Consider the following 57,671-nt stretch of genomic DNA (forward strand, 5'->3'; position numbering starts at 1 on the left):
CCGGGGTTCGATTCCACCATCGTTCTATAAAAACCAAGACGCCGGCCCTTTGGGGTCGGCGTCTTGGCTTTGGAGCGGGAGAGGGGAATCGGGTGGCCGTACATTCGCCCGCGTTCCGCGAGTCCCTGCTTTTTTCCCGGTGCGCAGGCCACCCCTCTTTTTCTCCGCACTTGCGCCGGGGTTCGATTCCACCATCGTTCTATAAAAACCAAGACGCCGGCCCTTTGGGGTCGGCGTCTTGGCTTTGGAGCGGGAGAGGGGAATCGAACCCCCGTCATCAGCTTGGGAAGCTGATGTTCTACCATTGAACCACTTCCGCATGTGCATTATTTTATCATAAAAATTTTAAAGAATCAAGTGGAAAATTCATTTCACAATTTCGGCGAATAATTTTTCATTCGTGGAAGCTTTATTGCCGACGGTGACAAGAACATATCTTCCCTGCTGCACAATTACAAAATTTTTCAGCAAATTGTACTGTTCTGGGTTCAGGCTTTTAAAACCCGCGGCCTTGGAATTGATATGGTTGGCGGCGGCGGCTTTCAATTCGGAAAACTTTGATTTATCCGTCAGCAAAAAACAGGCGATTTCCGAAGCGCTGTCGGAAGATTTGCTCATGTACAGCGAACTGTCGGCAATAATCCCGTCGGGAATACTGTAATGCTTGGACAGCTGATTCCGGCTGACCTCAATCATATCGGAATAATGCATTTCACTGATAATTTCCGCGGTAATACTGGCGGGAGAAGGCCCCACCGAATTTTCTTTCACATTTTTAGCCCAAAAAAAGGAGCCTCCAAAAATAGCGAAAGCAACCAGCAGCGCGGCTACGGAGAATATTTTCCATCCCTTCCGGCTCAAAACTATCCTGCTCAATTTCTCGCCCCCGCCCCACTGCTTTTATTGTGTATTTTAACGCATGACCGAAACGACTTGATTTCATATGGGAATATTTTCAAAATATAACAGCATTTTATGGAAATCCCAAAATTTCTTTGCATAAGCGGAAGAAAATGTTCCGCGATCGTCTGACTTTACATAAATCGCGGCATAATATTTCTAAAATATCATAATAAGTGATTTCTTCCACACTTTCAACCGAGTTTTCAACATATTCACCTCACAAAAACCGGATTTTTCCCCATTTTTCAACTTATCCAATGAACGGTGGAAAGAACACGGTGGAATCATAGAAAGTTTCACAGGTTGACATAAAAACCGATTATGTTGGCCGGCCCGCAAAAGGAAAAGGCCGGATGATGATCCATCCGGCCCCGAACAAAAAGGAAATCAGTCTTTTGATTTTTCAGCAACCTGAGCGACCGCTTTTGCAACAAATGCATCAACAGCCATAGAACCAATATCGCCATCCTTGCGGCTGCGCACGGAAACGGTACCCTCCTGCGCCTCTTTATCCCCGATAATGAGCATATAGGGAATTTTCTGAAGCTGCGCTTCGCGGATCTTATATCCGATCTTCTCATTGCGGTTATCAATTTCACAGCGCAAACCAGCGGCGTTCAACTGATCGTAAATCTTCTGCGCGTAAGCGCGGGTATTCTCGGAAATCGGGAGAACCTGCACCTGTACCGGAGCGAGCCACAGCGGGAACGCCCCTGCGTATTGTTCCGTCAAAATGCCGATAAACCGTTCGATGCTTCCGAACACAACGCGATGAATCATAATCGGGCGGTGTTTTGCGCCGTCCGCGCCGGTATATTCCAGTTCAAACCGTTCCGGCATCTGGAAGTCCAGCTGAATGGTGCCGCACTGCCAGGTCCTTCCGATGCAGTCGGTAAGATGGAAGTCAAGCTTCGGACCGTAGAAGGCACCGTCCCCTTCGTTTACCGCAAAGCTGTACCCCAGTTCGGTGATGGCGTCACGCAAAGCGTTTGTCGCAATATCCCAGTCTTCTTTTGAGCCCATGGAGTCCTCGGGCTGAGTGGAAAGCTCAATGTGATACTCAAACCCAAACGTTTTATATACCTTGTCGATCAAGCGCACAACGCCCTTGATCTCATCCTTCATCTGCTCTTTGGTCATGAAGATATGGGCGTCGTCCTGCGTAAAGCAGCGAACGCGCATCAACCCGTGCAGCGCGCCGGAAAGCTCGTGCCGGTGAACAAGCCCCAGTTCCCCCATACGCAGCGGCAAGTCCTTATAAGAACGCATTTTCGTCTTATAAACCAGCATGCCGCCCGGACAGTTCATCGGCTTGATGGCATAGTCCTCGTCGTCAATGACCGTTGTGTACATATTTTGCTTATAGTGGCCCCAGTGGCCGCTTCTTTCCCACAGCCTGCGGTTCAGGATCATCGGCGTGGAAATTTCCTGATAACCGGCTTCCCGGTGAATCTGCCGCCAGTAATCGATCAGCAAATTCTTCAACACCATGCCCTTCGGAAGGAAAAACGGAAATCCCGGACCCTCCTCCATAATGGTAAAAAGCTCCATATCCTTCCCAATTTTGCGATGGTCGCGCTTTTTCGCTTCCTCCATCATGGTCACATAGGCGTCCAGCTCGGACGCTTTCGGGAAGGAGATGCCGTAAACGCGCTGCAGCATCTTATTTTTGGCGTCGCCGCGCCAATAGGCGCCCGTGCAGTTCGTGAGCTTGACGGCTTTTACGCAGCCCGTGCTCATCAGATGGGGGCCGGCGCAAAGGTCGGTGTAGTCCCCCTGGCGGTAAAAGCTGATCTTTTCCCCCTTGCCCGAATGCTCCTCGATCAGCTCCACCTTGTATTTCTGGTTTTCCTTCCTCATCAGCTCGATCGCCTCGGCGGGATCTAGCTCAAAGCGCTCGATCGGGATATTTTCCTTGATGATCTTCTTCATTTCCGCTTCGATTTTCGGAAGATCGTCCGGGGTCAGGGTATGTTCCAGATCGATATCATAATAGAAGCCGTTGTCCACTGCCGGGCCGATGGCGAAGCCGGCGCCGGGGAACAGCCTTTTCACCGCCTGCGCCATAATGTGCGAGGTGGTATGCCAGTAAGCCTTCTTGCCCTCTTCACTGTCAAAGGTGAGGATTTCCAGCTCACAGTCGCCGGTTACGGGCGTTCGCAGGTCCACTGCCTTTCCATCTATTTTACCGACACAGGCGGCCTTGTACAGGCCCATGCCGATCGACTTTGCAATTTCAGCCACCGTGATGCCGTTTTCAAACTCCCTGACATCCTCTTTCAGTTTTACTTTTACCATATCTTTCACTCCTTCAAATAAAAAAAGCCTTACCCCAAAAAGGGGCAAGGCTATCGCTCGCGGTTCCACCCAATTTCAGCGGACGAATCATCCGCTCTCATTGCAGCAGGTAACGGTGCTGCCCGGCATGCCTTTGGCAATCTGCGTTCGGCACGCACTCGGAGGCGGTGTCCTTTCTGCCAAACTGCGCGCACGCTTTCAGCTGCTGCATGCGCTCTCTGCCGCAATTGCACGGTGGAAAGGCTTCCTCGTCAACATTTTTTACATATTCTTATATATTGTCTATATTAGCACCGTCCGCGGAGCTTGTCAACGGATAGCCGGCGGATTTGTTGACATTATACAGATTTTTTTCGGATCATGTGACTGAAACAACGATCGTCCTTAAATAATATGAACAGTTTGTATCGATTGCAAGCGATATTTCTTGACATTAGGGTACCAGAAGTAATACAATTATGAATAAGATGCACCTATATGCATTCATGGGCTTAACGCACCCATCTTAATTAATTTTAAACTAAAATATTGAAAAAGTAAGAAAGACAAGGAGGTGCCAACAATTGACCACAGCCACTGTTAGTTTGCTAACATGTATCATCATCGCGCTGGTCTGCGCGGTGATTGCAGGTGTGATTGCTTTCTTAGGCGGAATCGCCCACCGGAAAAAGCAGGCCGAGTTTACCATCGGTTCCGCCGAGCTGGAAGCCAAAAGAATCATCAGCGACGCGATTAAATCGTCCGAAGCCAAAAAGAAGGAAGCTGTTTTAGAGGGCAAGGACGAAATCCACCGTTTGAGAAACGAGTCGGAACGCGAGCTGAACGAACGCAGAAAAGAAGTACAGCGTCAGGAACGCCGCATCCAGCAGAAGGAAGAAACTCTGGATAAAAAAATGGAAAGTCTGGAAGCGAAAGACGAAATCCTGACCAATAAAAACAAACAGGCGGATGAAAGGCTTGCCGAAGCGGAAGCCGTAAAGAAAAGCCAGTTTGATATGCTGGAGCGGATTTCCGGATTCACCGTGGATCAGGCGAAGGATTATCTGCTGAAGAATCTGGAAGACGAGCTCACCCATGAAAAGGCCGTCAAGCTGATGGAATTTGAACAGCAGACCAAGGAAGACGCCGACAAATCCGCGCGGGAAATCATTTCGATGGCAATTCAGCGCTGTGCGGCGGATCATGTGGCGGAGGCCACCATTTCCGTTGTTCCGCTGCCAAACGATGAAATGAAGGGCCGTATTATTGGACGTGAGGGAAGAAATATCCGGGCGATTGAAACTCTGACCGGTGTCGATCTGATTATTGACGATACTCCGGAAGCGATCACCCTTTCCAGTTTTGAGCCGGTTCGCCGCGAGGTAGCCCGCATTGCGCTGGAGCGTCTGATTGCGGACGGCAGAATTCATCCCGCAAGAATAGAGGAAATGATAGAGAAGGCGCGCCGCGAGGTGGATGCCACCATCAAACAGGAAGGCGAGCGTGCCGTGATCGAGGCCGGAGTGAACGGAATCCACCCCGAGCTGATCAAGCTGCTGGGACGGTTGCGTTACCGCACCAGCTACGGGCAAAATGTTTTGAATCATTCGCTGGAAGTTGCTTTTTTATCCGGTGTGATGGCTTCCGAACTTGGTTTGGATCCTACAATCGCACGCAGAGCCGGTTTGCTGCATGATATCGGCAAATCGCTCGACCATGAAATTGAAGGTTCCCATGTCGACATCGGCGTCGACGTGGCTCGCAAATACAAGGAAAGCGAAACCGTTATCCACGCAATTCACGCGCATCATAACGATGTGGAGCCTAAAACAGTCATCGCCTGCATTGTACAGGCGGCGGACGCGATTTCAGCCGCCAGGCCGGGCGCAAGGCGTGAAAACCTTGAAAATTATATCAAACGGCTTGAAAAGCTGGAGGAAGTCGCCTCTTCCTTTGACGGTGTGGAACGCTGCTTTGCGATTCAGGCCGGCAGAGAGATCCGGGTCATCGTAAAGCCCGAAATGATCAGCGACGACAAAATGGTGCTTCTGGCCCGCGACATCTGCAACAAGATTGAGAACGAGCTGGAATATCCGGGACAGATCAAGGTAAACATAATCCGTGAAAGCCGCGCGATCGAGTACGCGAAGTAACTGGACGGGACGTACGCGATGGCGCATCAGCGGCGGAGCGTAATATAGGGCGCTTCGGCGCATTGGGGAGAAGTTTTTGGGGAACAGCTTTCGCTGTTCCCCATATTCATTTCTTCCGCGCCCTTCTGTTATTGGGAATTCTCACCGCTTTGGCCTGTTTTTGACGGCAGCCGGACCGGCGTCAATGCGTATTTAGGGATTTACTTGATAAAAATAAACTGTTACAATAAATTTATTACAGAAGAGCCCCGCAGGAACACTGGGGGCATCCACATAAGAAGGTAGGCTTTCAAATGAATATTCTTGCAATCGGCGACGTTGTCGGCAGCATCGGCTGCCGCTTTCTTCGCCAGCATCTTCCGGTATTCAAAAAAATGAAGGGGATCGATCTGGTCGTTGCAAACGGTGAAAATTCCGCCGACGGAAACGGCCTGACGCCCGTTTCCGTCCAGTTCCTGTATGACAGCGGCGTGGACGTGATCACCGCCGGCAACCACAGCTTCCGCCGCAAAGAAAGCTACGAGCTGTTTGATTCCAGCGAATATCTGATCCGTCCCGCGAATTTTCCGTCCTCGGTCCCCGGCAGGGGCGCCTGCATTGTGGACATGGGGCGGGTCCAGGTAGGCGTCGTCAATCTGATGGGGACGGTTTACATGGAGAGCCTGGACTCCCCGTTCGACACGGCGGACCGCCTGCTTGCGGACATGCCTAAAATCACGCTGGTAGACTTTCACGCGGAGGCGACCGGGGAAAAACGTTCCTTCGGCTATTATCTGGACGGGCGCGTTTCGGCGGTCTTCGGCACGCACACCCACGTTCAGACCGCGGATGAATGTGTGCTTCCGCAGGGGACCGGGTATATCACGGATCTGGGCATGACGGGACCCGTCCAGTCCGTGCTCGGCGTAAAGCCCGAGCTGGTCATAGAGAAAATGAGGACCAAAATGCCGGTCCGTTTTGCGCTGGCCGAGGGCGACTGTAAAATGGAGTGCGCCCTGTTTCAGATCGATGAAAAAAGCGGAAAAACCGTCTCTGTGGAGCGGATTCAGATCCAATAACAGCAATTCGTTGGTTTTTACAGTTTTTTTTTCATAATTTATATGTTTTTGGTAAATACTACTTGCAAAACTTTGTGTTTCGTTTTATGATGATACTATGATTTTGCATAGTCTGGAGGATGGCCTATGGAAATATTGAAAGTATCGTCAAAGTCAGCGCCAAATTCCGTTGCGGGCGCAGTCGCAGGAGTGATTCGCGAAACAGGGTCTGTCGAGCTGCAGGCTGTCGGGGCCGGCGCCGCCAATCAGGCAATTAAGGCCATTGCGATCGCACGCGGATACCTTGCCCCATCCGGAATCGACGTCGTCTGCATCCCGGCCTTTGCCAGCGTAATAATTGACAATGAAGAACGCACGGCGATCAAATTGATTGTTGAACCCAGATAGTACCGGCCCGTATTGATATCCTCACATGATGTGAGGATATTTTTTATGGCGCCCTATGCCCTTTCTCCGCCGCGCCGGAAGGCCGGGAGAAATTAAGATTGAATCTGCCTGTGCACTATGATATAATATTAAGATGAAAAATAAGGTAATGCAATAAGTGAAATTTAGGGAGTGCTGAATGGTGATAAATGGAATTGACCTGAGAGACGCTATAATATCAGGCGCTAACAATATCGTAAAGCATAAAACATCGGTCGATGAGTTGAACATCTTCCCTGTTCCCGACGGAGATACGGGAACCAACATGTCCATGACGATGAGCTCCGCTTCCCGCGAGCTCTCGAAAAATACCAACGGCAAAGCGGGCGAAGTCGCGCGCACCGCGGCTTCCGCCATGCTTCACGGCGCAAGGGGCAACTCGGGGGTCATCCTTTCCATTCTGTTCCGCGGGTTCTCCAAGGGCATTGAGGGAATGGAGGAGGTCGGCGGCGCCGATCTGGCGAACGCTTTGGGCATTGGCGTAGAGGCCGCCTATAAGGCCGTGATGAAGCCGACGGAAGGAACCATTCTGACCGTTTCCCGCGTTGCCAGCGAAAAGGGCAAGGCGGCGGCGGCCATCGACGACGACGTCGTTTACGTGTGGAGCGCGATTTGCAAGGGCGCTGCCGAAGCGCTGGAAAAAACACCGGAGCTGCTGCCAGTATTGAAAAAGGCGGGGGTAATCGATGCCGGAGGAAGAGGACTCTGTTATATTTTGGACGGAATGCTGAGCGTATTTAAGGACGGTACCATCATTATGAATGAGGCGGACTCCCCCGAGGAGCAGGCGGCTGAAACCGACTTTTTCAGAAACGCCGCTGCGGAGTTCGATCAGGTCATCAACTTTACCTATTGCACCGAATTCATCGTGGGACGCGACCCCGAATGCAAAAAAGACCCGCAGGATCTTCGCGGCTACCTGGAAGGCATCGGCGACAGCGTGGTTCTGGTGGACGACGACGACATTATCAAAGTGCATGTGCATACGGAAGAACCGGGCAACGCGCTGCAGTCGGCTCTGGTGTTCGGCCAGCTGCTGACCGTAAAAATAGAAAACATGAAGGAACAGCACCGGAAGGCCGCGGAGGCAAACGAAGAGGCCAAGGCAAAGGCCGTGGCTTCCCTGGAACCCGTGGAGCCCGCCGACGAGGTCGGGTTTATTTCAGTTGCCGCCGGAGAAGGTCTGAAAACCCTTTTCACCGATCTGGGCTGCACGCACGTCGTCAGCGGCGGACAAACCATGAATCCCAGCACAAACGACCTTCTCGCCGCGATTCTGGCGACTCCCGCAAAAACCGTTCTGGTTCTGCCGAACAACAAGAATATCATTATGGCGGCCGAACAGACTATCCCGCTTGTGAACGACCGCAAGGTGATCGTCCTGCCCACCCGCACGATCCCGCAGGGCCTTTCCGCCATGCTCGCCTACGATCCGGACGCAAGCACGGAAGGAAACACCGTCGCAATGATGGAGGCCGCTTCCAACGTCTCGACCGCTTCCGTCACCTTCGCCGCGCGCGACTCCGAATTCGGCGGACACAAAATCAAGGCGGGCGACATTCTGGGCCTGAGCAACGGCAAGCTGGAGCTGATCGAAAAAGATATCGTCCACACCTGCAGCAAGCTGACGCGCTCCATGATCACCCGCGGCACTTCGTTCATTACCATCATTTACGGGGCGGACGTTACGGAGGAACAGGCAAACGAGGCTTACAACCGGATTAAGGCCAGGGTCGGCAACGAAACCGAGGTTACGCTCGTCAACGGCGGCCAGCCGGTGTATTATTTTATTGTTTCCATTGAATGATGCGTTCTTTATTTGAAAGAAATATCCGCGACCTGAAGGGCGTCGGCGAAAAGCGTGCCAAGCTGTTTGAAAAGCTCGGCGCGCCGACCGTCGGCGCTCTGCTGCGTCTGTACCCCCGTACCTACGAGGACCTGAGCCGCCCTTATCCGATCCGCCTGGCTCCGCTGAACGAGCCCTGCGCCGTGCGGGCGACCGTTCTGGAACGGCCGAAGGAAACGAGAATCCGCGCCGGAATGATGATCTGCAAGGTAAAGGTCACCGACGGCGAAAGCGATATGGAGCTGACCTATTTCAACAATCCCTATATTCCTTCCATGCTGAAGGCGGACGAGGAATATGTATTTTACGGAAAGGTAACCGCCAATTTCCTGAAACGGGAAATGACCACGCCGGAATTTGTGCGCGCGGCGGTCTGCCCTCCCGTCCGGCCCGTTTATCATCAGACGCTGGGATTGACCAGCCGGATGATCGAAAACGCGGTCAGAAGCGCCCTCGGTCTGCTGCCGGACAGGATACGAGACCCAATTCCGGAAGCGATCCGGGAAAAGTACGGGCTCTGCCCGCTGCGGTTCGCGCTGGAAAGCATCCATCTGCCGCAGAATATGGAGGCGGTAGAAACCGCCCGGAAGCGCCTGATTTTTGAAGAGCTGCTCATCCTTCAGCTGGGCCTTCTCCGGCTGAAGGGCCGCAGCCGCTCTGTAAGCCCCCTGAAGCTTGAGTACGACTGCTCCGAACGTTTTTACGGCCTTCTCCCCTTTGAGCCCACACGGGCCCAGCGAAGGGCCGTAAAAGAAGCCGTAGCGGATATGATGAGCGGATTCCCGATGAACCGGCTGATCCAGGGAGACGTCGGCTCCGGAAAAACCGCGGTCGCGGCGGCGCTTTGCTGCTGTGCCGCCGGAAACGGGATGCAGGCGGCGCTGATGGCGCCCACGGAAATCCTGGCTCAGCAGCACTACGCTTCCCTGTCCGCCCTGCTGCGGGACACGCGCGTCGCGCTGCTGACCGGCTCGATGCCGGCCGCGAAAAAGCGGGAGATTCGGCAGGAACTGCTGAACGGAGAAATTCAGCTTGTCATCGGTACGCACGCCCTTCTTTCCGAAGACGTCGCGTTCCGGCGCCTCGGGCTGGTGATCACGGACGAACAGCACCGTTTCGGCGTGGCGCAGCGCGCGGCTCTCGCCTCCAAGGGCGACCACCCGCATATGCTTGTCATGAGCGCCACCCCCATTCCGCGCACGCTCGCGCTGATGATCTACGGCGACCTCGATATTTCGGTTCTGGACGAGCTTCCGCCCGGCCGGCAGAAAATAGACACCTACGCCATTACGGGCGATAAACGCCTGAGGGCGTTCCGTTTTATCCGGAAGCATATCGACGAAGGCAGACAGTGCTACGTCATCTGCCCGATGATCGACGAAGGCCAGAACGATATGGCGAGCGTGAACGAATACGCCGAAAAAGTAAGGACCCGGTGGCTTCCCGATTATCCGGTCGGCGTGCTTCACGGAAAAATGAAGCCCGGGGAAAAAGAAACCGTTATGACGGATTTTGCGCGGGGAAACATCGCGGTGCTGATTTCCACGACCGTTGTGGAGGTCGGGGTGGACGTGCCGAACGCGGTTGTGATGCTGATCGAAAACGCGGAGCGGTACGGCCTTTCCCAGCTGCACCAGCTGCGCGGGCGCGTAGGGCGCGGAAAATATAAATCCACCTGCATTTTAATATCGGACGCTCAGAACGAAGAAGCCGTCGCGCGGCTGAAAACCATGTGCGCGACCAACGACGGCTTTCAGATCGCGGAGCAGGACCTGAAGCTGCGCGGCCCCGGCGATTTCTTCGGCCACAGGCAGCACGGACTGCCGGAGCTGAAGATCGCCGACATGGTCCATGATATGGACCTGCTGAAAGAAGCCCAGTCCGTCGCGCGGGAAATCCTGAGCGTGGACGCCGAGCTGGAGTCCACGCAGCACCGGGGTCTGCGCGCGGAAGTGAAACAGCTGTTTGAAAACAGGGCGGATTAAGCATCCGCCGGCTGCGGCTGTTGAAAAATGGCTCCAGCAAAAATATTGCATAAAAATGCGCCTTGATCGGTGAATCCGTTTCAAGGCGCACTTTGCTGAGATCGTCTCTTTGTATATCATTTTCCGCCGCAAATCTGTCCTGCCAGCCGCTATGATCGGAATCTCTTGTATTGCGGGGGCTCCGCCGGGATCATGTCGTTGAACACCGCGTAATTTTTGGCGGTGATTTTCCGGTCGATATGGATGGAGCCGAAAAACCACTTCTCGAATTTGACCTGCTTGACCAGCTGCTCGAAATATGCCTCCAGCTGATTGGTGCTTTCCCTGGGATTCACCGTATGGGACATCACCCTTGGGGCTGGTTCGTGAGTCAGGATATAGTCCACCGACATATCAACCGCGGAAAGGTTCCTGACGCCCTCGCGCATTTCCTCCATGCTCGGCATTTCGCGCTCCCACCATTTCCCCGCGGCGACGCGCATCTGCTTTTCCGTGCTTTCCCCGCCGCCGAACACGAACAGCTTCTTCCCTTCCAGGGTATAGACCTGTCCGCGCATGAGGTGATACAGGTTGCCGCTGATGTTCTGCACGCGGCCGCCGTTCCACTCCGTCACGGGATACTGCTCCAGCAAATCGAAATTTTCATGGGTTCCGTCAAGGAAAAGAAGGTTGTATTTTTTCTTGCCCAGCCTCTTCAGATTCTTCTCCTCTTTCGGGCCGCCGTCCCAGAGAAAGCCGAAATCGCCGCATACAATCAGCGTGTCCCCTTTCTTCAGCTTTTTGGCCTTGCCCGAGTCAAAACGACATATTTCGCCGTGAGTATCCCCTGTTATGTAAATCACTGTGATTCCCCCATCAAATCTTACAATTTCATTACATTTCCAAACTGCCCTTTATCTTTTGCAGAAATGCTGTTATACTAATCTACAGGTCTGTACACCCCTGATAATATCAAACTTTACACATATAATATCACATCGGAGGAAAAAGTTCCATGAAAAAAACGCGCCAATTCCTGTCTGTTTCCATCCTTCTGATTCTGGTTCTGTTTTCGCCCGTCAGGGCGGCCGCAGCCACCTTCAATATTGATTTTGAACCGAACTGCGCCGCCGTTGAGCTGGTCAATCTGGACACGGACACCGTCGTTTATCAGAAAAACGCGAACGAGCGCCGCGAGCCCGCTTCCACCACCAAAATCATGACCTTTATCGTTGCCAGCGAACATATTAAGGACCTGGAAGGGACGAAAATAACGATCACCAAAGAAGTCATGGACACGCTTCTCGGAACGGGCAGCTCCATGTCCAACATCAAGGTCGGCGACGAGCTGACCGCCCTTCAGCTGATGAACTGCATGCTGGTGCCGAGCGGAAACGACGCAGCGCTGTTTCTGGCCGACTATGTGGGAAAGGGAGATATCGACGCCTTTGTCGATATGATGAACGCGAAAGCAAAGGAGCTGGGCTGTACCGGCACGCACTTCACCAACCCGCACGGCCTTCACGATGAAAACCACTACACGACGGCGCACGACCTTTACCTGATGACGAAATACGCGATGACCCTGCCGCATTTTACCGAGATCACCTCACAGGCGCGCGCTTCCTACAAACCGGTGGGCGGTCCGGAGGCGGGGACCCTGCGCACCCTTTCCACCACCAACCTGCTGATCGATAAAAACACGGGAAGCCAGTATTATTACCAGTACGCGCGCGGCATTAAAACGGGCCACACCGACGAGTCCGGCTACTGTCTGGTTTCTTCCGCCACCGCGGAGGGCTACAGCTACCTGTGCGTCGCGCTCGGCGCGCCGTCCGTAGACGCGAACGGCAAGCAGATCAAAACGCGCGGCGAACTGGTCGATTCCAAAAAGCTTTACCAGTGGGCGTTTAAAAATCTGGAGCTGAAAAATATACTGAACAGCGAGGAGTCCATCGGCGAGGTCAAGCTGAAGGACGCCTGGAACCAGGATAAGCTGCTGCTTGTGGCTGAGAAGGATTATTCCGCGATGCTGCCGGCGAACGTGTCGGCAAGCAGCGTCATCATCACCAAGAACATCCCCGACGCCGTCACTGCGCCCGTCAAGAAGGGGCAGGTCATCGGGACGGCAACCCTCAGCTACGCCAACCAGAAGCTGACGACCGTCAACCTGGTGGCCTCGGAAAGCGTCGAGCGCAGCGAGCTGCTGCATTCCGCCAATACCGTCAAGGCCATTTTCACTTCCGGCTGGTTCATCGTCATCGCGGCGGTGATCGTTCTGCTGGTCATCATCTACATTATCCTTGCGCTGATCTACAACCGTAAAAAGAAGAACCTGCGCAGAGTAAAGAAATACAGGAAAATGTGATCAGAGAGCAAATCGGAGCCCCCGGCGACGCCGGGGGCTCCTTTATGGAATTACAGAAAACCGCCCCGCTGTTTAAACAGCGGGGCGGTTTGTATTGGAAGTGAAATTATTTAACTTCGACTTCTGCGCCAGCCTCGGCAAGCTTTGCTTTGATGGCTTCCGCGTCGTCCTTGGAAGCGCCCTCTTTAACAGCCTTCGGTGCGCCGTCAACGAGCTCTTTTGCTTCTTTCAGGCCAAGACCCGTGATCTCGCGGACAACCTTGATGACCTGGATCTTATTGGGGCCGACAGCCTTCAGGACGACGTCGAACTCCGTCTTCTCTTCAGCAGCAGCGGCAGCCGGAGCAGCGGCGGCGGCAACGGCAACCGGAGCGGCGGCGGATACGCCGAACTCCTCTTCCAGAGCCTTTACGAGCTCGGAAAGCTCAAGAACAGTCAGGGATTTTACATCTTCAATTAATTTTACAACTTTATCAGACATTGTGAATTACCTCCAAAATTTTTATTTTCAGGAAACCTTATGCGTTGGCAGCCTGCTTTTCCGCGATTGCGTTCAAAGCGACGACCAAGCCCTTCATTGTGCCGCTCAGCACAGTAACGAAGCCCGTAATGGGAGCGTTCAAGCCGCCCAGAGCTTTTGCGACCAAAACCTCTTTGGAAGGCAGGGCAGCCAGTTCTTTGACTCCGTCGGCGTCAATAACGCCGCCGTCGACAAATCCGGCCTTGAGCTCAAATGTTTTGCTGGTTTCAGCAAATTTAGCGAGGATCTTCGCGCTGGAGACATAATCGTCCTTGCTGATTGCCAGAGCGGTCGTGCCTTCAAGAACATGGTCGAGGCCGTCGATCCCGGCGTCCTTCAACGCAAGACGCAGCAGAGTATTCTTGACGACCATGTAGTCGTTGCCCGCTTCACGCAGCTCTTTGCGGAGTTTTGTGTCCTGAGCGACCGTGATGCCCTTATAGTCGACGATGACACCGGTGCATGCACCCTTCAGGCTCTCGGCCAAAGCGGAAACCGCCTGCTTTTTTTGCTCTAAAATCTTCTCACTTGGCAAATGTATTCACCTCCGTCAGTTGGAATGCGGCGCGCAGGAAAATGAAAAAGCCCTTCCCGCATGACCGCGGAAAGGGCATAAATACATCATCATAACAATGCGTATCGGCCTCTATCCTCGGCAGGCTGGGCAAAACCCATTAAGCAAATGCGCCTGCTGTCTTTGGAATAAAGAACAGCGAATATTATACTATCACAGACCGTACGGTCTGTCAAGCCTTTCGGAATCAGACGCCAACCTTATTCGGGTTGATTCTGACGCCGGGGCCCATGGTGGAAGCTACGACGCAGCTCTTGATATACTGGCCCTTGGAAGCGGCCGGCTTCGCCTTTACGATTGCGCCGAGCAGGGCGTCAAAATTTTCCTGCAGCTTCTGTCCGCCAAAGGAAACCTTGCCGATCGTGCAGTGGATAATGTTGGTTTTGTCAAGCCGGTACTCGATCTTACCGGCTTTCGCGTCGGCAATCGCCTTGCCGATTTCGCGGGTAACCGTACCGGCTTTCGGGTTCGGCATCAGGCCGCGGGGGCCCAGGATCTTACCTAAACGGCCGACAAGGCCCATCATGTCCGGAGTCGTGATCAAAATATCGAAATCCATCCAGTTTTCGGATTGGATCTTCTGTACCATTTCTTCTGCGCCGACGAACTCGGCACCGGCAGCCTCCGCCTCTTTGGCGGCGTCACCCTTGCAGATCGCCAGTACGCGGACCTTTTTACCGGTTCCGTTCGGCAGTACGATCGCGCCGCGGACCTGCTGGTCGGCGTGGCGGCTGTCTACGCCCAGCTTGACATGGACCTCAACGGTCTCGTCAAACTTGGATGTCCCGGTCTTGACGCAGAGGTCAAGGGCCTCGTTTGCATCGTAAAGCTTCGTACGGTCGACAAGCTTCATGCTTTCAACGTATTTTTTACCGTGTTTCATTGGTTTTCCTCCCTATTGAGTGGTAAAATCGGAGTAGAAAAGTTCCTCCCACCCGGGTGTCAATCTACGACTTCAATGCCCATGCTGCGCGCCGTGCCGGCAACCATGCTCATGGCTGTCTCAACGGAAGCCGCATTTAAATCGGGCATTTTTGTCTCAGCTATCTTTCTGACCTGCTCGCGTGTGATCTTCGCTACCTTTTTCTTGTTCGGTTCACCGGAACCGCTCTCAATACCGCAGGCCTTTTTAATCAGGACGGCAGCGGGCGGGGTCTTGGTGATAAAGGTAAACGAACGATCCGCATAAACGGTGATGACGACAGGAATAATCAGCCCTACGTCATTTTTCGTACGCTCGTTGAATTCCTTTGTAAACGCCATGATGTTGACGCCGTGCTGACCGAGAGCCGGTCCTACAGGCGGCGCCGGGGTAGCCTTGCCAGCAGGTATCTGGAGCTTAATCAAGCCCGTAACCTTTTGAGCCATTTGTTTGCACCTCCAAAATTCGTGGTAGATGGCGGAGCGGATGCTTTGAGTTTATCCGTTCCTCCCACAGGGGCAGTGCCCCCTCATAATCAGCGGTCGCCCGCAAATTACCGTGAAATATCATTCCATCGCTTCAGCCTGATTCAGTTCAAGCTCAACCGGTGTTTCGCGCCCGAACATGGATACTGTTACGCGGACGCGGTTTTTGTCGGCGTCAACTTCTTCGACAGTACCGACAAAGCCCTCGAGCGGGCCGTCGATAATGTGTACGGAATCGCCGACGCTGTAAGAAACCTCGATTTCCTTCTGTTCAACGCCCAGCTTCGCCACTTCTTCATCCGTGAGCGGGATGGGCTTGGACGACGGGCCGACAAAGCCCGTACAGCCCCTGATGTTGCGGACAACATACCACGACTCATCGGTTAGGAGCATCTTCACCAAAACATAACCGGGAAAAATCTTGCGCTCGACATCGCGCCTTTTGTTATCTTTGATTTCCGTAACAGTTTCCGTCGGCACGCGGATTTCCTGAATCAAATCATGAAGCTGACGGTTTTCCACAGTTTTTTCAAGATTAGAGGCTACCTTGTTCTCATACCCGGAATAGGTATGAACAACATACCATTTTGCGTCTTCAGGCATTGTAATTTCCTCCGCTTATCCTACTTTGCAACATTCATAATCAACCCAAGCAGGTTCATGAGCAACGTGTCGAGTCCAAAGATAAACAGGCCGATCAGAAATATTGTTGCCAAAACGACGCCGGTATTCCTGAATACCGCCTGCGGTGTGGGCCATACAATCTTTTTTACCTCATTTTTGCAGTCGCGGAAAAACTTGGAAGCGTTTTTGCCCGTTCTCGCAAAAAAGTTCTCTTTTTTTGTATCTGCCATTCTTCGTCCCTCCGTCCGGCTACTTCGTTTCTCTGTGAAGAGTGTGCTTCTTGCAGAATCTGCAGTACTTGTTCATCTCAAGCCTGTCCGGATCATTCTTCTTGTTTTTCATCGTGTTGTAGTTGCGCTGTTTGCACTCAGTGCAGGCTAATGTGATTTTAACTCTCATGACGGCACCTCCCGTTATACGGAAAAATATTTAGGCCTTTTTTAAGGCCTCAGCCTCCCTCTTAAAAGGGCGCAAAAAAATAACCCCTTTATGAGGTATAAACATCATAGCATCTCGTGTGGAATCTGTCAAGTTTTTTTTACGAAACGGAGCGGATTTTGCCCGCTCCGATTTCCCGCCTCTATTTCATGTCGTTCAGATTGGCCGCGACAAATCTCTTTTCTTTCTTTTTCTTTTCGGGCTTTACCACTTTCCCCTTGAATTTCAGCCCCGCGGCGTAGCCTTTTTTCAGATCGTCGCTGAACATCGGCTTCATATTCTCCGCCGCCCGTCCGCTCACGCCGTTCAGCACCACGATCGTAATCATGGAGCGCACGTCCATGTCGCCGTTGGCGTACATGTCGTTCAGAAGGTCGCAGCAGCGCTTGATGCTGTCCGTTTTTGTTCCCTGCGCGCAGAGCGCGTCGATTTTCGGCACCAGATGCTCCTTCGCGAAATGAATCGCGCGCACTTCCTCGTACCGGTTTCTTTCGCCGTTGAGCTCCTCTTTCAGCTCCGGGAAAATACCGACGAAGCGGTTGAAGAAAAACACCGGGTCGGCATTGTTTTCGTCGTCTTTCTTGCGCTTTTTTTTCGTTTTGGCCGCCGCCACGCGCTTCGGTCCCTCTATGGTCTCTATAAAGTCGTTCACAATGCTGTCGGCCTCGGTCAGGCTGTCGGCCTCGGGGTCAAAAAGCCAGATGGAAATGGACTTCCACTTTAAGTCCGGCTCCCCGTCCTCGGCATCGCAGGTTCGAAGCTCAAAGCGCTTTTTGTCCTGATGATAGAGAATACTGTAGGCGGTATTCTCCCCTTTAAACAGCACCGAACGGCCACCGTCTTCCCGTTCCTCACCGGCCTTTACGAATCCCTGTCCGTTTAAAACCGCGCCGACTTTTTCAGCAATCAGGTCAAATGCCTTCTGCTCCAAACAAATCACTCCTGAATCTGTATTTCCGCGCGCCGCTTGTCCGCACTGAGCGGAATCCCGGTATGCGCCTGTATTTTCCTTCTTTATTTAACCAAAGATAGTATGGCTCACGATATTTATAAATTATACTACATAAACATTTTTTTGTCACCATACAATTTAATAAAATTCCGATTGCGCCGCTAAAAGCCTTGTGGTATGATATGTATTTGTAGGATTATGTATATTATAAGTATAAGAAAAAGAGCAGAGCTTTGGAGGATATGATTATGGATAAAAAGAGAATTGCCGTTATTTTCGGCGGCAGCTCGTCCGAACACGAAGTGTCTTGCGTTTCTGCGGCATCGGTCATCAACAACCTGCCGAAAGAAAAATATGAAATCGTCTGCCTGGGCATTACGAAGGACGGACGCTGGTATCTGTTCAGCGGCTCCCCGGAGGAAATCGCCGACGGGCGCTGGGAGCGCGACCCGCTCAACCAGCCCGCGTTCATCGCGCCCGACAGAAGCATCCGCGGGATCGTGGTGGACGGAAAAATGGGGTTTGACGTGATCAAGGTGGACTGCGTGTTCCCCGTCCTGCACGGCAAAAACGGAGAGGACGGCACCATGCAGGGGCTTCTGCAGCTGAGCGGGATCCCGTTCGTCGGCTGCCGCGCGCTTGCTTCCGCCGTGTGCATGGATAAGGCGGTCACCCACACGCTGCTGACCGCGGCGGGCATCCATCAGGCAAACTATCTTTGGTTCTATGCGGACAAATACAAAACCGGCGCCGAGAAAATCAAGCGGAAAATCGACGCAAGGCTTGGATATCCCATTTTTGTGAAACCGGCAAACGCGGGTTCCTCCGTGGGAGTCAGCAAGGTAAGCAGCGAGGCCGGGCTTGACGAAGCGGTGGAAAAGGCGGCGCGCGAGGACGACAAGATCGTTGTGGAGGAAGCCATTGCGGGCCAGGAGGTCGAGTGCGCGGTGCTGGGCAACGCGGAGCCGGAGGCTTCCGTTGTCGGTGAAATCGCGGCTTCCGCTGAATTTTACGACTACGACGACAAATATAAATCCGGAACCTCACAGCTCTATATCCCCGCGCACCTCGACGAGGCGGTGATGGAAGAAATCCGTTCCACCGCCCGCAGGGCTTACTACATGCTGGGCTGCACCGGACTTTCCCGCGTGGATTTTTTCGTACGCGGCGGCAAAGAGGTCATTCTGAACGAACTGAACACCCTGCCGGGCTTCACTTCCATCAGCATGTACCCGAAGCTGTGGGAGGCTTCCGGTGTCCCTTACAGCGAGCTGCTCGACAGGCTGGTGTCTCTTTCCTTTGAAATCCGGACACAATATTAATAAATCATTTTGGAGCGATGGAAATGGACAACAGACCGATCGGCGTCTTTGACTCCGGGCTGGGCGGGCTGACCGCCGTAAAAGAGCTCTTGCACATCATGCCGCACGAAAACATCATTTATTTCGGCGACACCGGCCGCGTTCCCTACGGATCGCGAAGCCGTGAAACGATCATGAAATACGCCGGACAGGATATGGCGTTTCTGGAATCCAAAAATGTGAAAATGATTATCGCCGCGTGCGGGACCGTCAGCTCGGTTGCATCCGGAATCGGCGAAAAGCTGACCCTGCCCTATACCGGCGTGCTGAAACCGGCCGCGGCCGCGGCCGGGAAAGCCACCGGAAACGGCAAGGTCGGCGTCATTGCCACCACAGCGACCATCCGCAGCGGTTCGTACCGCCGCGAGCTTGCGGCCATCAATCCCGAAATCGAGGTTTTCGACCGCGACTGCCCGCTGTTCGTCCCGCTGGTAGAAAACGGGTGGATCGCCGAAGACGAGCAGGTTACGCGCCTGGTCGCGCAGCGCTACCTGACTCCGCTGAGGGAAGCCGGAATCGACACCCTGATTATGGGCTGCACGCATTATCCGATCATCCGGCACATCATTTCCGAAGTCATGGGCAGCGGCGTGACCCTGATAGACAGCGGACGGGAAACCGCCGCTTACTGCTCCGCCCTGCTGAGGAAACAGGGGCTTCTCTGCGACAGGAGCGCGGACGGCGACTGCTCGTTCTATGTCAGCGACCGGATGGAGGGCTTTTCCCAGATCGCGGGCATCTTTCTCGGGAAAGATATCAAACGCGAGGTCAGCCATGTGGATATTGATTTATACTAATTTTAGATAAAGAACCGAATAAATTACAAGGAGTAAACAAATGCTGGAAAACTACCTGATTTCCATTAAAGGCCGACAGAAAATAGACAACGAAACCGGCGAAGTCGAACTGACCACCCTTGGTTCGTATGTAAAAAAGGGCAACAGCCAATATATCGTGTATAAGGAATACGACGCGGACAACAACAACTCGGTGCAAACCTCCGTCCTGAAGGTGGACGGCAGCTCTAAAGTGACCCTGATGCGCGGCGGAGCCGACAGCACCCGCCTGATCCTGGAAAGCGGGAAGCGGCACCTTTGCCAGTACGACACGGGCTTTGGAAATATGATGGTTGGTGTTTTCACCAGCAGGGTAAAATCCAGTCTGGGAGAAATGGGCGGAAATCTGGAAGTCAACTATACGCTGGATATCAATTCCAATTTATCGAGCTTAAACGAACTCTTCATTACGGTCAAGGAGGCAAATAACAAAGATGTCAAAAATAGTGTTGCAGGCGACCAGTGAACTGAAAAACGCAATTCTCCGCGCGGTGGAAAAGGCACAGGCCGCCGGTGGTCTGCCCCAGGGGGAAACGCCCCCTTTTACCATTGAGGTGCCCGCCGACCGCAGCCACGGAGACTGGGCAACCAACGCGGCCATGGTATCCGCCAAGGCGTTCCGTTTAGCCCCCAGGAAAATCGCGCAGCTGATCACGGAGCATATCGTGCTGGACGGCACATTTTTCGACCGTTTTGAAATCGCGGGTCCCGGATTTATCAATTTCTTTCTGAATCAGCGCTTTTATTCGGAGGTCCTGAAGGATATTACGCAGAGCGGCGCTTCTTACGGCCGCAGCGATTTTGGCAAAAAAGAAAAAATCATGGTCGAGTTCGTTTCCGCGAATCCGACCGGCCCCATGCATATGGGCAACGCGCGCGGCGGCGCGCTGGGCGACTGCCTTGCGGCGGTTCTCGACGCCGCCGGCTACGACGTATGGCGCGAATTCTACGTAAACGACGCGGGAAACCAGATCGAAAAATTCGGCGCTTCCCTTGCCGCGCGCTACCTGCAGCTTTTTCAGGGCGATGACGCCGTCGAATTTCCGGAGGACGGATACCACGGAGACGACATCCGCGAAAGGGCCGCCGAATTCGCGGAAGAGCACGGCGACAGCTATGTTGCCGCCGGCCCCGAGGAGCTGAAAAAGGCTCTGGTGGATTTTGCGCTTCCGAAAAATATCGCCAGGATGCAGGCCGACCTGAAAAAATACGGGATCGTTTACGACGAGTGGTTCCTGGAAAGCCGCCTGCACAACGACGGCGAGCTGGAGGAAACGATCCGGATTCTGAAGGAAAAGGGCCTGACCTACGATAAGGACGGCGCCCTCTGGTACCGCGCGACGAATTTCGGCGCGGAAAAGGACGAGGTTCTGGTCCGGCAGAACGGAAATCCAACCTATTTCGCGGCGGATATCGCTTATCATAGAAACAAATTCGCAAAGCGCGGCTTTGACCGCTGCATCGACGTCTGGGGCGCCGACCACCACGGCCACGTGGCAAGAATGAAGGGCGCCATGGACGCGGTCGGGCTGGACGGAAGCAAGCTGGACGTCGTGCTGATTCAGCTGGTAAGGCTCGTAAAGGGCGGGGAAGTCGTGCGCATGAGCAAGCGTACCGGCAAAGCGATCCAGCTGGCCGACCTGCTCGACGAGGTGCCGGTGGACGCCGCAAGGTTCTATTTCAACATGAGGGAAGCCAATTCCCAGATGGATTTCGACCTTGATCTGGCCGTCCAGCAGGACGCCCAGAACCCGGTTTATTACGTGCAGTACGCCAGGGCAAGAATCTGCAGTATCTTCAAGGCGCTCGCCGCCGAGGGAATCCTCCCGCGCGGCTGCACCGACGAGGAGCTCGCGCTTTTGACCGAGCCAGAGGAAATTGAGCTGATCCGGCATCTTTCCTCCTTCACCGGGGAAATTGTGGCGGCGGCGCAGGACTACGATCCCGCCAGAATCACCCGCTACGTCATTACGCTGGCCACGCTCTTCCATAAATTCTATAACGCATGCCGTGTAAAAGGCGAAAACGAAGGTCTGACCGCCGCCAGGATGTACCTGTGCGGCGCGGTTTCCACTGTAATCTGCAACGTGCTTTCCATGTTTAAGATTTCGGCGCCGGAGAGCATGTAAGCAGGCTGAACATGTTAGGAGCAATGAAGAACAAATGAGTTTCCTTTTTCATCTTCCCCTGCTGCTGGACGGCGCTACGGCCACAAACCTGGCCGCCGCCGGAATGCCGGGCGGCGTTTGTGTGGAAAAATGGATTCTGGAAAATCCCGAAAAGCTCACAAAGCTGCAAAGCGGCTTTATCGAAGCGGGCGCGCAGGCGGTCTATGCGCCGACCTTTGGCGCGAACCGGGCCTGCCTGAGCGGCTACGGTCTGGAAGCGGAAGTCGCGGACATCAATCAGAAGCTGGTAACGCTTTCCCAAAGCGTTGCGAAGCCCGCCGGGGTGCTGGTGGGCGGGAACGTCTGCCCCACCGGCCTGTTCGTACCGCCGTTCGGCGAATCGGATTTTGACGACATCTATGACATTTACCGCGAACAGATCCGTGCGCTGGACGACGCGGGGGTCGATTTTATCGCGATCGAAACGCAGACCTCGCTCGCCGACATGCGTGCGGCGGTGCTTGCCGCAAGAACGACCAATCTGCCGGTTTTCGTGACCATCACCGTGGATGAAAGCGGGCACACCCTCACGGGAGGAAGCCTTCTGCCCGCGGTCATCACTCTGCAGGCCATGGGGGCGGACGCCATCGGCCTGAACTGCTCCTTTGGGCCGGAGCACATGCTGGAGCACGTGGAACAGGTCGCCCCGCATATCAGCGTTCCGATCATCGCCAAGCCGAGCACCGGGGTACCCATGTGGAATTCTCCGGAAAACAGCGGAAACCTCTCCCCTGATGAATTCGCCGCCCGGATGCGCGGGCTGATGGAAGCGGGGGCGAGGATTGTCGGGGGCTGCTGCGGCTGTACCGTGGAGCATCTGAAAGCATTGGCGCAGGTGGCAAAGGAATTTGGCCCGCCGGTCATTCCGGAAGAACCGGACTGCTACGCCGCCGCAAATGAACGGGAAGCGTTTTTCCTGGGGGACGACATCGTATTCAGCGAACCGATTGCCTGTACCAGCTCGCTCGGCGAAGACCTGATCGACCTGGACGACGAGCAGGTTACCGCGGCGCTGGTGAAGGTCAACAGTCTGGACGACGCGATGCTGCTGAGCGAAAACAGCACGATGACGCGCCTGCCCATTGCCGTGTACTGTGACAGCCTGCCGGTGCTCGACGCGGCTCTCCGGTATTTTCAGGGCCGGCTGATCGTCGATTCCGCCTGCCCGATCGAAACCGACCTGATCGAGCCGCTCGCGGCGAAATACGGCGCGATTGTTTATTAATATTAGAAAGCCGGAAGCGTAATGCATCGCTTCCGGTTTTTTATCTTGAAATCCTATTTTTCATGCGCCTCTGTGTCAGGGGGCTCCTCCGGCGGCTCTTCCTCGTCGGGCTCGTTCCAGCTGCAGAAAGCAAGATACATCCCGGCCAGCGCGACAAAACAGGCCACGGAAGCGGTGGCGAGCGCCCACCCGGTAATTTCAAACGGACCGAGCACCATGGAAATCAGCGTCAGTACGATGCCGGCTTCAAAAAACAGGACCGCAAGTTTTCCGTCGCTCATAAAAAGCCCTCCCTTATTTTACAAAAATACTTCGTTGGACAGCGCCGCGAGCTGCTCCATGGAAAGCTGTTCCGCGCGCGCGTTCGGGGCGATTCCCGCCCTTTCCAGCGCCGCGTCTACCACTGCCCTGTCCAGCGAAAGCCCGGCGGAAACGGAATTGAGCACCGTTTTGCGCCGCTGGCCGAAAGCCGCTTTGACAAGGGCGAAGAAGTCCCTTTCGCTGTTGATTTTCACCGGCGGCTCTTTGCGGATATTCAGATGGATGACCGCCGAATCGACGTTTGGCGGCGGGAAAAAGTTGTCCCGGTTCACTTCAAAAAGGACCTCCGGCTCGGCGAAGTAACGCACCGCCGCGCTTACAGCGCCGCAGGAACGGGTCCCCGGCGGGGCGCAAAGGCGTTCCGCCGCTTCCTTCTGCACCATGACCGTCACGGAGCGGATCGGCAGCCGTTCCTCCAGAAGCCGCATGATGACCGGCGAAGTGATATAGTAAGGCAAATTCGCGCAAACGGCTACTTCTCCGCCCGAAAATTCGGTTTCGATCAGCTTCCTGAGATCGGCCTTTAAAATATCTTCATTCACGATTTTGACATTGCGGTACCCGGAAAGCGTGTCGTCCAGAACCGGCAGCAGCCTTTTGTCCAGCTCTACGGAAACCACCCTGTCCGCCCGCCTGGCGAGCTCCGCGGTCAGCACCCCCACGCCCGGTCCGATTTCCAGCACGCCGACTCCCTTTTGCGCGCCGCACTCTTCCGCCATGCGCGGGCAGATGTCCGGGTTGATCAGAAAATTCTGCCCCAGCGATTTGGAAAAGTGGAAGCCGTGGCGCGCCAGTATATTCTTAATGACTCTGATATCCGATAAATCCATTTCCTGTCCCCATTATCTTTTAGCTTACTCTTTTATTTCCTGATTATATCATACAAATTGTCACATTTCCATTGATTATCTGTCGAAAATACAATATGATAGGATTACTATAACATTTCCGGTTGATTCCGCAACAAGGTTGCGTTCCTCCCCTGCCTTCGGCAGGGGAGGAACGTGTTTTGGCTCGCAAACTGAAATGGAATTGCTATCATAAAAGACTGGGAGGCATGAAAATGAACCGTACGGACAAAGAAAATTATTACCTTGATATCGCTGAAACCGTGTCGGAGCGCGGTACCTGTCTGCGCCGGAATTTCGGCGCGATCATCGTCCAGCATGACGAGATCGTATCGTCCGGATACACGGGGGCGCCCCGCGGCCGCCGCAACTGTATCGATACCGGCGTCTGTGTGCGCGAAACGCTGGGGGTTCCGCGCGGGGAACGCTACGAGCTCTGCCGCTCCGTCCACGCGGAGGCCAACGCCATTATCAGCGCCCCCCGCCGCGATATGATCGGCAGCACGCTGTATCTGGTGGGAAAGGACGCCAAGACGGGCGGATATGTGGAAAACGCTTCCCCCTGTTCCATGTGCAAAAGGCTGATTATCAACGCCGGTATCACGCGCGTGGTCGCGCGGAACACGAAAAACACCTTCTCCTCCGTTTATGTGCAGGAATGGGTGGACAACGACGAATCCCTGAACGGGAAATTCGGATACTGATACCATCATAAAATGCCGCTGCAATGTCGCAGCGGCATTTTATTATGAAAAGAAATTCATGACCTGTTCCACAACAAAAACGACGGCGGTGGAACCGAGCGCAACGGTAAGAAGGCCTTTATCCCGATACGCAAGGACGAGGGCCGCGGCAAGGCCGAACACCGCGGAATACGGATTCCCCGTGGAGTACAGAATTTCGGGGAAGGTCATGGCCGCAAGCACGGCGTAAGGCACATAAGCCAGAAACGACCGGATAAAGCGGTTGTGGATCTTCTTCCTGAAGACCGCCAGCGGAAGCATACGGATAACATAGGTGACCAGCGCCATCAGGAAGATACAGATCAAAATTCTCGGGTAATTCATTCCCGCACCTCCGGGTCGTCCACAGGGTAGCGCAGCGCGGCATAGGCCGACGCGATCACCGCACAGAGGATGATGACCCATCCGCCGGAAATCCGGTTCAGGAAGGGCGTCCACCGGAAAAGACAGCTTAAAACCACCGCGATGGCGATGGCCAAGGCAATGGGGCGCGTATGCTTTGCGGGCGGAATGATAATGGCGATGAACATCCCGTAGATCGCGATGCCCAGCGCGGTGCGGACGCTAACCGGCAGCAGGCCGGTGGCGGTGCCGCCGAGCAGGGTCCCCAGCGTCCAGCCGGTGTACGGCGTCAGAATCAGCCCCAGAAGATACCGCGCGCCGACACTTCCGTCCTGCTTCATGGCGACGGCAAAAATTTCATCGGTCACGCCGAAGGAAAGGACCAGCCGCTGCAAAGAGGTCATGGCACCGTCCACTTTTTGGGAAAGGGAAAGGGACATCAGCATATAGCGGATGTTGATGACAAAAGTGGTTACGACAATCTCTATGTAATGCCCGCCCGACAAAATCAGCTCGGTCCCGGCAAACTGCCCCGCGCTGGTCATGTTGCTCATGGTAATCAGCATCACCGCCCAAAGCGGCAGCCCGCCCTGCGTCGCCATCATCCCAAACGTGAAGGAAACGCTGAGATACCCCAGGCAGATCGGCAGTCCGTCCTTCAGTCCCTTTTTAAATGTCAAAGCCTCTGTTCCGTGCATTTTCCCGCTCCCATACGCTGGCAATTTTTAAAAAAGATTTCGTTTTCCGGTTCAATATAATACTATTTGTATAATAAATTAATAATAATACAAATTACAACAGGATTTACAGCAATCCGCAGACCAAATCGCCCATTTCCTCACAGGTGACCTGCCGCGTCCCTTCCGTATAGATGTCCGGCGTACGGGCCGTTTTCAGCACTTCGGATACGGCGTCCTCGATCGCCTGTGCCGCCTGCGGTTCGTCCAGCGAATAACGGAGCATCATTGCGGCGGAAAGAATGGTCGCCAGCGGGTTGGCCTTTCCCGTCCCGGCAATGTCCGGCGCGGAACCGTGGATGGGCTCGTACAGGCCGGATTTCCCCTCGTTCAGGCTGGCGGAGGCCAGCATCCCGATGGAGCCGCTGATCATGGACGCTTCATCGGAAAGGATATCGCCGAAGAGGTTGGAGGTGACGATCACGTCGAACTGCTTCGGGTCGCGGACAAGCTGCATGGCGCAGTTGTCCACATACAGATTGGACAGCTCTATATCAGGATACTCTTCTTTCCCGATTCTTTCAACCGTTGCGCGCCACAATCTGGAGGATTCCAGCACGTTGGCCTTGTCTACGCTGCAAAGCCTGCCGCCGCGCTTCTGTGCCATGCGGAAGGCCACGCGCGCAATGCGCTCGATTTCCGGCACGGAGTACATTTCGGTGTCGTACGCGGCCTCGGAGCCATTGACCGTCCTGCGGCCCCGCTCGCCGAAATAAATGCCCCCGGTCAGCTCCCGCACCACCATGATATCCAGATCGTCGCCGATGATCTCCGCTTTCAGGGGGGAAGCCGAGCGCAGCTGCTCAAAAATTCTGGCGGGGCGCAGATTGGCGAAAAGTCCAAGCGCGCCGCGGATGCCCAGCAAGCCCGCCTCCGGCCTCAGATTACCTGGCACCGTGTCCCATTTGGGGCCGCCGACCGCGCCGAGCAGCGTGGAATCGGCGGCTTTGCATTTTTCAACCGTTTCCGGCGGAAGCGGCACCCCGGCCGCGTCGATCGCACAGCCGCCCAGAAGCGCTTCGTCATAGGAAATGGTAAATCCGAACCGGCCGGCGGCGCGGTTCAATACCTTTACGGCCTGGGTTACGATCTCCGGGCCGATCCCGTCGCCTTTCAGCAGGACGATTTGATAGCTTTTCATTGTGGTTCCCCCTTTAAGATTCTTTTACGGCGGCATTCTTCGTGCGGTTGATCGCGCAGATGATGCCTTTGATGGAAGCAAGGCTGATGTTGTTGTCGACACCTACGCCGAAGGCCGGGCTGCCGTCCGGTGCGGTCAGCTGGATATAGGAAACCGCCTTGCTGTCCGCGCCGCCGGAAACGGCGTGCTCGCGGTAGGAAACAAACTGATAGTCGGTGATTCCGACGGATTTGAGCGCGTTAAAGAATGCGCTGACAGGCCCGTTCCCGCTGGCGCTGATGGCATGGTCCTCGTGCCGGAAGCGGATCACCCCGTCGAAATGGACCTGTGTGTCCCCGCTGATATCGTTTTCCTCGTAAAGCTTATACTGCTTAAGATTGTACGGGGCGTTGACTTCGAGGAATTCCCTGCGGAAAATGCCGAAAATCTCATCGGGCTGAAGCTCGCGGCCCGCTTCGTCGCAGGCGGCCTTGACCATCGTACCGAATTCGGGATGCATCGCCTTGGGCAGCTCGTAGCCGAAGCTCTGCTGCATCACAAACGCGGCGCCGCCCTTGCCGGACTGGCTGTTGATGCGGATAATCGGCTCGTACTCGCGGCCGACGTCGGCGGGATCGATCGGCAGATACGGCACTTGCCAGTAGCCGCCGCCGTTTTTCGCCATATACTCGACGCCCTTTTTGATCGCGTCCTGATGGGAGCCGGAAAACGCCGTGAACACCAGATCGCCCACATAGGGATGGCGTTCGTGGATCTTCATCTTCGTGCATTTTTCAAAGACCTCCTGAACGGCGCGCATGTTGGAGAAATCGAGTCCGGGGTCCACTCCCTGGGAGTACATGTTCATGGCGACCACCATCACATCCGCGTTCCCGGTGCGTTCTCCGTTGCCGAAAAGGGTCCCCTCCACCCTTTCCGCGCCCGCCATCAGGCCCAGCTCGGTCGCCGCCGTGGCGGTGCCGCGGTCGTTGTGAGGGTGCAGGCTGATCATGGCGCTTTCGCGGTTTTTCAGATGCCGGCAGAAATATTCGATCTGGTCGGCGTAGCAGTTCGGGGTGCTCATCTCGACCGTATTGGGCAGGTTCAGAATCAGCCTGTTCTCCGGCGTGGAGCCGAGCACCTCCATCACCTTTTCGCAGATCAGCACGGAATTGTCGATTTCGGTCCCCGAGAAGCTTTCCGGGGAATATTCATAGCGGATATTCGCGCCGCTCTTGCCGATTTCCTCGTCGGTGAGTTCCTTGATCAGCTTTGCGCCCTCCACGGCAATCTCGATCACGCCCTGCATGTCGGTGCGGAAAACCACCTTGCGCTGCAAAGTGGAGGTGGAATTATAAAAATGGACGATGACGTTCTTCGCGCCCTTGATCGCTTCAAAGGTCTTATAAATCAAATGCGGCCTTGCCTGAACCAGCACCTGAATGGTCACGTCGTCCGGAATCCGGTTTTGCTCAATCAGCGCGCGGAGGATTTCGTACTCCGTCTCCGACGCGGCCGGAAATCCGATTTCAATCTCCTTGAACCCGACATCCACAAGGGTCTGGAAATACAGCAGCTTTTCCTCAAGATTCATCGGGTCAATCAGGGCCTGATTGCCGTCCCGCATATCCACGCTGCACCAGACCGGCGCTTTCGTAATGACTTTGTCGGGCCATTGGCGGTCCGGCAGGCTGATCGGCTGAAACGGAATATACTTTTTGCAGCCTTCAAACATCATCCAACACTCCTTTGTCAATTGATCAGTTGATCGGTGAAATAAATAAAAAAAGCCCCGAACACAGAATTCTGTGCTCGGGGCGAATAAACAAATCCGCGGTACCACCCAAATTCGGCTCCGCGAAGCGGAAACCCTTGGCAAGCCTCTGACAAGGCTCCGGCCTTTAACGCTGCCGCTGCGTCCGCTTCTCCGTTTTCACATCGAAGACGGCGGCTCCGGGATGAGCTATACACACGGGCTTCCGCGCCGGCTTGCACCAACCGCCGGTTCTCTGCAATGCTTCTGCCGATGTCTTTTTCCCTTCATCGCTTTTGCATATTAAATTATTTACTATTATATTTTATGCGGGTCCCTTTGTCAAGGGTTAAATTTTATTCCCGCTCCTTTTTTCCAAACGCGCGGTCGGCCGCTTCGCGCGCAAGATCGATGACCAGCCGTTCGCTGTTCTGCCCGGATTTTTTCCGCGGGGGAATCGTTTCGTATACCTCCGCCACCATGGAACGCATCCACAGGCCCGGCGTAATCCGCAGGGAATACCCGCAGCCGTTGCCGGCCATCCAGTCGTAAAAATTGGCGCGCGGCAAGCCGTAGGCGGAAAGGATGCACATAATGCTGCCCCCGTGGGCGACCAACGCGGCGCTGCTCGTTCCGGAACGCATCATTTCCTGTACGATCGATTCAAACGCGGCGCAGACCCGCTGCATGAACACGCCGCCGGACTCCCCGTTCGGAGGGGTGACGATCTCTCCGCTCCCCACCCAGTCGGTAAAGCTTTCATCCTCCGCCGCAATTTCCTTCGCGGTTCTTCCCTCCCAGTCGCCGAAATCGCATTCGCGCAGGCCGTCGACCACCGTCGGCTGCGCGCCGGGATAGAGGATCTGCAGCGTCTGCAGGCAGCGCTGAAGCGGGCTGCAGTAAAACACCCGTGCGGGCGGATAGGAGCTGTGCCGTTTCAGGTCCTCAAGCTGCGCGATTCCCTCCGGGGCGAGGGGCAAATCGGTACGCCCCACATACTGGCCCAGAAGATTGCCCTCTGTAATTCCGTGACGGATTAAATGGATCGTATAAGATTTCATTTTTCGGCTCCTTAAAAAATTTTCTGACTCAGGTCTTGACAAACGCAAAATTCCCAGATACATGTAGGCGCAGAGCGAAAAGACACGATATCTAGCGGCTTTACAAAGCGTTATATTTGTTATATACTTTACAAGGCGTTAATTTTTCCATATTTCGACACAGGGGATAGTTCAATGAATAGCAGTTTCCCAAGAATTATTACTTTGCTGCGTAAAGAACGCGGATTAAGCCAGAAAAAGGCGGCCGAGGAGCTGGAGGTTTCTCAGGCCCTGCTTTCGCATTACGAAAAGGGAATCCGTGAATGCGGGCTGGACTTTGTGGTAAAGGCCGCTGAGTTTTATGACGTTTCCTGCGATTATCTCCTCGGAAGGACTCCGCACCGCAGCGGGGCCACCATCAAGGTGGACGATATTCCGGAGCCGGACGCCCTCGGCAAGGAGAATATTCTGAAGGGCAGCCTGCTGCCTGTTTTAAACAAAAAGCTGCTTGCGAATTCGATGAATATTATTTTCAGCACGCTGCAGAAATGCAACAACAAGTCGCTGACCTCGGAAGTGTCGGCATACCTCAATATTTCCGTTTACAGGAGCTTCCGGCTTCTGTATTCCGCCAACCCGAAAAACCCGCAGGGCTTTTTTTCCGTTCCGCAGAAGCTGAGCGACGGGCGTTCCGGCGCGGCGATGGAAATCGCGTATTCCAACGCGGCCTGTCTGGCGGGCGGGGAAAACGCCGACGGAATGGAAGGGCTGGGCAAAACCAAGCTGCCCGTGCTTTCGCCGGAAAAAATTTCCGAAGAGTACCCGCTGTTTTCCAGCTCGCTGTTTAATCTGATTCAAAACGCCGAAGCGCTGATGGGCGCGAAAAAGCCCGCTAAATAAATTATAGCATATCCGGCTGAAATTGCAACCGGCCCGCCAGGCATTGGCGGGCCGGTTTTTTCTACTTCTTTCTGGCTTCCCTTATTCCTTTGAAGGTAAGGGCGGCGTAGCCCTTTCTCATATACGGCAGGTTAAAGACCGCGCCGGGCTGCTTTGCACTTTCCATGACGGTACGGCACAGAAGCTCGTAGATTTTGCTCTTGTAGTAAACGTCATAATCGCCCGAAACCCATACGCGCACCGTGTAGTCGATAAAAACAAGGCCCTTTTCCATCAGGCTTTCCAGCGCGGCGGAACGCGCCTTGACCGTCTCCATGGAATCCTCCGCGGCGGTAATCCTCACGTAATTGAGCGCAATGGAAATCAATTCCTCATTTTCGGAATTGTGCAGCTCCAAACGCACAATCGGATATCTTTGTGATTCCCTGATCTCCGTCAGGATATTTTTTTCTTCTTCCGTTAAGTTCAATTGATCAGATCCTTCCGTAATACTCTCCTTTATATTATACCCATTTTATACTTCCACGCAAGGATACGGAGCACACTTTCGTCAAGCCGCTGTTCGCTGACCGTCCCGTCCCGCACCGCGGCGTACAGCGCGTTGAAATCCCGCGCCATGTCGGAGGACAGCAGAAGATCGTTTCCCGCCGTAAAGGCGGCGGAGGAGGGGCTTTTCCCCGCCGTAAAATCGGCGATGGCCCCCATGGAAAGGTCGTCGGTCATAATGACGCCCGTAAAGCCCAGTTCCCTGCGCAGGATCCCGTGCACCTTCGGCGAAAGCGAGGACGGGCGGGACGGGTCCATGCAGTTCACAATATTGTGCGAAACCATGACGCACTGCGCGCCCGCGTCGATTCCCGCCTGAAACGGAACAAAGTCCTGCTTCTGGAACACGCTGTAATCGCGCTTGTCGTAGGCGATTCCGGTGTGAGTGTCCCGATTGTCGCCGTAGCCGGGGAAATGCTTGAGCGTACAGGACAGGTTCTGACTGTTGTACGCGCTGACCGATACCCTGACAAAGTCCCCCGTTTTGGAGGCGTCTTTTCCGAACGTCCTGCTGTAAATAAAATCGGAAGGATCGGTGGAAACGTCGCATACGGGCGCGAGGTTCAGATTCAGGCCGAGCTTTTTCAGAAGCTGTGCCTTCTGCACGGTGTCGTCGTAAATCCCGTTCAGACCGGAAAGCCGGAACACCTGCTGCGGGGACCGGAACGCGGTTTTCCTGAGCGCCGGGTACCTGCTGATGCGGACGACCGTGCCGCCCTCTTCGTCCGTGCAGAGAATCATCCCGACTTTGCTTGCGTCCTGATAGGATTTGAGCGCGGCCTGCACCTGCGCCGTGGTTTTGCCGCTGAAATCCGAAGCCATCAGGCAGTATCCGCCGGGCTGATAGTCGGCGGCGGCCTGGGCCGCTCCCGTCTGGGGGCAGCGGAAAACAAACACCTGCCCCACCTTTTCCTTCAGGCTCATGGACATGAGCCTTTTTTGGGCGGGCACGCCGTAATCTCCAAAAATCCCGTCAAGCGGCGAAACGGCCGGGCCGTTTGACGCCGGGGCGGCCGGGCTGACTGTGGACGCCGGGTTTGACGGGCCGGCGGGTTCCGCGGAACCGGCCGCAGAGGAGGTCTTTTCCCCGGACGAAGCGCCCGGCAGAAAAGGATTTCCCTGTGTGTAAATCCAAAACGCGGCAGCGAGAGCCAGAACGACTCCCGCTGCCGTAAAAAGGATTTTCCTGTTCTTTTGATATCCTGTCTGTTTCATCTTTGCTCCCCATCAGTCCGACCCGCCGATGCCGGCAGCCGGCGGAGCGGTCAGGATTGATTTTCTTTCATCAGTTCCCGGTACAGGCGAATGTACTCGTTTGCGGAACGTCCCCAGCTGAAATCGCATTTCATGGCGCGCTCCACCAGAATACTCCACCCCTCCGGATTGGCGTAGCCCTCCAGCGCGCGGTTGATTGCGCACCGCATATCGCCGGAGTCATAGGACTGGAAGGTAAAGCCGTTGCCCTCCCCGTCGCCGCTGTCCCCGATGGAATCCTTCAGCCCGCCCGTTTCGCGGACGACCGGGACGGAACCGTAGCGCAGGGCAATCATCTGGGCAAGCCCGCAGGGCTCGCTCCTGCTCGGCATCAGGAAGATATCGGAGCCGGCGTAAATCTTGCGCGAAAGCTCGGGTATGAAACCGAAGCAGGCGCAGAGCCTGCCGGGGTACCGGTTCTGCATTTCCCGGAAGAAATTCTCGTATTCCCAGTCGCCGGAGCCCAGAATCACAAACTGCGTGTTCGTTTCCCTCATCAGCTGGTCGAGCGCTTCCTTGACAAGGTCCAGCCCTTTGTGGGAAACCATCCGCGTCACCATGCCGATGAGCGGCGTATTCGGCTCCTGATTCAGGTCGAGCCTTTCCTGCAGCTTTCTCTTGTTCTCCGCCTTGCCGGAAGGGTCCTCCGCCGAATAGGGGGCGTAGAGCTCCGGATCGTTGGCCGGGTCGTAGCTGACCGTGTCGATCCCGTTCAGGATACCGGAAATCTTCCATTCGCGCGCCTTTAAAATACTGTCGAGGCCGTGGGAAAACCACGGATCGAGGATTTCCCGCGCATAGGTCGGGCTGACCGTGGTGACGCGGTTGGCGCTCTCGATCGCGCCCTTGAGCATATTGATGCAGTCGTCGTACTCCAGAACCGGCATATCCGACTGGGGAATTCCCAGCACGTCCTCCACCAGTTCCTTGCCATATTTGCCCTGATACTGAATATTGTGGATCGTCAGAATCGTTTTTATGCCCTTGTACCAGTCATTATTTGCGTAAAAGATGCTGAAATAAATCGGTACCAGCGCCGACTGCCAGTCGTTGCAGTGAATGATGTCCGGCCTGAAATCAATATACGGAAGCATTTCAAGAGCCGCGCGCGACAGGAACGCAAAGCGCTCCGCGTCGTCGTAATGGCCGTACAGGCCGTGGCGTTTGAAATAGTACTGGTTGTCGATCAGATAGTAGATCACCCCGCCGACCTTTGCCTCAAACACGCCGCAGTACTGGCGGCGCCAGGCGACCGGCACGGAAAGGCTCGTGATAAATTTCATGTTTTCCCGCAGCTCCTGCGGAATATCCTCGTAAAGCGGCATCACCACGCGGCAGCCGATCAGCCGGAGCCGGAGCGCCTGCGGCAGGGAACCCGCCACCTCCCCCAGCCCGCCCGTGGCCGCAAAGGGTTTTGCTTCACTGGTGCAGTATAATACTTTCATTTTTAAGCCTCCCTAACTGAATGTCGGTTCCGATCACATCAGACCACGCTGCCCTTGCTGATAAAAACGGGATAGGACTGGAAGCCGAGAAGCGAACGGTCGTTTTTAATGACGACGTCCTTATCCATGACGACATAGTTGAGCCTGCAGTTCGGGTCGATGACGCTGTCCTGCATGATCACGCAGTTTTCGAGCTTTGTCCCCTTGCCGACGCGGACGCCGCGGAACAGCACGCAGTTTTCCACCGTGCCGTCGATCACGCAGCCGTCGGCAATCAGGGAATTGGTCACGCTGGAGCCCAGCCCGTAGCGCGCGGGCATATCGTCGCGCACCTTAGTGAAAATCGGCCGGTCCGCGTTGAACAGCTCCGAGCGTACCTTCGGCAGCATCAGGGACATGTTGGCTTCAAAATAGGAATTCATGGAGCAGATCGTCTGGGTGAAGCCCTTGAATTCATAGGCGAAAATCCTGTAACCGGAAATATTGCGCTGTAGAAAGTCGCGCTTGAAATTATACAGGTTGCGGCTCACACAGTCCGCGACGATCTTCATCAGGGTTTCCCGCTTCATCAGCAGCATGCTCAGGCCGTAGCTGCACTCGCCTTCGGCGCGCGGGTTGATGAGCATGTCGCGTACGCGGTTGTCCGGGTCAATGGTGTAGACCGTGGGGTCGCAGATTTTTTCCGGCAGCTTTCCGGAACGGTAAACGACCGTAATATCCGCGTTATGCCTGAGATGGGAGGACATCACGTCGGTAAAATCGATATTGCAGACCACGTCGCTGTCGGAAACGATGACAAACTCTTCCCTGGAATTGGAAAGAAAAGTACTGATGGAGGAAAGGGACTCTATCCGGCTGTTGGACACGCTGCACTCCCCGCTGAAGGGGGGCAGAATAAACAGCCCCTCCCTTTTGCGGGACAAGTCCCACGCCTTTCCGGAGCCGAGATGATCCATCAGGGACTGGTAGTTGCTCTTGGTAATCACGCCGACTTTGTTGATCCCCGAATTCACCATGTTGGAAAGCGGGAAATCGATCAGGCGGTATCTGCCGCCGAACGGCACCGAACCCATGGTCCGCTTTTCGGTCAGCTCCCGGACCCGTTCCTCATGCACATTTGAAAAAATCAGTCCAAGCACATTGTTCCCGCGCATTATTTTTCCGCCTCCTCTGCCAGCGTGTCGGCGTCGATCATCGCTTTCGGCGGCACGGTCGTGCCGGGGGCGATGACACACCCGTCGCCCACGACGGCGACGCCCCACTCGTCTTTGTTTTCAATATCCTCCGGCCGCGCGCCCACAACGGCGCCCTTGCCGATCACGGAGTTCTCGGATACGATCGCGTACTGCACGATGGCGTTTTCCTCCACCCGGGAACCCGGCATGATGATGGAGTCCTTCACCACCGCGCCCGGAGCGATGTAGACGCCCGCAAACAGCACGGCGAAGTCGATCTCGCCGTATACGTTGCAGCCCTCCGCGACAAGCGAATTCTGCACCTTCGCCCCGCCGGAGACATAGTGCGGGGGCATGACCGGGTTGCGGGAATAGATTTTCCAGTTTTCCTCGCTCAGGTCGAGAGGGATTTTCGGATTCAGCAGATCCATGTTGGATTCCCACAGGCTGTCGATCGTCCCGACGTCCTTCCAGTAGCCTTCAAAGTGGTACGCGAACATCCGCTCGCCGGCGTTCAGCATGGCGGGCAGAACGTCTTTTCCGAAATCGTTGGAGGATTTCGGGGTTGCCTCGTCCGCTTCCAGATATTTGCGCAGCTTGCTCCAGGTAAACACATAAATGCCCATGGAGGCCTGATTGCTTTTCGGCACCTTCGGCTTTTCGTCGAACTGGTAGATCGAACCGTCCTCACGCGTGTTGAGAATGCCGAACCGGGACGCCTCTTCCATCGGGACCTCAATGACGGCAATGGTGCAGTCGGCTTCCTTCTCTTTGTGGTAGGCGACCATTTTGGAATAATCCATCTTATAAATATGATCGCCGGAAAGCACGACGACGTATTCGGGATTGTAACGCTCTATGTAAGGAATATTCTGATAGATCGCGTTCGCCGTACCCTTGTACCAGTCCGATTTCCTGCCGCGCTGGTAAGGAGGAAGAACGCGCACCCCGGCGTTGATGCTGTCCAGGTCCCACGGCTGGCCGCTGCCGATGTATTCGTTCAGCACAAGCGGCTGGTACTGCGTCAGCACGCCCACCGTTTCGATTCCGGAGTTCACGCAGTTGGAAAGCGGAAAATCAATAATGCGGTATTTTCCCCCGTAGGGCACCGCCGGTTTTGCAAGGTATTTTGTCAGTACGCCCAGCCTGCTGCCCTGACCGCCGGCCAGCAGCATGGCGACTACCTCTTGTTTTGGCAACATATCATGATCCTCCCCAAAAACATTTACTTTTTTGCCGCTTTGCGCACTGTTTTCATTTTTTGCGCAAGCGCCGCGGGTTTTTCGGTTTTCCTCGCTTTGCGGCGGCATTTCAGAAAGAGAACCGAAAGCGGCGGAAGCGTCAGCTCGACGGATTGCTCGAACCCGTGCATCGGTTTGGCGCTGGAATGGATGCTGCTGCCGTTCGTGGTTCCGCTCCCGCCGAATTCGACCCGGTCGGAAGAGAAGATCTCCGTATAGATTCCTTCAAACGGCACCCCGATGGAATAGGGGGCGCGCGCTACGGGCAGGAAATTACAGACGGCGATCACCTCATTCCCCGACTTGTCAATGCGGCGGAACGCGATAACGCTCTGGGTGTAATCGTCGTTGGAAATCCACGAAAAGCCTTCCCAGGAAAAATCGACCTCCCACAAAGGCGCGGTTTCCAGATAGAAATGGTTCAGGCTTTTGAAGAAATCGCTCAGCACCTGATGCTCGGGCTCGTTCAGCAGAAGCCAGTCGAGGCCCTGCTCGTAATTCCATTCGTTGCGCTGGCCGAACTCGGTCCCCATAAAAATCAGTTTTTTCCCGGGATGCGCCATCATGTAACACATAAACGCCCGCACGCCCGCGAATTTCTGCGTTTCGCCGCCCGGCATTTTTTCGATCAGGGACCGCTTTCCGTAGACGACCTCGTCATGGGAAATCGGCAGGATAAAGTTTTCCGAAAACGCATAAAAGAACGAAAAGGTAATATTGTCGTGATTGAATTTGCGGTAAATCGGGTCAAGCGACATATAATGGAGCATGTCGTTCATCCAGCCCATATTCCATTTGTAATTAAAGCCCAGCCCCCCGCAGTACGTCGGCTTGGATACCATCGGCCAGGAGGTGGATTCCTCCGCGATCATCATCACGTCCGGGAAAAGGCCGAACACGGACTCGTTGAGCTTCTGCAGAAACGCGACCGCCTCCAGATTTTCCTTGCCGCCGTTCTTGTTCGGAACCCATTCCCCGTCCTTGCGGCTGTAATCAAGATACAGCATGGACGCGACCGCGTCAACGCGGATTCCGTCGATGTGATATTTTTCGAGCCAGAACACCGCGCTGGAAATCAGAAAGCTGATCACCTCGCTGCGCCCGTAATCAAAAACCAGCGTCCCCCACTCCTTGTGCTCGCCCTTGCGCGGGTCGCCGTACTCGTAGCAGGGCGTGCCGTCGAACCGGGCCAGCCCGCACTCGTCCTTCGGGAAATGGGCCGGCACCCAATCCATGATCACGCCGATCCCCGCCCTGTGGCACTTTTCCACAAAGCTCATAAACTCCTTCGGTTCCCCGTACCGCGAGGTCGGGGCGAAATACCCCGTGACCTGGTACCCCCAGGAGCCGTCGAACGGGTACTCCGTAACCGGCATCAGCTCAATGTGCGTATAGCCCATGCTTTTTACGTAGGGAACCAGCTCGTCGGCAAGCTTGTCGTAAGAAAACGCGTTGCCGTCCGGATATCTTCTCCAGGAGCCGATGTGGAGCTCGTAGATATTTACCGGCTGGCCGTAATGCTTTTTCACTGCCTTATGCTTCATCCACGCGGTATCGTTCCAGCCATAGCCCTCAATATCATAGTATTTGGAGGCGTTGCCCGGACGCGTTTCAAAATGATAGGCATAGGGGTCGCTTTTGAAGGTCTGTTTTCCGTCGGCGCCGGTCACACAGAATTTGTAGGCCTGATACTGCCGCATGACAAACGGCAGGAAGCACTCCCAGACGCCGTCGCTGATTTTTTCCATGGGATAATCCCCCGGCTGCCAGTCGTTGAAGTCCCCGGCTACGGAAATCCCCGCGGCATTCGGCGCCCAAACACGGCAGACCATGCCCTCTTTTCCGTCTTTTTCTGCTTTATGTACTCCCAGAAATTCATAAGCTTTTATGTTGGTCCCCTGATGGAACAAATAAAGCGGCAGATTTCCGTTATTTGATGCAGTTTCCTTTTGCATTTTAAACAGCTCCCTTCTGGGTTTCATCGTTCCTTTTATGCTTGAATTTATCATATCACAATTTCCCAAAATATCAATACTTTAGTAAATTATTTGTAATAAACATGTTATAAATTTAATAATTTTAGTTATTTTGTTATAAAACTACCTTGTTTTCAGCTGTAACAACGAAAGAAGCTGACGGACTGCCGGCCTGCATTTTCCGAACGGTTTTTCCGGTAAATGATTGTGCATAAGAATTAAAAATTGCTTAAGAAAATAGTCATATTCAACAATGAATATGGAATTGAGAATAAAATTTATGTATTTAATTTAAATTTTATATTGACAAATCCTTCGTGATCGGTATAATAGAAGTTGTTAAAAGAATATTAAGAGTGTGTAACTGATTCGATCAGGCATAAACTTTCATGGAATTTTAAATTTCATGGCAGTTTATGCCTTTTATTTTTCTGTGAGAATTCTGACGAAATCGGCCCGCGGCTCCTCCTCCCACTCGGCGTATACAGACCTGCCGCCGTCCGCCCGGAGCGGGCCGCCGTTTCAATCAAAATTCAAGTTGAGGGGATGTAAATGAATTACAGGGTAGCTAAGGTTTTAAACAGCAACGCGGTCCTTGCCCGGGACGAAGAAGAAAATCAGGTTGTCCTCATGAGCAAAGGAATCGGCTTCGGCAAAAGGGCAGGAGAAAAAATTCAGGACGATGCGGAGGACCGGAAAATATTTTATATCCATGACGACAGCGTCAATTCCGCAAAATTGAAACAGATCGACTCCCAGGTCCGGCAGGTGGAGGAGGTCACCAGAGAAATTGTAGAGGTGGCGCGCGAAAGGCTTCACATTGACAACAGCAAGCTTTACGGCGCCTTACTGGATCATATCACCTTCGCGGTAGAGTGCTTACATATGGGATTGCCGATCGACAATCCGTTCTGCGGCGAGATCGCGATCCTTTACAGCAGGGAATACGAAATCGCACAGATCGCGGCCGAAATCATCAAGGAGCGGATCGGCGTGGAAATCGGGGACGGCGAGACAGGCTTTATTGCGCTCCACCTCTACTCCGCCAGGAAAAACCGGCACATCCGTTCCGCCATGAAAAGCACCCGCGTCTACAGCGAAATACTCAGCATGGTGGAAAACGCCATCGACAAAAGGCTTGACAACACCCACGCGCCCGCAAAAAGCTTTCTGCTTTCCCTGCACTGTCTGGTTACGCTGACCGTCAACCGCAATCCGATCGTCATGAAGCTCAACCAGCAGGTCAAGCTGAGCATGCTCGATTCCTACCGAACGGCGCTGCAGGTCGCGAAAATGATTTACGAGGAGATGGACGTCCAGCTCAGCGAGGACGCGATCGCTTTTATCGCGGTCGATATTGAAAAAGTGAAACAGTTGTGACCGATTCGAGGGAACTCGATTCAAAATACTTTTTAGGAGGAAAAACAATGCAAAAGGTTTTAGCGGCACTCCAAAAACTTGGCAAGGCATTGATGCTGCCGATCGCATCGCTGCCGATCGCGGGTCTTCTTCTCAGGCTGGGGCAGGGCGACATGCTCAATATTCCCCTTCTGGCGAATTCCGGGGACGCCCTGTTCAGCAACCTTCCCCTCTTATTCGCAATCGGTATTGCGGTAGGTCTCGCGAAAGACAATAACGGCGCCGCGGGTCTGGCCGGAGCGGTCGCCTATTTCATACTCAACGCGGCCGGCCAGGCCGTCAACCACGCCCTGCAGATCGGCAGCATTTTCATGCCGGCGGCGGGCCTACCCGAAGGAATCACCGAAATCAACATGGCGCATTTCGGCGGAATCATCGCCGGCGTCATCGCCGGGCTGTGCTACAACCGGTTCCACAGCGCCAAGCTGCCCGACTGGCTCGCGTTCTTCGGCGGCAGACGTTTCGTTCCGATCGTCACGGGCGGGTTCTCCCTTGTGATCGGCGGGCTGCTCGGTACCGTATGGCCGACCTTCCAAAAGGGTCTGGACACGGCCGCGAACTGGATGACCGGCAGCGGCGGACTCGGCGAATTCATCTACGGCATACTGAACAGACTGCTTCTGCCCTTCGGCCTGCATCACGTTGTGAACACGGCTGTATGGTTTAACTTCGGCACCTATACGGGCGCGGACGGCAAAACCGTTTCCGGCGATCTGTGGAGATTCTTCGCCGGCGACCCCCATGGCGGCGTATTTACCGCCGGTTTTTTCCCGATCATGATGTTCGCGCTTCCCGCGGCTGCCCTGGCCATGTATGTATGCGCCAGGAAAGAAAATAAAGCAATTGTCGGCGGCGCCCTTTTCTCCGTCGCGCTGACCGCGTTCCTGACCGGCGTAACAGAGCCGATCGAATTCATGTTCATGTTCCTCGCGCCCCTCCTCTTTGTTCTGCATGCCGCTCTGACAGGCCTTTCGCTGGTGATTTGCAACATGCTCGGCATCCGCGACAGCTTCACCTTCTCGGCGGGACTTTTCGATTACCTCATCAACTGGACCAAGGCGGCAAACGGCTGGATGATTATCCCGGTCGGCCTTGTATTCGCTGTTGTTTACTTCTTCCTGTTCGTCTTCTTCATCAAGAAATTCAACCTGAAAACACCGGGCCGTGAAGACGACGAGGAAACCAGCAGCTTCTCCGCGCTGGTTGAAGATCAGGGCTTCGATAATATTGCGAAGAAATACATAGCGGCGCTCGGCGGTGCAGAGAATATTAAGGAGATCGATTCCTGCATCACCCGCATCCGCCTGACCCTTGTCAGCAACAAGGAGCTGAATGAAAAAGATTTCAAGGCTCTCGGCGCTTCCGGCGTCATGAAAGCGGGCACCCAGGTTACCCAGATCATCGTCGGCACAAAGGCGGAGCTTTTGGTCGACGCAATGAAGAAATACCTCCCCGGCCACGACCACGCGACGGCCTGATTCCTCTCTTTTCGTTTCCCTCCCCCTTTCGGGGGAGGGAAACGATCTTTATTATTTTCATTCGTTGAAATCAACATCGGAGGTCTATCATGCAATTATTCGGCAGAAATAAGAAACAGACCATTCTAGCTCAACAAACCGGAAAAGCAATTTTAATAACCGAAGCACCGGACCCTGTATTTGCCGATAAAATATTAGGCGACGGAATCGCGATCCTTCCTTCGGAAAACGGGGTTTATTCGCCCGTGTCCGGAACAATCGTACAAATCGCGCATACGCTCCACGCAATCGGAATCGAAAGCGACGATGGGATCGAAGTGCTGGTTCATCTTGGAATCGACACCGTAAAACTGAACGGCGAAGGCTTCACCTGCCATGTAGCGGTCGGCCAGCATGTCGCCGCAGGGGAAAAAGTAATGGATATGGATATTCAGGCGATCGCGGGAAAGGGCTACAGCACGATTTCCCCCTGCATCATCACCAATCTTGACGCGGTCAGAAACCTCGAATGCGGGCAAGGCAATGTTTTCGGCGGCAAATCGGTCGTTATGAGCTTCAGCAGGCAGTGAAGCCGGCCGCCTGTTAATCCGGAAGATAAAAGGAATGTCGCGCGGCGACATTCCTTTTTTATACTGTAAAACAAAGCACCCCGCAGCGGGCAACCGTCCGCTGTGAGGTGCTGAGGGTTCAAAAGATTTCAGCTGTAAGGTAAATTATTTATGATCGACGACATTCATGTGCTTGATCAGGTCCAGAACCTTGTTGCTATAGCCCCACTCATTGTCGTACCAGGATACGAGCTTGACGAAGTGGTCGTTCAGCATGATGCCGGCGTTCTTGTCAAAGATGGAAGTGCGGGGATCGCCGAGGAAGTCGGAAGAAACGACCGCGTCCTCAGTGTAGCCGAGGATGCCCTTCATTTCGTTCTCGGAAGCCTCTTTCACGGCTGCGCAGATCTCTTCATAGGTGGTCGGTTTTGCAAGGCTGACGGTCAGGTCGACAACGGAAACATCCAGTGTGGGAACACGCATGGACATACCGGTCAGTTTGCCCTTGACTGCAGGAATAACAAGCGCGCATGCTTTTGCGGCGCCGGTGGAGGAGGGAATGATGTTGCCGGCCGCGGCACGGCCGCCTCTCCAGTCTTTGCTGGAAGGACCGTCGACGGTCTTCTGGGTGGCGGTGGTGGAATGGACGGTCGTCATAAGGCCTTCCACAATACCGAACTTGTCGTTGACCACTTTTGTCAAAGGAGCAAGGCAGTTGGTGGTGCAGGATGCGTTGGAAACGACCTTCATGTCCTTTGTGTAGGTGTCGAGGTTAACGCCGCAGACAAAAGTCGGGGTTTCCTTATCCTTTGCGGGAGCGGAAATAACAACCTTCTTTGCGCCGGCTGTAATATGGGCGGAAGCCTTTTCGGTTGTGCAGAACACACCGGTGGACTCTACAACATACTCGGCTTCCACTTTGCCCCACGGGATCTGGGTAGGATCCTTTTCGGAAAAGACATTGATTTTTTTGCCGTTTACGACAAGCTTGCCGTCTTCGGCGGAAATGTCACCTTTGAAGTGGCCGTGCATGGTGTCGTATTTCACCATGTAAACCATGTAATCAACGTCAATAAACGGATCATTGATACCGACAATTTCAAACGTTTCCGGCTGGGCGACGGCTGCGCGGAAGACCAGACGGCCGATACGGCCAAACCCGTTGATGCCAATCTTAACAGACATAAAAATATACCTCCTGAAATTTAATCTTTCTTATTCCTATTTTATAGCATTTTAAGATATTTTACAAGTCATCTGACATAATTTTAACTAACTTTTTTCTTTTAATTCCGAATAAAAGGACTTTTCATTCTTTCACAGAACTGCTCCTGACTGTGATACGCTTTCGCCAGAAATTCCAGGCAGCTTTCTTCTTTCAGGACGCCGTCGGAGGGTTCGTCCTCCGCATTGTCCTCCGCTTCGCTTACAGCCGCGCCGACCCGGGGTTCCTCCGCCGGAAGCTCGCCGCCGGGCTTGTCCTCCCCGAGCTTAGCGTACCCGGTCAGGAACAGCACCACGTACAGCGCCAGCAAAACGTTCACCGGATACAGCCCGGCCGGGAAAGTGCCGGCGCTGTGGAGATTGAAAAGGAGCATTACCGTGCCCGGAATTCCGGTGGCCAGCAAAAGCAGCGCCGCCGGAAGGCCGAATACATAAACCATTTTCCCACTTTTTTCGTCTTCTATGCGCGCGAACATTTTCGCCTGGGCGAACAGGAACAAAAGCAGAAAGATCACCGCGAACGTATCGTAAATATTTTCCGAGACATTGACGACCGCCACATAGGTGATAAACAGCGAAACAAGGCTGGCACAGCCCCATACGGACGGAAGCAGCGCCAGAAGCGGGTGGTGTTCAAGGGTGTTTCCGCCCGTCGCGAACTGATAGGAGGTCAGGAGGATTACCCCGCCCGCGCAAATGCCGATCAGCGCCAGAAGAACGGAGGGAACGGGATTTTCAGATTCGGCCGAGGTGAAAAGGCCGACAGCGTACTGCAGAATGATCCCCAGTCCGGCCAGGGTGCCGAACACCGCCGCCGGAAGGCTTCTGATCGGGCTGTACTTTGGCTTTTTCCCTTTATCCAGGAAGCACATCAGGACCAGCAGAAGGACCCCCGCCGCAAGACCGGCGGAAACAAACGCGGTCGTCTTCATGCCGTCGATATAAAAGCCGGTGTCCTGATCCATCAGAAACAGGATCTGATAAATTCTGGTCGGCAGCGTAATCAGCAGAGCAACTGCGAACACGATCCAGGCATTCTTAATATTCATGATGTTCTGTCCTTCCAATCTTACTTTGCGTTTCGTTTGTCAAGGGATATGTACGGTTTGCTCTTCGACAGGGAACGATACGCCGGGCGCATGATCCTGCCGCAGGTCTCCATCTCCTCGATACGGTGGGCGCACCAGCCCGCAATGCGGGAAATCGCAAAAAGCGGCGTAAACAGGTCGCTCGGAATCCCAAGCATCTCGTAAACCAGCCCGGAGTAGAAATCGACATTGGCGGAGATGACCTTCATCTCCCCCTTGACCTTTGCAAAAGCCGCCGGCGCGAGCTTTTCCACCCGCTCGAACAGCTCGAATTTCTGAAGCATATCTCTTTCCTCGGCCATTTTGCGGGCTTTTGTTTTGAGGATGACCGCGCGCGGGTCGGAAAGCGTATAAACCGCGTGCCCCATGCCGTAAATCAGGCCGGAATGGTCGCAGGCTTCCCCGCGGACGATTTTTTCAAGGTAATTTCCGAGCTCCGTTTCGTCCTCCCAGTTATGCACATTCTCCATGATCTCGTTCATCATCATCATGACCCTGTGGTTGGCGCCGCCGTGCTTGGGGCCTTTCAGGGAACCGATCGCGGCCGCGATGGCGGAATAAATATCCGTGCCCGTGGAGGAAAGCACGCGCGCGGTAAAGGTGGAGTTGTTGCCGCCGCCGTGCTCCGCGTGGAGAATCAGGCACAGGTCGAGCAGCTTCGCCTCTTCATCGGTAAACATGCGGTCGGGACGGATCGCGTTTAAGATGGCCTGCGCCGTGGAATGGGAAGGGTCAATGGGATGGAAGTACATGCTCTGCTTGTCGAAATGACGGCGCTTCACCTGATAGGCATACGTCATGATGGTGGGCATCCGCGCAATCAGCTGGATGGCCTGGCGCATGTTATTCTGGAGGGAGGTGTCGTCCGGATTGTCATCGTAGGAATACAGGGCCAGCACGGAACGCGCCAGCTTATTCATAATATTCTTGGACGGCGCCTTGATAATCATATCCTCCGCAAAATATTCCGGAAGCTCGCGGTAGCTGTTCAGGGTTTTACAGAAGGTCTGCAGCTGCTGCGCGTTCGGCAGCTCGCCGAAAAGCAGAAGCCACGCGACTTCCTCATATCCGAAACGCTTTTCCGAAAGGCACCCTTCCACGATCTCCCGAAGGTCGATCCCGCGGTAGGTAAGCTTGCCCTCGTCCGGGATGCGCTCACCGTCCGCGATTAAATAGCCGTGTACGTTACAGATCATGGTAAGGCCCGCCATGACGCCCGTGCCGTCCGGGTTGCGCAGGCCGCGCTTGACCTGATATAATTCAAATTTATCCTGCGGAATTTTATTGTTCGCCCTGAATTCGTCACACAGGCTTTTCAGGCCCGGATTGTCCTGCTCAAGTACAATTTCTGCCATATCAGTACACCATTTCCCCACGCAAATTCAATAAAAAAAAGCCGTCCTGCTCCGCGTGGAAGAACCGACGGCGACGCCAATAGCTCCTATCAACACTTTCGTATATAATATATATCACCGCGAAATCAAAGTCAAGTAACCCTGCATTGCAGAATCCCTGATCTTGCAGCAAAAAGATTTAAGAAATTCATTTTTATACCAAATTTCGCATTCAGTAAAATATATTTATAATTTTATGAATAATCTTTAATATGCTCATGTAAAATGTAATACGGTAGCTTTCCTGTTCCGAAAACGGACCAGCCAGACCGCGGATCAGCGCTGAGATTTTCCGTGCAAAATTCAGCCGCTTATCAGCCAATTTGACACTGCACGGAGGAATGGTGGTTGAAAATGAAAGGCAAAACCTTACTGGGACTTCTGCTTTTTCTGATAATGTTCCTGATCCCGTTTTTATCCATGGGTGCGAAAATCCCGGACAAGACAGACAAGCCGGGCTCCAAAAGTTCCTCGTCTGCCGTACAGTCCGGTCAGCAGCCTCAATCGCAGGCAGAACCGCAGTCCCAGCCCGTATCCCAGACACCGCAAAGCAGCGCGCCCACAGCCCCGAATACGGCCCAATTCAAGATACTCGATACCAAGAGCAACCAGGTTCTGACGGTGAGCGACCGGGATTTTCTCTACGGCGCGATCGTCACCGAAATGTCCCCCGAATCCCAGCCGGAAGCGCTGAAAGCGCAGGGCGTCGCCGCGTATACCTATTACAGCCGTCTGCGTACACAGGAAAGGGCCACCCCCACGGCCGCGCTGAAGGGCGCGGATTTCTCCGCGGACACGCAGGGATGGCAGATTTACGCCAGCAAGGCGCAGATGCAGGAGCGCTGGGGAACCAAGTTCGACGAATACTACAACAAGCTTACGCAGGTGGTAAACGCCGTATACGGGCAGGTACTCAAAAGCGGGGATGATCTCGCCGACGCGACCTACTACGCTATTTCCTCCGGCAGGACGGAAACCTCCGAAGACATCTGGGGCGGGAAGCGCAGCTATCTGGTCTCCGTCGCAAGCCCCGGGGACATATTCGCCGGCGGGTACCAGACCACGGTCACGCTCAGCGCCGACCAGTTCAAAGCGGCGGCTCTGAAAGCCGCGCCGAAGGCGAGCTTTGGAACGGACGCGGCCAAATGGGCCGGCACCGTCAGCCGCACCGCCGCGGGTTCCGTCAAAACGATAGAGATCGGCGGGGTTTCCGTAACGGGCAACGACGCGCGCAGCGCGTTCGGGCTGCGTTCGGCAAACTTCACCCTTACCTGTAAGGACAATGCTTTTACCTTCGTGGTAAAGGGGTACGGACACGGCGTCGGCATGAGCCAGGTGGGCGCGGATTACATGGCTTCGCAGGGGTCGACCTACAAACAGATTCTGGCGTGGTACTACCCCACCACCTCGCTGACAGCGGTTGCTGCATAATGAACGTGGAAAAATCCGTGAGGGAACCAAAAGAATCCGCATTTGTCCAACGCCCGATTTTCTCATACAAAAAGAGGCTGCCGCAGCAGCCCCTTTTTTTACATCAGCCGCCCAGATAGGCCTTGCGGACCTTCTCGTTGTTCGCAAGCTCATCCGCGTCGCCCTCCATGGCGATCGCGCCCGTTTCCAGAACGTAGGCGCGGTTGGCGATTTCCAGCGCCTTCTTCGCGTTTTGCTCGACCAGCAGGACGGTGACGCCCGACTGGTTTACATCCCGGATAATGCTGAATATCTCGTTCACCAGAAGCGGGGAAAGGCCCATGGACGGTTCGTCCAGCAGAAGCATTTTCGGATTGCACATCAGCGCGCGTCCGATTGCGAGCATCTGCTGTTCCCCGCCGCTGAGCGTACCGGCAATCTGTCTGCGGCGCTCTTTCAGCCGGGGCAGGCGCTCAAACAGCTTTTCAAAGTCGTCCTCGATCTGATCACCGTCATTGCGGATATACGCGCCCATCTCCAGATTTTCGAGCACGGTCATTTTGGAAAAAATACGTCTTCCCTCCGGGACCTGAGCCAGCCCGAGCTTAATAATCCTGTGGGGCTCCGTCGTACGCAGGTCGTTGCCCATAAAGGTGATCTCGCCGTTCTTCGGCTTGATGAGCCCCGAAATAGAATGAAGCGTTGTGGTCTTTCCGGCGCCGTTCGCGCCGATCAGGGTAACGATTTCCCCCTCCTGCACTTCAAATGAAATATTTTTAATGGCATGGATGGATCCATAGAAAACATCCAGATTTTTTACCGACAGCATAACTCCCATATCACTCACCTCCAAGATACGCGGCGATCACTTTAGGATCGTTGCGTACCGTTTCCGCGGTACCTTCCGCGATGATCCTGCCATAATCCAGAACCACAATATGTTCGCAGATTCCCATGACGAAGTTCATGTCGTGCTCAATCAGCAGGATCGCAACGTTGAATTTATCACGGATCAGCATGATGGTTTCCATCAGTTCCATGGTCTCGGTCGGGTTCATGCCGGCCGCAGGCTCGTCAAGGAGCAGGACCTTCGGATTGGTCGCGAGCGCGCGGGCGATTTCCAGCTTGCGCTGCTGGCCGTAGGGAAGGTTTTTCGCCAGATCGTGCGCATGTCCGTCGAGGCTGAAAACCTGTAAAAGCTCGTGCGCGCGTCTGGAAATCGCCTTCTCCTCCTTACGGTAGGAGGGAAGACGGAACATCCCCGCCAGAACGGAATACTTCATCTGGCTGTTCATCGCGATTTTTACGTTGTCAATTACGGTGGCGTCCTTGAACAGGCGGATATTCTGAAAGGTCCTCGCAATTCCGTTCTGAGTGATCTGATAGGTCTTTTTTCCGACAATGTTGTTTCCATCGAGCTCAATCACGCCCTGCGACGGCATGTAAACGTCGGTCAGCAGGTTAAAAACAGTGGTTTTTCCCGCCCCGTTCGGCCCGATCAGACCAATAATCTCCCCTTCGTTGATGGAGAAATGCACATCCTCAAGGGCCTGAAGGCCGCCGAAAGCAATCCCAAGATTTTTTGTTTCCAGTACAGACATCGGTTAGCCCTCCTTATTCGAAACCGGGTCCTGCTTTTTCCCTTTTACAGCACCTTTGATTTTATCCACTGTTTTCATCAGCGAAAACTCGCTGCGGCCCAGCAGCCCGGTAGGACGGAACAGCATCACGCAGATCAGCACGATGGAGTAAAGCAGCATACGGTAGCTGGCAAACCCGCGCAGCGCTTCCGGCAGAACGGTAAGCACGCCCGCGGAAATAATGGAGCCCGTAATCGAGCCCATACCGCCCAGCACGACCATCACGAGGATTTCCACCGAACGGTTGAAGTCGAACTTGGAGGGATCGATCAGACCGATCTGGTGCGCGTAAAGGCCGCCCGCCACACCGGCAAAGAACGCCGCCAGAATGAACGCAAGCAGCTTGTAATAGGTGGTGTTGATGCCCGAGGCCTCCGCGGCGATTTCGTCCTCGCGGATGGAAATGACGGCGCGGCCATGGCGGGAAGTCCCGAAAGTAAAGCTGATAAAGATGGCCAGGACGGCAATAAAGAATATATAGGTAAACATCGCCGTCGGGTTATGGCGCGAGTTCAGGGAGTCGATGCCGTAAAGGCCCTTCGCCCCGTTGGTAATGGTAAGATTGTTGGCGATCACGCGTATGATTTCCCCAAAGCCCAGGGTGATAATCGCCAGATAGTCGCCTTTCAGGCGCAGGGCCGGCACGCCGATGATGACGCCGAAAAGCGCCGCGACCAGGCCGCCCAGCACCAGCGCGATAGGGAACGCGACCGGAAGCGAAAGCCCGGAGTGAAGGGTGAACAGGCCCGCGGCGTACGCGCCCACCAGCATGAACCCCGCGTGGCCCAGAACCAGCTGGCCCAGCAGGCCGGTCACAAGGTTCAGGCTGACGGCCATAATGATGTTGATGCACATCATGTTGATAATATCGGAATAATAGCTGTTTACAACGCCCTGGCGGATCAGCAGGGTAAAGACCACATACAGAAAAATAACGATTGCCAGATTGACAACGTAAGAAATCTTTTTTCTTCTTGAAATACCCAACATTCGTTACACCTTCTCCCTTGTATTTTTACCGAGCAGACCCGTGGGCTTTACCAGAAGGACGATAATCAGGATTCCGAATACCACGGCGTCCGTCAGGTTGCTGCTGATATAGGCGTTCGTCAGGCTTTCGGCAACGCCCAGCAGGTAGCCGCCCAGCATGGCGCCGGGAATGCTGCCGATTCCGCCGAGCACGGCGGCGACAAACGCCTTCAGGCCCAGCAGACCGCCCATAATCGGTTTAATCTGCGGATATGTGTTGCAGTAGAGCACCGCGCCCGCGGCGGCCAAAGCCGAGCCGACGCCGAATGTAAAGGCAATGGTGGTGTTTGTGTTGATACCCATCAGCTTGGCGGCGCCCGCGTCTTCAGAGGTCGCGCGCATCGCCTTGCCGATCTTCATTTTGCTGACCATGAGCTGCAGCCCCGCCATCATGGCTACGGATACCAGAATGTTCAGGACCGTGGACGAGGTAATCTGCAGTCCGCCGATCTGCAGCGGGCTGAAAGAAAACATTTTCGGCATTGATTTCGCGTCCGACCCAAACAGCAGCTGAAAAAGATTCTGCAGAAAGATGCTGACGCCGATTGCCGTAATCAGCAGAGAAATTCTGGGCGCGTCCCGGACCAGAAGCCTGTGGTATGCCACGCGCTCAATCACAACGCCGGCAAGCCCGCAGAAAATAATCGAACCCAGCACCGCAAGCCACAGGGGAAGATCCATCATAACCAAGATAACAAACACGACATAAGCGCCTACCATAATGATATCGCCGTGCGCAAAATTGATCAGCTGTACGATACCATAAACCATACTGTAGCCCAGAGCGACCAGCGCGTAAATGCTGCCGATACCCAGGCCGTTGATGATCTGCGAAAAGAAATCCATAAAACCGCACCCTCCTGCATTTAATTGAAGCCGTGATATTGTTCCCAGAAAACCCGAAAAGAGGGCGAATTTCTTCACCCTCTTTTTCCCTTTTGATCCCTAAACAGAACGGGCAAACTTACTTTTTAAAGTTCTCTACAAATTTGTATTTTCCATCCGCAATGGTGGTAATGACGGCCTCTCTGACCGGGTTGCGGTTTTCGTCGAATGTGGTGTTGCCGGTAAGGCCCTTGTATTCAATACCCTTGAGCGCTTCAACAATCTTGTCGGAATCCGTGGAACCGGCCTTCTCGATCGCGGCGGCCATCATGCCCATGGCGTCATAGCCCAGAACGGCAAACATGTTTGCATCCACGCCGTAGGACTCCTTGTAGGTTTTCAGGAAAGCCTGCAGATCGGGGTCGGTGCTTTCCGCGGAGTACTGGCTGCAGAAATAGCAGTCCTTCACGGAGTCGAGGTTGCTCTTGTCAATTTTTTCAAGAACGCCGTCCCAGCCGTCCGAACCGAGGAGCTTCGCGCTCAGGCCGACGTCCTTCGCCTGTACGGCAATCAAAGCTACGTCGGAATAATAGACCGGAACCATAACGACGTCGGGATTGCCGGCCTTGATCTTTGTAAGCTGTGATTTAAAATCAACGCTGCCGCTCTGATAGGCTTCTTTGTTGGTAATGGTCATGCCGGCTTCTTTTGCAGCAGCTTCAAAAGCATTCGCAACGCCGGTGGAATAGTCGTCGCCGTTGTCATAGATAATCGCGGCGGTTTTCGCGCCGAGCTTCTGCGCCGCATAAATAGCCATCAGTTCGCCCTGGAACGGGTCGATAAAGCAGGCGCGGAAGATATTGTCGCCGGCCTTTGTAATATCCGCCGCGGTACCGGTAGCCGTAATCATCGGCAGGCCGTCTTTTACCGCCTTCTGCGCGACGGCAATGGTCGGTTTAGAGGTAACGTCGCCAACCACCGCAACTACCTTGTCATCCTGTACAAGCTTGTTGTAAGCATTGACGGCCTCGATTGCGTCGCCCTTTTCATCGTAAGGGATGTATTCAATCTGCTTTCCGAGGACGCCGCCGGCTTTATTGATCTTATCTACAGCCAGCTTAACGCCGTTGTTTGTAGCAATCCCGTAAACGGATACGTTTCCGGTCAGCGGCGCAAGCCCGCCGATTTTAATGGTTTCACCGGCCGCAGCGGCACTGCCCGCAGCCGCAGAGTCCGTGTTCCCGCCTCCCTGAGCGCAGCCTGTTGCAGAAGCAGAAAGCATTACAGCCGCCAAAGCAGCTGCCAATAAACGCTTTTTCATTATGTTTTACCTCCCAAGTAAAATAGTTTCTTCGCATTTTTACACGACAGCCGAGTCGCCGAAACAACCCGGTTTCATACCCTGATCTTGATATTCTAATGTTTTTGATTATACTACTGATGAAACATATTTGCAACTGCATATTTATAATTATTCGTTTTATTTTATAAAATCGTAAAAATGAACAGTTTTTATTTGCTTTTTAAACTTCCGTCGTATATAAATGAAATATCGCATTACCAATATTGCAAATTCATTGGTTAACTATCGCTTTAAACCAGTAAAATTTTGTTTCGATGCAGTATGGCCTACCCAAATCATTCAAATAGAGAGAACAACGCGCAAAAAAGCGTCCCCGTAAAAAACGGGAACGCTTCAAAGCACTTGAATGAATCAGCCTTCTACAGAAGCATACATGAAATAGTCGAAGCCCATCGGGGATTGATAGTATCCCTTCACCTTCGGGTTCAACAGAACAATACGGGTACGGTAGGTCGTTGGCGCAACCACCATATCACGCATCAGAATGTCCTCCGCCTGATGCAAAAGCGGCATTCTGACTTTGTTGTCGTCCGTTGCTTTGACCTGCGCAATCAGCTTATCGTATTCCGGATTGGAATATTTGCCGCTGTTGTTGCCGCCGTCGGTCACAAACAGATCGAGCATGGAAACCGCGTCGTTGAAATCCACTCCGAATCCGCCGCGGGCGATCTGGAAGTTAGCCTTGTTGCGGGTATCCAGGAACACGGACCACTCCTGCTGGGAAATCGTGACGTTCACACCCAGCTCGGTCTTCCACATATTCTGCAAAGCTTCGGCGAGCGCATTGTTCATGGAAGCGGGATTGGTGACGTACTCAACGGACGGGAAGCCCTTGCCGTCCGGATAACCGGCTTCCGCAAGAAGCTTTTTCGCCTCGGCTACATTCTTCTCATAATCTTCCGCCTTGATGGAAATGTAATCCCCTCCGACATCGCGGAATTCTTTTGAGGAGTCCTCGTCCTGAAGACCGGTCGGAACAAAAGCGCCGGCGGGAGCCTGGGCTTTCTTCGTGATCTTATCGGCAATATAATTGCGGTCGATCGCAAGGGAGAAGGCTTTTCTGACTTTTATGTCATCAAAAGGTTTCTTCTCGCAGTTAAAGATGCAGTAGTTTGTGCTCAGATCCGGCAGAATTTTGAAATCGGGCTTATCCTGCCAGGTGGCGATCTCTTCCACCGGAATGGTGTAGCAGAAGCTGATTTCGTCGTTCTGGTAAGCGGCGAGCCTCGGCGAATCGTCTTCCAGCAGCACAAATTTCAAGGTATCCAGTTTGATTTTATCCTTGTCGTAGTAGTTCGGGTTCTTCTCCATTGTAATGCTCTCTTTGTGGCTCCAGTCCTTGAGCTTGAAAGCACCGTTGGAAATATAGGTTTTCGGGTCCTGCGTCCAGGTATCGTTCCCCTCGACAATGTCCTTACGGACCGGGAAATAAGCCGTAAAGGAAAGCAGCTCTTCAAAATACGCGCACGGGGCCCTCAGGGTCACGACCAGCGTCTTATCGTCCGTAGCTTTGACACCCAGCGTATCTTTGTCCATTTTTCCCTCGGCTATTTCGTTCGCGTTGAGAACCGGATCAAAAATATAAGCATACTGGGAAGCTGTTTTCGGATCGACCACTCTCTTCCAGGCGTATTCGAAATCGCCCGCGGTCACCGGCTTGCCGTCGGACCATTTAATATCGTCGCGGAGCGTGATCGTATACGTTTTATGGTCGTCGCTCTTTTTGATCTCTTTTGCCTGCGCATTGATAATCGTGTGATCGGGTGAATAGCGGGTAAGTCCTTCAAACAGATGGTTCATGACGGTGGTAACGTCCGCCGCCTGGTTCAGGGCAGGATCCATCGTGGCCGGTTCCGCGCCGAGGCTGACGCTCAGCGACTGGTTGGCAGCCGGCGCGCTGCCCGTTCCTTCTGCGGCAGAGGAGACGGCTGCGCCGTTTCCGCAGCCTGCAAAGGCGGAACCCATCATCGCCATCGCAAGAACGAGGGCAACAATTTTCTTTTTCATAAAAATCCCTCCAATTTCTTTCTTATTTTCTCTTCTTTATTATTTCAATTTGCAGCGCAAATTAAAACCTGTTAAAACTCCCCGATACGATGACAGGCCGCAAAATGACCCGTTTCATATTCCTTGAATTCCGGCACCTCGGCCGCGCACTGTTCCGTCGCGTACGGGCAGCGGGTCCTGAAACGGCAGCCGGAAGGCGGATTCAGCGGGCTGGGTACGTCGCCCTCAAGCACGATTCTTTTTTTCGCGCGGCTCATCTTCGGGTCCGGAATCGGGATCGCGGAAAGAAGGCTCTGCGTGTAAGGATGAATCGGGTGGTCATAGAGCGAATCGCTGTCCGCAAGCTCGACGAGCTTTCCCAGATACATGACCCCGATCCGGTTGCTGATATGCTTTACAATCGCAAGATCGTGGGCGATAAACAGATAAGTCAGGTCCAGCTCCTGCTGCAGATCCTCAAACATATTGACGACCTGCGCCTGTATGGAAACGTCCAGCGCGGAAATCGGTTCGTCACACACAATAAATTCCGGATTCACCGCCAGCGCGCGCGCAATGCCGATCCTCTGGCGCTGTCCGCCGGAAAACTCATGGGGATAGCGGTTTGCGTGCTCGGAATTCAGGCCCACACGCTCCAGCAGGGAAAGGATCCTGTCGCTGCGCTCCTTGCGGCTGGAAGCCAGATTGTGGATATCGATCGGCTCACCGACAATGTCGCCGACCGTCATGCGGGCGTCCAGGGACGCGTAAGGATCCTGGAAAACGATCTGCATCTTTTTACGGTAAGGGGCAAAGTCCACATGCGTGACGTCCGCCCCGTCGTAGATAATTTTTCCTCCGGTCGGCTCATACAGCCGCAGGATGGTTCTGCCGGTCGTCGTTTTTCCGCAGCCGCTTTCTCCGACCAGTCCCAAGGTTTCTCCCTTATTGATATAAAAGCTGACGTCATCAACAGCCTGCACATAATTTGTCTTGAATATACCTCCGTTTACCGGAAAATATTGCTGAAGATGCTGAACTTCCAACAGCTTTTCGCTCATTTTGTGTTTCCCTCCCCGGCTTTTTCAAACTGCTCTTTCTGCAAGAGCCAGCAGGCGCTTTTGTGGCCCGGAGAAATCTCGGTAAACTCCGGCATCTGCCTAAGGCAGATTTTCATGCACCTGTCGCAGCGGGAAGCAAACGGGCAGCCCGCCGGAGGATACAGCAAGTCAACGGTGGTTCCTTCAATCGGAATCAGCCTCTCGTGCCCCTGCTCGTGGATTTTCGGGACGGAGTTCAAAAGGCCGACCGTATAACAGTGCTTGGGATTATAAAAAATATCGTCCGTACTGCCGATTTCAACGATCTTGCCGGCGTACATGACCGCAATGCGGTCGCAAACGTCGGAAACGACGCCCAAATCGTGCGTAATCAGGATAATCGACATGTTGATTTTCTTTTTCAGCTCCACCATCAGTTCCAGAATCTGGGCCTGAATGGTAACGTCGAGCGCCGTGGTGGGTTCGTCGGCAATCAGCAGCTTCGGCTCGCACGCCAGCGCCATGGCGATCATCACCCTCTGGCGCATTCCGCCCGAAAATTCGTGCGGATACTGCTTCATGCGTTTTTCCGGTTCGTTCATACCGACCAGAGCCAAAAGCTCGACGGCCCTCGCCCTGCACTCCGCCCTGCTCTTATCCGTGTGCAGACGGAGCATTTCGGTAAGCTGGCTCCCGATGGTATAGACCGGGTTCAGGGAGGTCATCGGGTCCTGGAAAATGATGCTGACTTCGCTGCCGCGCATTTTCCGGAACTCTTTTTCTTTCATTTTTTCGATATGGTGTCCGTTGAACTCAACGGTGCCGCCCACCACTTTTCCGGGGTCGGCAATAATTCCCATCAGGGTGTAAGCGGAAACGCTTTTTCCGCTTCCGGATTCTCCAACGATTCCAAGCACCTCGCCGTGGTCAAGCGTATAGGATACGCCGCTGACGGCCTTTACCTCTCCGGCGGGGGTAAAAAAGGAAACTTGAAGATTTTCTATGTCAAGCAAGCAATTTGAACTCATTTTCAAATCTCCTATTTCTTAAGCTTCGGATCAAACGCATCTCTCAGGCCGTCGCCGAAGAGATTGAATGACAGAATAATCAGGCTGATGGCAAGGGACGGAATAATCAAACGGTAAGGAAACGCGTTGATTCCGCCCAGCGCGTCGGAAGCAAGCGAACCGAGGCTGGCCATGGGAATCGCGACGCCCAGCCCAAGGTAGCTCAGAAAGGCCTCCGTAAAAATCGCGGAAGGAATCTGCAGGGTCGTTGTGACGATCAGCGTCCCGATGCAGTTCGGAAGCAGATGCTTCGAAATAATCTGGCGGTTGGAAGCGCCCAGCGCCCTTGCCGCCGTAACAAATTCCTGTTCCTTCAGCGTCATGATCTGGCCGCGTACGATACGGGCCATGCCGACCCAGTACAGCAGGCTGAAGGTAATAAAAATACTGATCAGCCCGACGCCGATTTTCTGCAGCCCCGCAAAGGCGGGATTGCTGTCGAACAGCTGAGTCAGCGGCGTTTTCAATGTTACCTGCAAAAGAATAATAATCAGCATATCCGGCACAGAGTAAATAATATCCACGATACGCATCATGATCATATCGACCTTGCCGCCGAAGTAGCCGGCGATCGCGCCGTAGATGCTGCCGATCAGAAGGACCAGCGCGCTGGCAATCAGGCCGACCAGAAGGGAAATTCTGGCGCCGATCATCACGCGGATGCCAAGGTCGCGCCCGAAGCTGTCCGTGCCGAAAATGTGGGGGAATACTTTTTCTCCGGCATCTATTTTCTGGATCTCGCTCTGGGAATACTGCATCGGCGTCAGATCTTCGCTGCCGCGGATCTGCTGGTCATATTGATACGGGTAAAAATTAGGAACAATAAACGCAAAGGTCAGAATGAGCAAAATAACAATCATTGCGACCATGGCCACTTTATTTTTAGCAAAACGCTGCATTGCGTCTTTCCAATAGGTTGTGCTTTCGCGCATCACAACCAAGGATTCTTTTTCATCCGAGCTGGCAGGCAAAAAGTCGTCTGCGTTCAGCTGGAGGCTAAAGGGATTCTTTTTGAGCTTTATATCTTCCAACATCTTTTTCTGCCCTTCTCACTTCAGTTTAATTCTTGGATCCACCAGTTTGTAACAAATGTCCACAAGCACATTCATGAAAACCAGTAAGATGGCGAGGAAAAGAGTGGTACTCATCACCATCGGATAATCGCGGCCGGTAATACAGTTGATAAATTCACGGCCCAAACCCGGGATGGTAAATATTTTCTCAACCACAAAGCTTCCGGTCATCGTGTAGGCAAGCAGCGGGCCGACATACGTGATTACCGGAATGATCGCGTTTCTCAGCGCATGCTTGAACAGCATGGAAAATTTACTTACGCCTTTCGCCTTCGCCGTGCGTATGTAGTCCTGATTGAGCGCGTCCAGCATGCTGGAACGCATCAGGCGCGTAATATACGCCGTGGGATAAAACGACAGCGCCGCAACCGGCATGATATAATGCAGCGGCGTTTTTAAACCGAGCGTCGGCAATATGTGCAGATTTACGCCGAACGTAATCAGCAGAAAAGACGCGACAACAAAACCCGGCACGGCAATTCCCATCGTAGAAATGACCATCAGCAGGCTGTCGACCCATTTCCCTCTGTTCAGCGCCGCCACGGA

General features: G+C 54.1%; 54 protein-coding genes, 1 tRNA gene and 1 other annotated feature (1 of these 56 running past the window's edge). Of the genes, 17 read left to right on the forward strand and 38 right to left on the reverse strand.

The annotated features are described in order from the left end of the window. Positions 1-245: 245 nt before the first annotated feature. From ACQGQ5_RS02510 to thrS, 3 genes are all read right to left on the reverse strand, one after another. A tRNA-Gly gene (locus tag ACQGQ5_RS02510) sits at positions 246-319 on the reverse strand. A gap of 47 nt (positions 320-366) precedes the next feature. Next, complete coding sequence (locus tag ACQGQ5_RS02515; RefSeq protein ID WP_455735019.1) at positions 367-876, reverse strand: DUF4358 domain-containing protein; 510 nt, start codon at positions 874-876, stop codon at positions 367-369. A 414-nt stretch (positions 877-1,290) separates the two neighbouring features. Beyond that, a complete protein-coding gene (thrS, locus tag ACQGQ5_RS02520; RefSeq protein WP_455735020.1) occupies positions 1,291-3,201 on the reverse strand; it encodes a threonine--tRNA ligase in 1,911 nt (636 codons plus the stop codon). A gap of 596 nt (positions 3,202-3,797) precedes the next feature. Here thrS and rny point away from each other — a divergent pair. The 5 genes from rny to recG all read left to right on the forward strand — a co-directional run bounded on the left by rny (position 3,798) and on the right by recG (position 10,648). Beyond that, on the forward strand, positions 3,798-5,333 hold the full coding sequence (gene rny, locus ACQGQ5_RS02525) for a ribonuclease Y (RefSeq protein WP_442867951.1): 1,536 nt from the start codon (positions 3,798-3,800) through the stop codon (positions 5,331-5,333). Between the two features lie 293 nt (positions 5,334-5,626). Next, positions 5,627-6,391, forward strand: coding sequence for a TIGR00282 family metallophosphoesterase (locus tag ACQGQ5_RS02530; RefSeq protein WP_455735021.1), 765 nt, complete (start codon positions 5,627-5,629; stop codon positions 6,389-6,391). A 126-nt stretch (positions 6,392-6,517) separates the two neighbouring features. Further along, entirely contained in the window at positions 6,518-6,778 is a 261-nt protein-coding gene (locus tag ACQGQ5_RS02535) for a stage V sporulation protein S (RefSeq protein ID WP_455735022.1), read from the forward strand. Between the two features lie 181 nt (positions 6,779-6,959). Next, the gene (locus ACQGQ5_RS02540) at positions 6,960-8,624 is read left to right on the forward strand and encodes a DAK2 domain-containing protein (protein ID WP_455735141.1); all 1,665 of its coding nucleotides are present in this window, start codon (positions 6,960-6,962) and stop codon (positions 8,622-8,624) included. Beyond that, positions 8,621-10,648 (forward strand): ATP-dependent DNA helicase RecG, encoded by a 2,028-nt coding sequence (gene recG, locus ACQGQ5_RS02545; RefSeq protein ID WP_455735023.1) that lies wholly within the window; start codon positions 8,621-8,623, stop codon positions 10,646-10,648. The genes ACQGQ5_RS02540 and recG overlap by 4 nt, the downstream gene beginning before the upstream one ends. Before the next feature lie 149 nt (positions 10,649-10,797). On the opposite strand, the gene ACQGQ5_RS02550 is transcribed toward recG, so the two are convergent. Further along, on the reverse strand, positions 10,798-11,490 hold the full coding sequence (locus tag ACQGQ5_RS02550) for a metallophosphoesterase (protein WP_455735024.1): 693 nt from the start codon (positions 11,488-11,490) through the stop codon (positions 10,798-10,800). Positions 11,491-11,642: 152 nt separating this feature from the next. Here ACQGQ5_RS02550 and ACQGQ5_RS02555 point away from each other — a divergent pair, with 152 nt between their 5' ends. Next, positions 11,643-12,995 (forward strand): D-alanyl-D-alanine carboxypeptidase family protein, encoded by a 1,353-nt coding sequence (locus tag ACQGQ5_RS02555; RefSeq protein WP_455735025.1) that lies wholly within the window; start codon positions 11,643-11,645, stop codon positions 12,993-12,995. 106 nt (positions 12,996-13,101) lie between these two features. On the opposite strand, the gene rplL is transcribed toward ACQGQ5_RS02555, so the two are convergent. The 8 genes from rplL to ACQGQ5_RS02595 all read right to left on the reverse strand — a co-directional run bounded on the left by rplL (position 13,102) and on the right by ACQGQ5_RS02595 (position 17,489). Then, complete coding sequence (gene rplL, locus ACQGQ5_RS02560) at positions 13,102-13,476, reverse strand: 50S ribosomal protein L7/L12 (RefSeq protein ID WP_455735026.1); 375 nt, start codon at positions 13,474-13,476, stop codon at positions 13,102-13,104. A gap of 37 nt (positions 13,477-13,513) precedes the next feature. Then, the gene (gene rplJ / locus ACQGQ5_RS02565; RefSeq protein WP_455735027.1) at positions 13,514-14,050 is read right to left on the reverse strand and encodes a 50S ribosomal protein L10; all 537 of its coding nucleotides are present in this window, start codon (positions 14,048-14,050) and stop codon (positions 13,514-13,516) included. Between the two features lie 34 nt (positions 14,051-14,084). Then, positions 14,085-14,234 (reverse strand) — a sequence feature (ribosomal protein L10 leader region). 42 nt (positions 14,235-14,276) lie between these two features. Next, complete coding sequence (gene rplA / locus ACQGQ5_RS02570; protein ID WP_455735028.1) at positions 14,277-14,972, reverse strand: 50S ribosomal protein L1; 696 nt, start codon at positions 14,970-14,972, stop codon at positions 14,277-14,279. A 59-nt stretch (positions 14,973-15,031) separates the two neighbouring features. Beyond that, the gene (gene rplK / locus ACQGQ5_RS02575; RefSeq protein WP_038323170.1) at positions 15,032-15,457 is read right to left on the reverse strand and encodes a 50S ribosomal protein L11; all 426 of its coding nucleotides are present in this window, start codon (positions 15,455-15,457) and stop codon (positions 15,032-15,034) included. Positions 15,458-15,577: 120 nt separating this feature from the next. Beyond that, positions 15,578-16,099 carry a transcription termination/antitermination protein NusG gene (nusG, locus tag ACQGQ5_RS02580; protein ID WP_455735029.1) on the reverse strand — a complete coding sequence of 174 codons (522 nt, stop codon included), beginning with the start codon at positions 16,097-16,099 and terminating at the stop codon, positions 15,578-15,580. Between the two features lie 20 nt (positions 16,100-16,119). Then, complete coding sequence (gene secE, locus ACQGQ5_RS02585; protein WP_455735030.1) at positions 16,120-16,350, reverse strand: preprotein translocase subunit SecE; 231 nt, start codon at positions 16,348-16,350, stop codon at positions 16,120-16,122. Positions 16,351-16,369: 19 nt separating this feature from the next. Next, positions 16,370-16,519, reverse strand: a complete 150-nt coding sequence (gene rpmG / locus ACQGQ5_RS02590; RefSeq protein ID WP_038323165.1) for a 50S ribosomal protein L33 — start codon at positions 16,517-16,519, stop codon at positions 16,370-16,372. 181 nt (positions 16,520-16,700) lie between these two features. After that, positions 16,701-17,489 carry a DUF7674 family protein gene (locus ACQGQ5_RS02595; RefSeq protein ID WP_455735031.1) on the reverse strand — a complete coding sequence of 263 codons (789 nt, stop codon included), beginning with the start codon at positions 17,487-17,489 and terminating at the stop codon, positions 16,701-16,703. Positions 17,490-17,758: 269 nt separating this feature from the next. Here ACQGQ5_RS02595 and ACQGQ5_RS02600 point away from each other — a divergent pair, with 269 nt between their 5' ends. Genes ACQGQ5_RS02600 through ACQGQ5_RS02620 form a run of 5 tightly spaced genes read left to right on the forward strand, consistent with a single transcriptional unit; the run spans position 17,759 to position 23,100 of the window. Next, entirely contained in the window at positions 17,759-18,832 is a 1,074-nt protein-coding gene (locus ACQGQ5_RS02600) for a D-alanine--D-alanine ligase family protein (protein WP_455735032.1), read from the forward strand. 23 nt (positions 18,833-18,855) lie between these two features. Continuing rightward, a complete protein-coding gene (gene murI, locus ACQGQ5_RS02605; protein WP_455735033.1) occupies positions 18,856-19,668 on the forward strand; it encodes a glutamate racemase in 813 nt (270 codons plus the stop codon). 40 nt (positions 19,669-19,708) lie between these two features. Beyond that, entirely contained in the window at positions 19,709-20,173 is a 465-nt protein-coding gene (locus ACQGQ5_RS02610) for a DUF1934 domain-containing protein (RefSeq protein WP_455735034.1), read from the forward strand. Further along, on the forward strand, positions 20,142-21,836 hold the full coding sequence (gene argS / locus ACQGQ5_RS02615) for an arginine--tRNA ligase (protein WP_455735035.1): 1,695 nt from the start codon (positions 20,142-20,144) through the stop codon (positions 21,834-21,836). The genes ACQGQ5_RS02610 and argS overlap by 32 nt, the downstream gene beginning before the upstream one ends. Positions 21,837-21,870: 34 nt before the next feature. Further along, complete coding sequence (locus ACQGQ5_RS02620) at positions 21,871-23,100, forward strand: homocysteine S-methyltransferase family protein (RefSeq protein WP_455735036.1); 1,230 nt, start codon at positions 21,871-21,873, stop codon at positions 23,098-23,100. Positions 23,101-23,153: 53 nt separating this feature from the next. On the opposite strand, the gene ACQGQ5_RS02625 is transcribed toward ACQGQ5_RS02620, so the two are convergent. Together ACQGQ5_RS02625 and rsmA are read right to left on the reverse strand one after the other, a co-directional pair. Then, positions 23,154-23,381, reverse strand: coding sequence for a hypothetical protein (locus ACQGQ5_RS02625; protein WP_455735037.1), 228 nt, complete (start codon positions 23,379-23,381; stop codon positions 23,154-23,156). Positions 23,382-23,399: 18 nt separating this feature from the next. Beyond that, entirely contained in the window at positions 23,400-24,251 is an 852-nt protein-coding gene (gene rsmA, locus ACQGQ5_RS02630) for a 16S rRNA (adenine(1518)-N(6)/adenine(1519)-N(6))-dimethyltransferase RsmA (RefSeq protein ID WP_455735038.1), read from the reverse strand. A gap of 233 nt (positions 24,252-24,484) precedes the next feature. Here rsmA and ACQGQ5_RS02635 point away from each other — a divergent pair, with 233 nt between their 5' ends. Continuing rightward, on the forward strand, positions 24,485-24,973 hold the full coding sequence (locus ACQGQ5_RS02635) for a deoxycytidylate deaminase (RefSeq protein WP_455735039.1): 489 nt from the start codon (positions 24,485-24,487) through the stop codon (positions 24,971-24,973). A gap of 42 nt (positions 24,974-25,015) precedes the next feature. On the opposite strand, the gene ACQGQ5_RS02640 is transcribed toward ACQGQ5_RS02635, so the two are convergent. From ACQGQ5_RS02640 to ACQGQ5_RS02660, 5 genes are all read right to left on the reverse strand, one after another. Next, positions 25,016-25,336: an AzlD domain-containing protein gene (locus ACQGQ5_RS02640; RefSeq protein ID WP_455735040.1), complete on the reverse strand. Its 321-nt coding sequence runs from the start codon at positions 25,334-25,336 to the stop codon at positions 25,016-25,018. Next, positions 25,333-26,052 carry an AzlC family ABC transporter permease gene (locus tag ACQGQ5_RS02645; RefSeq protein WP_455735041.1) on the reverse strand — a complete coding sequence of 240 codons (720 nt, stop codon included), beginning with the start codon at positions 26,050-26,052 and terminating at the stop codon, positions 25,333-25,335. The genes ACQGQ5_RS02640 and ACQGQ5_RS02645 overlap by 4 nt, the downstream gene beginning before the upstream one ends. Before the next feature lie 106 nt (positions 26,053-26,158). After that, positions 26,159-27,232, reverse strand: a complete 1,074-nt coding sequence (gene leuB / locus ACQGQ5_RS02650; protein ID WP_455735042.1) for a 3-isopropylmalate dehydrogenase — start codon at positions 27,230-27,232, stop codon at positions 26,159-26,161. Between the two features lie 13 nt (positions 27,233-27,245). Beyond that, positions 27,246-28,946, reverse strand: coding sequence for a 2-isopropylmalate synthase (gene leuA / locus ACQGQ5_RS02655; protein ID WP_455735142.1), 1,701 nt, complete (start codon positions 28,944-28,946; stop codon positions 27,246-27,248). A gap of 374 nt (positions 28,947-29,320) precedes the next feature. Continuing rightward, complete coding sequence (locus tag ACQGQ5_RS02660) at positions 29,321-30,025, reverse strand: histidine phosphatase family protein (protein WP_455735043.1); 705 nt, start codon at positions 30,023-30,025, stop codon at positions 29,321-29,323. A gap of 174 nt (positions 30,026-30,199) precedes the next feature. Between ACQGQ5_RS02660 and ACQGQ5_RS02665 the strand changes: the two genes are divergently transcribed. Beyond that, positions 30,200-30,904 (forward strand): helix-turn-helix domain-containing protein, encoded by a 705-nt coding sequence (locus ACQGQ5_RS02665; protein ID WP_455735044.1) that lies wholly within the window; start codon positions 30,200-30,202, stop codon positions 30,902-30,904. Between the two features lie 61 nt (positions 30,905-30,965). Here ACQGQ5_RS02665 and ACQGQ5_RS02670 read toward each other — a convergent pair whose 3' ends face one another. Genes ACQGQ5_RS02670 through glgB form a run of 6 tightly spaced genes read right to left on the reverse strand, consistent with a single transcriptional unit; the run spans position 30,966 to position 38,520 of the window. Then, entirely contained in the window at positions 30,966-31,373 is a 408-nt protein-coding gene (locus ACQGQ5_RS02670; RefSeq protein WP_455735045.1) for a hypothetical protein, read from the reverse strand. A gap of 29 nt (positions 31,374-31,402) precedes the next feature. Further along, positions 31,403-32,665, reverse strand: a complete 1,263-nt coding sequence (locus ACQGQ5_RS02675; protein WP_455735046.1) for a glycoside hydrolase family 3 N-terminal domain-containing protein — start codon at positions 32,663-32,665, stop codon at positions 31,403-31,405. Between the two features lie 50 nt (positions 32,666-32,715). Then, positions 32,716-34,149 carry a glycogen synthase GlgA gene (gene glgA, locus ACQGQ5_RS02680; RefSeq protein WP_455735047.1) on the reverse strand — a complete coding sequence of 478 codons (1,434 nt, stop codon included), beginning with the start codon at positions 34,147-34,149 and terminating at the stop codon, positions 32,716-32,718. A 38-nt stretch (positions 34,150-34,187) separates the two neighbouring features. Further along, positions 34,188-35,303, reverse strand: coding sequence for a glucose-1-phosphate adenylyltransferase subunit GlgD (gene glgD, locus ACQGQ5_RS02685; RefSeq protein ID WP_455735048.1), 1,116 nt, complete (start codon positions 35,301-35,303; stop codon positions 34,188-34,190). Continuing rightward, positions 35,303-36,526: a glucose-1-phosphate adenylyltransferase gene (locus ACQGQ5_RS02690; protein ID WP_455735049.1), complete on the reverse strand. Its 1,224-nt coding sequence runs from the start codon at positions 36,524-36,526 to the stop codon at positions 35,303-35,305. Before ACQGQ5_RS02690 ends, glgD begins: the two co-directional genes overlap by 1 nt. Before the next feature lie 23 nt (positions 36,527-36,549). Next, positions 36,550-38,520, reverse strand: a complete 1,971-nt coding sequence (gene glgB, locus ACQGQ5_RS02695; protein WP_455735050.1) for a 1,4-alpha-glucan branching protein GlgB — start codon at positions 38,518-38,520, stop codon at positions 36,550-36,552. A gap of 573 nt (positions 38,521-39,093) precedes the next feature. On the opposite strand from glgB, the gene ACQGQ5_RS02700 reads away from it, so the two are divergent. From ACQGQ5_RS02700 to ACQGQ5_RS02710, 3 genes are all read left to right on the forward strand, one after another. Continuing rightward, on the forward strand, positions 39,094-39,921 hold the full coding sequence (locus tag ACQGQ5_RS02700; protein ID WP_455735051.1) for a PRD domain-containing protein: 828 nt from the start codon (positions 39,094-39,096) through the stop codon (positions 39,919-39,921). Between the two features lie 47 nt (positions 39,922-39,968). Then, complete coding sequence (nagE, locus tag ACQGQ5_RS02705; RefSeq protein WP_455735052.1) at positions 39,969-41,438, forward strand: N-acetylglucosamine-specific PTS transporter subunit IIBC; 1,470 nt, start codon at positions 39,969-39,971, stop codon at positions 41,436-41,438. Positions 41,439-41,527: 89 nt separating this feature from the next. Further along, positions 41,528-42,007 (forward strand): PTS sugar transporter subunit IIA, encoded by a 480-nt coding sequence (locus ACQGQ5_RS02710; protein WP_455735053.1) that lies wholly within the window; start codon positions 41,528-41,530, stop codon positions 42,005-42,007. Positions 42,008-42,151: 144 nt separating this feature from the next. Here the strand turns inward: ACQGQ5_RS02710 and gap are convergent, their stop codons facing one another. The 3 genes from gap to ACQGQ5_RS02725 form a co-directional block, all read right to left on the reverse strand. Beyond that, entirely contained in the window at positions 42,152-43,171 is a 1,020-nt protein-coding gene (gene gap, locus ACQGQ5_RS02715; protein ID WP_455735054.1) for a type I glyceraldehyde-3-phosphate dehydrogenase, read from the reverse strand. 101 nt (positions 43,172-43,272) lie between these two features. Continuing rightward, a complete protein-coding gene (locus tag ACQGQ5_RS02720; RefSeq protein WP_455735055.1) occupies positions 43,273-44,259 on the reverse strand; it encodes a hypothetical protein in 987 nt (328 codons plus the stop codon). A gap of 20 nt (positions 44,260-44,279) precedes the next feature. Further along, positions 44,280-45,653, reverse strand: a complete 1,374-nt coding sequence (locus ACQGQ5_RS02725; protein WP_455735056.1) for a citrate/2-methylcitrate synthase — start codon at positions 45,651-45,653, stop codon at positions 44,280-44,282. Between the two features lie 393 nt (positions 45,654-46,046). On the opposite strand from ACQGQ5_RS02725, the gene spoIID reads away from it, so the two are divergent. After that, complete coding sequence (gene spoIID / locus ACQGQ5_RS02730; protein ID WP_455735143.1) at positions 46,047-47,123, forward strand: stage II sporulation protein D; 1,077 nt, start codon at positions 46,047-46,049, stop codon at positions 47,121-47,123. Between the two features lie 103 nt (positions 47,124-47,226). Here the strand turns inward: spoIID and ACQGQ5_RS02735 are convergent, their stop codons facing one another. From ACQGQ5_RS02735 to ACQGQ5_RS02780, 10 genes are all read right to left on the reverse strand, one after another. Further along, on the reverse strand, positions 47,227-47,940 hold the full coding sequence (locus tag ACQGQ5_RS02735) for an ABC transporter ATP-binding protein (RefSeq protein WP_455735057.1): 714 nt from the start codon (positions 47,938-47,940) through the stop codon (positions 47,227-47,229). Position 47,941: 1 nt separating this feature from the next. Beyond that, on the reverse strand, positions 47,942-48,703 hold the full coding sequence (locus tag ACQGQ5_RS02740) for an ABC transporter ATP-binding protein (protein WP_455735058.1): 762 nt from the start codon (positions 48,701-48,703) through the stop codon (positions 47,942-47,944). Positions 48,704-48,706: 3 nt separating this feature from the next. Then, positions 48,707-49,723 (reverse strand): branched-chain amino acid ABC transporter permease, encoded by a 1,017-nt coding sequence (locus ACQGQ5_RS02745; RefSeq protein ID WP_455735144.1) that lies wholly within the window; start codon positions 49,721-49,723, stop codon positions 48,707-48,709. Positions 49,724-49,735: 12 nt separating this feature from the next. Then, complete coding sequence (locus tag ACQGQ5_RS02750; protein ID WP_455735059.1) at positions 49,736-50,617, reverse strand: branched-chain amino acid ABC transporter permease; 882 nt, start codon at positions 50,615-50,617, stop codon at positions 49,736-49,738. Positions 50,618-50,735: 118 nt separating this feature from the next. Next, positions 50,736-51,917, reverse strand: coding sequence for an ABC transporter substrate-binding protein (locus ACQGQ5_RS02755; RefSeq protein WP_455735060.1), 1,182 nt, complete (start codon positions 51,915-51,917; stop codon positions 50,736-50,738). A gap of 393 nt (positions 51,918-52,310) precedes the next feature. Continuing rightward, positions 52,311-53,966 (reverse strand): ABC transporter substrate-binding protein, encoded by a 1,656-nt coding sequence (locus ACQGQ5_RS02760; RefSeq protein WP_455735061.1) that lies wholly within the window; start codon positions 53,964-53,966, stop codon positions 52,311-52,313. A 71-nt stretch (positions 53,967-54,037) separates the two neighbouring features. After that, positions 54,038-55,006, reverse strand: a complete 969-nt coding sequence (locus tag ACQGQ5_RS02765) for an ABC transporter ATP-binding protein (RefSeq protein ID WP_455735062.1) — start codon at positions 55,004-55,006, stop codon at positions 54,038-54,040. Beyond that, positions 55,003-56,013 (reverse strand): ABC transporter ATP-binding protein, encoded by a 1,011-nt coding sequence (locus tag ACQGQ5_RS02770; protein ID WP_444659614.1) that lies wholly within the window; start codon positions 56,011-56,013, stop codon positions 55,003-55,005. The genes ACQGQ5_RS02765 and ACQGQ5_RS02770 overlap by 4 nt, the downstream gene beginning before the upstream one ends. 11 nt (positions 56,014-56,024) lie before the next feature. After that, on the reverse strand, positions 56,025-57,086 hold the full coding sequence (locus ACQGQ5_RS02775; protein ID WP_455735063.1) for an ABC transporter permease: 1,062 nt from the start codon (positions 57,084-57,086) through the stop codon (positions 56,025-56,027). Between the two features lie 15 nt (positions 57,087-57,101). Next, positions 57,102-57,671, reverse strand: the 3' portion of a protein-coding gene (locus ACQGQ5_RS02780; protein ID WP_444659612.1) for an ABC transporter permease. The gene runs 348 nt beyond the window's last position; the window shows 570 of its 918 coding nt (coding positions 349-918); the start codon falls outside the window, past its right edge; it ends in the stop codon at positions 57,102-57,104.

The sequence above is a fragment of the Caproiciproducens sp. genome (genome assembly GCF_053840905.1).

Coding starts and splice junctions, on each gene's coding strand:
- rpmG (WP_038323165.1), bottom strand. CDS start 16,519: ATGAGAGTTAAAATCACATTAGCCTGCACTGAGTGCAAACAGCGCAAC.
- ACQGQ5_RS02725 (WP_455735056.1), bottom strand. CDS start 45,653: ATGGCAGAAATTGTACTTGAGCAGGACAATCCGGGCCTGAAAAGCCTG.
- ACQGQ5_RS02530 (WP_455735021.1), top strand. CDS start 5,627: ATGAATATTCTTGCAATCGGCGACGTTGTCGGCAGCATCGGCTGCCGC.
- secE (WP_455735030.1), bottom strand. CDS start 16,350: ATGGCAGATACAAAAAAAGAGAACTTTTTTGCGAGAACGGGCAAAAAC.
- spoIID (WP_455735143.1), top strand. CDS start 46,047: ATGAAAGGCAAAACCTTACTGGGACTTCTGCTTTTTCTGATAATGTTC.
- leuB (WP_455735042.1), bottom strand. CDS start 27,232: ATGAAAAGCTATCAAATCGTCCTGCTGAAAGGCGACGGGATCGGCCCG.
- ACQGQ5_RS02625 (WP_455735037.1), bottom strand. CDS start 23,381: ATGAGCGACGGAAAACTTGCGGTCCTGTTTTTTGAAGCCGGCATCGTA.
- argS (WP_455735035.1), top strand. CDS start 20,142: ATGTCAAAAATAGTGTTGCAGGCGACCAGTGAACTGAAAAACGCAATT.
- ACQGQ5_RS02665 (WP_455735044.1), top strand. CDS start 30,200: ATGAATAGCAGTTTCCCAAGAATTATTACTTTGCTGCGTAAAGAACGC.
- glgD (WP_455735048.1), bottom strand. CDS start 35,303: ATGCGCGGGAACAATGTGCTTGGACTGATTTTTTCAAATGTGCATGAG.
- ACQGQ5_RS02735 (WP_455735057.1), bottom strand. CDS start 47,940: ATGGGAGTTATGCTGTCGGTAAAAAATCTGGATGTTTTCTATGGATCC.
- ACQGQ5_RS02690 (WP_455735049.1), bottom strand. CDS start 36,526: ATGTTGCCAAAACAAGAGGTAGTCGCCATGCTGCTGGCCGGCGGTCAG.
- ACQGQ5_RS02675 (WP_455735046.1), bottom strand. CDS start 32,665: ATGAAACAGACAGGATATCAAAAGAACAGGAAAATCCTTTTTACGGCA.
- ACQGQ5_RS02775 (WP_455735063.1), bottom strand. CDS start 57,086: ATGTTGGAAGATATAAAGCTCAAAAAGAATCCCTTTAGCCTCCAGCTG.
- ACQGQ5_RS02710 (WP_455735053.1), top strand. CDS start 41,528: ATGCAATTATTCGGCAGAAATAAGAAACAGACCATTCTAGCTCAACAA.
- ACQGQ5_RS02610 (WP_455735034.1), top strand. CDS start 19,709: ATGCTGGAAAACTACCTGATTTCCATTAAAGGCCGACAGAAAATAGAC.
- ACQGQ5_RS02770 (WP_444659614.1), bottom strand. CDS start 56,013: ATGAGTTCAAATTGCTTGCTTGACATAGAAAATCTTCAAGTTTCCTTT.
- rplA (WP_455735028.1), bottom strand. CDS start 14,972: ATGAAACACGGTAAAAAATACGTTGAAAGCATGAAGCTTGTCGACCGT.
- ACQGQ5_RS02555 (WP_455735025.1), top strand. CDS start 11,643: ATGAAAAAAACGCGCCAATTCCTGTCTGTTTCCATCCTTCTGATTCTG.
- leuA (WP_455735142.1), bottom strand. CDS start 28,946: ATGTTTGAAGGCTGCAAAAAGTATATTCCGTTTCAGCCGATCAGCCTG.
- nusG (WP_455735029.1), bottom strand. CDS start 16,099: ATGCCTGAAGACGCAAAATGGTATGTTGTTCATACCTATTCCGGGTAT.
- ACQGQ5_RS02660 (WP_455735043.1), bottom strand. CDS start 30,025: ATGAAATCTTATACGATCCATTTAATCCGTCACGGAATTACAGAGGGC.
- ACQGQ5_RS02635 (WP_455735039.1), top strand. CDS start 24,485: ATGAACCGTACGGACAAAGAAAATTATTACCTTGATATCGCTGAAACC.
- rsmA (WP_455735038.1), bottom strand. CDS start 24,251: ATGGATTTATCGGATATCAGAGTCATTAAGAATATACTGGCGCGCCAC.
- murI (WP_455735033.1), top strand. CDS start 18,856: ATGGACAACAGACCGATCGGCGTCTTTGACTCCGGGCTGGGCGGGCTG.
- ACQGQ5_RS02600 (WP_455735032.1), top strand. CDS start 17,759: ATGGATAAAAAGAGAATTGCCGTTATTTTCGGCGGCAGCTCGTCCGAA.
- ACQGQ5_RS02720 (WP_455735055.1), bottom strand. CDS start 44,259: ATGAATATTAAGAATGCCTGGATCGTGTTCGCAGTTGCTCTGCTGATT.
- ACQGQ5_RS02620 (WP_455735036.1), top strand. CDS start 21,871: ATGAGTTTCCTTTTTCATCTTCCCCTGCTGCTGGACGGCGCTACGGCC.
- ACQGQ5_RS02740 (WP_455735058.1), bottom strand. CDS start 48,703: ATGTCTGTACTGGAAACAAAAAATCTTGGGATTGCTTTCGGCGGCCTT.
- ACQGQ5_RS02765 (WP_455735062.1), bottom strand. CDS start 55,006: ATGAGCGAAAAGCTGTTGGAAGTTCAGCATCTTCAGCAATATTTTCCG.
- gap (WP_455735054.1), bottom strand. CDS start 43,171: ATGTCTGTTAAGATTGGCATCAACGGGTTTGGCCGTATCGGCCGTCTG.
- ACQGQ5_RS02640 (WP_455735040.1), bottom strand. CDS start 25,336: ATGAATTACCCGAGAATTTTGATCTGTATCTTCCTGATGGCGCTGGTC.
- nagE (WP_455735052.1), top strand. CDS start 39,969: ATGCAAAAGGTTTTAGCGGCACTCCAAAAACTTGGCAAGGCATTGATG.
- glgA (WP_455735047.1), bottom strand. CDS start 34,149: ATGAAAGTATTATACTGCACCAGTGAAGCAAAACCCTTTGCGGCCACG.
- rplK (WP_038323170.1), bottom strand. CDS start 15,457: ATGGCTCAAAAGGTTACGGGCTTGATTAAGCTCCAGATACCTGCTGGC.
- ACQGQ5_RS02700 (WP_455735051.1), top strand. CDS start 39,094: ATGAATTACAGGGTAGCTAAGGTTTTAAACAGCAACGCGGTCCTTGCC.
- thrS (WP_455735020.1), bottom strand. CDS start 3,201: ATGGTAAAAGTAAAACTGAAAGAGGATGTCAGGGAGTTTGAAAACGGC.
- ACQGQ5_RS02535 (WP_455735022.1), top strand. CDS start 6,518: ATGGAAATATTGAAAGTATCGTCAAAGTCAGCGCCAAATTCCGTTGCG.
- recG (WP_455735023.1), top strand. CDS start 8,621: ATGATGCGTTCTTTATTTGAAAGAAATATCCGCGACCTGAAGGGCGTC.
- ACQGQ5_RS02750 (WP_455735059.1), bottom strand. CDS start 50,617: ATGGATTTCTTTTCGCAGATCATCAACGGCCTGGGTATCGGCAGCATT.
- ACQGQ5_RS02755 (WP_455735060.1), bottom strand. CDS start 51,917: ATGAAAAAGCGTTTATTGGCAGCTGCTTTGGCGGCTGTAATGCTTTCT.
- ACQGQ5_RS02645 (WP_455735041.1), bottom strand. CDS start 26,052: ATGCACGGAACAGAGGCTTTGACATTTAAAAAGGGACTGAAGGACGGA.
- rplL (WP_455735026.1), bottom strand. CDS start 13,476: ATGTCTGATAAAGTTGTAAAATTAATTGAAGATGTAAAATCCCTGACT.
- glgB (WP_455735050.1), bottom strand. CDS start 38,520: ATGCAAAAGGAAACTGCATCAAATAACGGAAATCTGCCGCTTTATTTG.
- ACQGQ5_RS02760 (WP_455735061.1), bottom strand. CDS start 53,966: ATGAAAAAGAAAATTGTTGCCCTCGTTCTTGCGATGGCGATGATGGGT.